Below are 57,671 nucleotides of genomic sequence, written 5' to 3' on the forward strand. Positions count from 1 at the left end.
GCAATTCAACTAATACAATTTAGGGCGTTTCCCTTCGGGCCGGGCTGTCCGCTGTATCTTTTGCAAAGAGCTTTCAAATGAAAAAAGATCTTTATGTTCCCGCAAAAGGATGCCGCTTCCATCCCTAACGCAGACAAATTACAAGATCTTTTTCTGTCTTCCGTCTGATTCTATCAATAAAAAACACAAACGTCAGTTCGCATTTTCGACTGCAGAGATACAATCTGTATTTCACGGCACTGACTTCTAAACCACTATAAACCAAAAAATCCCCATCAATTAAATGATGGGGATTCTTAAAAGAAAGGCGACGACCCCGATAACTCTCGGGGCTCCCGCAATACTGTATCCCTTTGGGTATTTGCGTAAAAACAAAAAATCCTCATCAAATAAATGATGAGGATTCTTAAAAGAAAGGCGACGACATACTCTCCCACATAACTGCAGTACCATCTGCGCAGGCGGGCTTAACTACTCTGTTCGGGATGGGAAGAGGTGAGCCCCGCCGCAATAACCACCTTAAGGTTGTTAGTTGCTTTAGGCAACTTTTTTAACTCACAATTGATTATGAACACCCGAGCGTTAGCGAACAGGCGAAGCAATTGATAATTAAAAAAAATATCTTAACATACTGAGATAAAGAAAAGTACTTTTATTTACTATTTTAGAAAGTTTCTTCCCCGCCGAAGCGGGGAAAAGGGTGTACATAAGCTTACGGATTATTAGTACTACTCGACTATGACATTACTGCCTTTACATCTATAGCCTATCAACGTGGTCATCTTCCACGATCCTTAAAAGAAATCTCATCTTGTGGTGGGTTTCGCGCTTATATGCTTTCAGCGCTTATCCCTTCCCAACGTAGCTACTCTGCGGTGCCCCTGGCGGGACAACAGATACACTAGAGGTTAGTCCAATTCGGTCCTCTCGTACTAGAATCAGATCCACTCAAATTTCTTGCGCCCACAGTAGATAGAGACCGAACTGTCTCACGACGTTCTGAACCCAGCTCGCGTGCCACTTTAATGGGCGAACAGCCCAACCCTTGGGACCTTCTCCAGCCCCAGGATGTGACGAGCCGACATCGAGGTGCCAAACCCCCCCGTCGATATGAGCTCTTGGGGGAGATCAGCCTGTTATCCCCGGCGTACCTTTTATCCTTTGAGCGATGGCCCTTCCATGCGGAACCACCGGATCACTATGCTCTACTTTCGTACCTGATCGACCTGTATGTCTCTCAGTCAAGCTCCCTTATGCCATTGCACTCTACGCACGGTTACCAAGCGTACTGAGGGAACCTTTAGAAGCCTCCGTTACTCTTTTGGAGGCGACCACCCCAGTCAAACTACCCACCAAGCAATGTCCCCCACAACGCGGGGTTAGGCCTCAGATAAACAAAGGGTTGTATTTCAACAATGACTCCACAACGCCTGGCGACGCCGCTTCATAGTCTCCAACCTATCCTACACATCATTTATCCAAGGTCAATACTAAGCTATAGTAAAGGTGCACAGGGTCTTTTCGTCCCACTGCGGGTAAACGGCATCTTCACCGTTACTACAATTTCACCGAGCTCATGGCTGAGACAGTGTCCAGATCGTTACACCATTCGTGCAGGTCGGAACTTACCCGACAAGGAATTTCGCTACCTTAGGACCGTTATAGTTACGGCCGCCGTTTACTGGGGCTTCAATTCAATGCTTCTCCGAAGATAACATCTCCTCTTAACCTTCCAGCACCGGGCAGGTGTCAGGCCCTATACTTCATCTTACGATTTTGCAGAGCCCTGTGTTTTTGATAAACAGTCGCCTGGACCTCTTCACTGCGGCCAGCATTGCTGCTGGCGACCTTTCTCCCGAAGTTACAGGTCTATTTTGCCTAATTCCTTAGCCATGAATCTCTCGAGCACCTTAGGATTCTCTCCTCAACTACCTGTGTCGGTTTACGGTACTGGTACTAATTACCTGAAGTTTAGAGGTTTTTCTTGGAAGCCCTTAGGCGCACTATCTCTTTGTCCGAAGACTCCGAGTACTATCGTATTTCACCATTCTCTACGGATTTGCCTATAGAGAATATAGCTAGGTACTTCAACGAACTATTCCGTCAGTTCGCGGCGCTTTCATCACTCCGTCACCCCATCACAGTAATTAGTAGTACGGGAATATTAACCCGTTAGCCATCGACTGTCCCTTTCGGGTTCGCCTTAGGACCAGACTAACCCACAGCTGATTAGCATAGCTGTGGAAACCTTAGTTTTTCGGTGTGCGGGTTTCTCGCCCGCATTATCGTTACTTATGCCTACATTTTCTTTTCTAACCAGTCCAGCATACCTTACGATACACCTTCAACCCTGTTAGAATGCTCCCCTACCACTTAGAGTAAACTCTAAATCCATAGCTTCGGTAATATGCTTATGCCCGATTATTATCCATGCTCGTCCGCTCGACTAGTGAGCTGTTACGCACTCTTTAAATGAATGGCTGCTTCCAAGCCAACATCCTAGCTGTCTGGGCAGACAAACCTCGTTCTTTCAACTTAGCATATATTTGGGGACCTTAGCTGATGGTCTGGGTTCTTTCCCTCTCGGACTTGGACCTTAGCACCCAAGCCCTCACTGTTAGTGAACATTATATAGCATTCGGAGTTTGTCAGGAATTGGTAGGCGGTGAAGCCCCCGCATCCAATCAGTAGCTCTACCTCTATATAACTTTATAACTAACGCTGCACCTAAATGCATTTCGGGGAGTACGAGCTATTTCCGAGTTTGATTGGCCTTTCACCCCTACCCACAGGTCATCCGAAGACTTTTCAACGTCAACCGGTTCGGTCCTCCACTGTGTGTTACCACAGCTTCAACCTGCCCATGGGTAGATCACACGGTTTCGCGTCTAACACTACTGACTAAAGCGCCCTATTCAGACTCGCTTTCGCTACGGATCCGTGACTTAATCACTTAACCTTGCCAGCAACGTTAACTCGTAGGCTCATTATGCAAAAGGCACGCCGTCACCCCACGAAAGGGCTCCGACCGCTTGTAAGCGTATGGTTTCAGGATCTATTTCACTCCGTTATTCACGGTTCTTTTCACCTTTCCCTCACGGTACTGGTTCACTATCGGTCTCTCAGGAGTATTTAGCCTTAGCGGATGGTCCCGCCAAATTCAGACAGGGTTTCACGTGCCCCGCCCTACTCAGGATACCACTATCTATTACATTTATTACCCATACGAGGCTATCACTCTCTATGGCCCGACTTTCCAGTCAGTTCTGGTTCTGCATGCATAAAATGTCGTGGTCCTACAACCCCAACATTGCCGTAACAACATTGGTTTGGGCTAATCCGCGTTCGCTCGCCACTACTTACGGAATCACTTTTGTTTTCTTCTCCTCCGCCTACTTAGATGTTTCAGTTCAGCGGGTTTGCCCACCTATCGGTGTACTATGTCTTCAACATAGTGGGTTGCCCCATTCAGGTATCTGCGGATCAATCGGTGTGTGCCCGTCCCCGCAGCTTTTCGCAGCTTATCACGCCTTTCATCGCCTCTGAGAGCCTAGGCATCCCCCATACGCCCTTATTTTGCTTATTGTACCAATCATAAAATCAATTATGACCGTTTTTTTTTGTCTTTTATTATTCGTATTACTACTATAACAAAAAACGCTTTCTACTTTTTATTATTTTCTTATCTCAATATGTCAATGAACTTTTGTCCTTTCGGACCAGTGGAGAATAACGGAGTCGAACCGTTGACCTCCTGCGTGCAAGGCAGGCGCTCTAGCCAGCTGAGCTAATCCCCCATTTTAATTAAAAATCAAAAATCGTGAATTAAAAATTATGAACTTTTTGATTCTTAATCTTTCAACTTCTAAAATTTCCTTGTAATTAAGTTAAAAGAGTAGTCCCGGGCAGACTCGAACTGCCGACCCCTACATTATCAGTGTAGTACTCTAACCAGCTGAGCTACGAGACTCTGTTTTACTTAATTTTCATTTTTTTTAAATTAACAGCAAGAGTAATACAATCTCCAATTCAGAATCCTATAAATAATCATCTTGTTTCCTCAACGTGTGCAAGCACTAACATTTGAGGCTCTAGAAAGGAGGTGTTCCAGCCGCACCTTCCGGTACGGCTACCTTGTTACGACTTAGCCCTAGTTACCAGTTTTACCCTAGGCAGCTCCTTGCGGTCACCGACTTCAGGCACCCCCAGCTTCCATGGCTTGACGGGCGGTGTGTACAAGGCCCGGGAACGTATTCACCGGATCATGGCTGATATCCGATTACTAGCGATTCCAGCTTCACGGAGTCGAGTTGCAGACTCCGATCCGAACTGTGACCGGTTTTATAGATTCGCTCCTGGTCGCCCAGTGGCTGCTCTCTGTACCGGCCATTGTAGCACGTGTGTAGCCCAAGGCGTAAGGGCCGTGATGATTTGACGTCATCCCCACCTTCCTCACAGTTTGCACTGGCAGTCTTGTTAGAGTTCCCGACATGACTCGCTGGCAACTAACAACAGGGGTTGCGCTCGTTATAGGACTTAACCTGACACCTCACGGCACGAGCTGACGACAACCATGCAGCACCTTGTAAATTGTCTTGCGAAAGATCTGTTTCCAAACCGGTCAATCTACATTTAAGCCTTGGTAAGGTTCCTCGCGTATCATCGAATTAAACCACATGCTCCACCGCTTGTGCGGGCCCCCGTCAATTCCTTTGAGTTTCATTCTTGCGAACGTACTCCCCAGGTGGGATACTTATCACTTTCGCTTAGCCACTGAGATTGCTCCCAACAGCTAGTATCCATCGTTTACGGCGTGGACTACCAGGGTATCTAATCCTGTTCGCTCCCCACGCTTTCGTCCATCAGCGTCAATCAATTAGTAGTAACCTGCCTTCGCAATTGGTATTCCATGTAATCTCTAAGCATTTCACCGCTACACTACATATTCTAGTTACTTCCTAATAATTCAAGTTCAGCAGTATCAATGGCCGTTCCACCGTTGAGCGATGGGCTTTCACCACTGACTTACTAAACCGCCTACGGACCCTTTAAACCCAATGATTCCGGATAACGCTTGGATCCTCCGTATTACCGCGGCTGCTGGCACGGAGTTAGCCGATCCTTATTCTTACGATACCGTCAAGCTGCTTCACGAAGCAGTGTTTCTTCTCGTACAAAAGCAGTTTACAATCCATAGGACCGTCATCCTGCACGCGGCATGGCTGGATCAGGCTTGCGCCCATTGTCCAATATTCCTCACTGCTGCCTCCCGTAGGAGTCTGGTCCGTGTCTCAGTACCAGTGTGGGGGATCTCCCTCTCAGGACCCCTACCCATCGTTGCCTTGGTAAGCCGTTACCTTACCAACTAGCTAATGGGACGCATGCTCATCTTTTACCGTTGTGACTTTAATAGTACTACCATGCGGTAGAGCTATACTATGAGGTATTAATCCAAATTTCTCTGGGCTATCCCTCTGTAAAAGGTAGATTGCATACGCGTTACGCACCCGTGCGCCGGTCTCTATATCCGAAGACATATACCCCTCGACTTGCATGTGTTAAGCCTGCCGCTAGCGTTCATCCTGAGCCAGGATCAAACTCTTCATCGTATATTTTAATATTATATTGTGATGAATTATCTATCGGTTCTTTTCGAATCTTACGATTCTATTACTCTTATTCTTTTGTTTTGAAATCTCTTTCAAAACGGCTGTCAATTCAATATGTCTACGAACGTGTATTTCTTTATTTTCTTCGCCTTAATTTGTTTCTCAAAGCGGGTGCAAAACTAAAAATTTATTTTGTTTCCTGCAAGAAAAATTTAAAAAATTTTGAAACTTTTTTTTCGTCTCATTTTCTCATTTTCCCTGCCAGTCTTTCAAATAACTTTCCGCATTTTGCGGGGTGCAAATGTAATATCCGTTTTCCATTCTCACAAGCTTTTCGCAATATTTTTTTGAAAATTTCTTCTCTGCTTATCTGCCTTGCTTGTCAGTATTTCGGTGAACGTTTATCGCTGTTGCGGGTGCAAAAGTACACAACAATTCCACTTAAACAAGCCTTTTTTGAAAGTTTTTTTATTCTTTTTTTACTTTATTTCTTAACTAACTGATAACGGATTCTTTACAAAACAGCTTTTCGTAATCTATTGTAAGGGTTTTCTCCGTTACAGTGCCGTTTCTTTATTTTCTGCGCTTTTAAGCCCCCTGCTTTTGCAGAGTTTTCAGCGTTTTTCTTATTCTGTAGTGAAGAATCTAAGATTTACAATCTCTTTTTAAAGCTTATTTGATCTTTAAAAGAACTTATTTCTTCTTTTCCTCCTTTAATAGCTCATTCTCCAGCCCCGCTATTCGTTTCAATCTTTTATTTTGAGGTTCAAAATAAAAGATTGAAACGAATAGCGGGAAAAAGCTGCCAAAAAATACAAAACCTAAATATCTTTTGACCGCTCTCCCTTTTTTACTCTTATATAGTATAGCAGCATTTTACTCTTATATATATGTATAAAAAACAAACCCGACAGGTTCTGAGAACCTATCGGGTTTGTTTTCTTTTTAAGTCGCTTAGAAATTAATCATAACGAATAGCTTTTACAGGCGAAATTTTTGTTATCAGATACGAAGGCACTATTAAGACCAGGAAACAAACTGAGATCGTCAACAAATTCAATAATGCGATATATCCCCAATTTAAATACACTGGTGCTTGATTCACATAATAGTTTTCAGGATTAAGCTGAACAACACCAAACTGCTGTTGTATTAACAACAACGCAATTCCAATAAGATTACCCCAAAACAATCCTCTCACTATTAAGTAAAATGCATTATACAGAAAAACTCTTCGAACGACCCAATTATTAGCACCTAACGCTTTTAAAATTCCAATCATTTGCGTACGCTCTAAAATAAGAACCAACAATGCCACAACCATATTTATAGTCGCCACCAAAATCATTATACCAAGAATAACAATTATATTAAAATCGAACAATTGAAGCCAATCAAAAATGTAACTGTATTTATCGGTTATTGTTTTTGCGTCTAAGTTTGGCGGTATTTGTTCATAGACTTGATTCCCGACTTCCTTAATTTCACTAAAGTTTTTTACAAATACTTCAAATGCTCCTATTTGATCAGGTGCCCATTTATTGATTCGCTGAATATGCCTAATATCTCCTAATATATATGTAGCATCAAAATCCTGAAATCCCGAAGTAAATATACCTACAATTTTAAATCGACGACTGTTTGGCAGTTTCCCCTCTTCCTCTTTTATAAAAAAGGTATTAAAACTATCTCCTAATTTTAAATTAAGCCGATTAGCCAAAAACTTTGATATAATAACATCTTCATTCAATGTTTTTGAAAAATCCGGCAAATGCCCTTCAACCAAATATTCCTTTAGGTTTTCCCATTTATAATCTGCTCCAACACCTTTAAAGATAATCCCTTCAAAAGCATTTTCTGTTCTAATAATTCCAGCTTTACTAGCTATAGCTTGAATATGACTTACCTCTGGAATGGATTTAAAACTTGGATAAAAACTCTGAGTCTTTAAAATTGGAGTTAAAGTTGCTTCAGAATTATTATTATCTAAATTAGAAATAATTATCTGTCCATTAAACATTGAAACCTTTTCACGTATCTTTTGCTGTAAACCAATTCCAGTCGCTACAGAAATAATCATCATAATCATTCCAATTGCAATGGCAGAAATAGCAATCTTAATAATAGGCGCTGATATACTGCTTTTATAATCTTTGGCAGTTATAAGTCGTTTGGCTATAAAATATTCTAAATTCAATTTATCAGTTCGTATTTAAACGTTTATTTTTTCTCTTATTCTAATTATTCAAAAATACGTCTAAAAAAACGAAAATGAATAATTCAAAAACACTAAAACAGTGTTCTACTCTTTACAGCGGAAGTTTTTTCTTCATTTCCTCTACAATATTGTAGGCCGCTGGACAAATCGCAACATTTTTCAATGTCAGATCTGAGATTTGATGAAACTTTTTACGATCTGTATGTGGAAATTCTCTACATGCTTTTGGCCTAACATCATATATCATACAATAATTCTCATTATCCAAAAAAGTACAAGGAACGCTTTTCAACACATAATCTTTATCTTCATCAATTCGAAGGTACTGATCAATAAACTGCTGCGGCTTTTGCCTAAATGATTTCGAGATTCTTTCAATATCAGCCAAAGTAAATAATGGACCCGTTGTTTTACAACAATTAGCACATTGCAAACAGTCCGTTTTTTTAAACTCAGCATCATGCAAATCCTGCATTACATAATCTAAATTCTTTGGCTGCTTCTTTTTAAGCTTATCGAAATACTTTTTGTTTTCGATATGCTTATCTTTGGCTAACTTATTTAAGTTATTTAAAATTTGTTTCAAGTTTAAAATTTAAAGTTGATCGGCAAAATTAAACAACTTTAAACTTGAAACCTCAAACTTTGAACTAAAATACAATGAAAGATCTTTTTGGGAAAGCGATCTACGATTTCCAAACCAATAATTCTCCGGAAGATATTATAACTGAAACTTCAATTTCTGAAGAAGACGAAATGAGCATTGAATATTTATTCCGTTCTTATAACGAAATGCCAAAACTAGAACAAAAAGCATTACAATTAGCTTATGGAAAAACGCTAGATGTAGGCTGCGGCGCTGGGAGTCATAGTTTATCATTGCAAAATGACCGCAATTTAGATGTTACTTCTATCGATATCTCAGAAAAAGCAATTGAAACTTGTAAATTACGCGGGTTAAAAAATGCTCATGTTCAAAATATTTTAGATTTTGAAGGAGAAAAATTTGATACGATTATTTTATTAATGAATGGAACTGGTATTTTTGGAAAATTAGAAAATTGCAATAATTACCTAAACAAGTTAAAATCTCTCTTAAATCCGTCTGGACAGATTTTACTTGACAGCTCAGACATTATATATATGTTTGACGAAGATGAGGACGGAGGAAAATGGATTCCTTCAAATAATGATTATTATGGAGAACTGACTTTTAACATATCGTACAAAGGAGAAAAAGAAGACACTTTTGATTGGCTGTATTTAGATTACAACACGCTTCAGAATGCTGCCAATGCAAATGGACTAAAATGCGAATTAGTTTTGGAAGGAGATCACTATGATTATTTAGCCAAACTTACTCTATAACTTAAAAGATTTTGACCAATGGAAAATTTAGATCTAGAAAAATTAAAATATCCTATAGGTAAATTTACAATTCCCGACACTTATACATCTGAATATATTTCTCATAAAATTGAGGAAATTGCAACTTTTCCTGAAAGATTAAAACAAGAAACGATTCACTTAAATGACGAACAGCTAAATACGCCATATCGACCTGAAGGATGGACTGTTCGTCAAGTAATTCATCATTGTGCAGAAAGCCATATGAATTGCTATATTAGAATCAAATGGGCTTTAACCGAAAATAACCCTGTTATAAAAGCTTATGATGAAACGCTGTGGTCTGATCTGCCCGACAGCAAAATGATGCCGATCGAATCATCATTAAATTTATTACAGGCACTGCACTACAGATTAACATACATCATGAAAAATTTATCAGAACTTGATCTTGAAAAATCCTTCATTCATCCTGAAAACAATTCTGAATATAGGATCAAGCAAATTATTGGAATGTATGCCTGGCACGGGAACCATCATTTAAACCATATCATAGCATTGAAAAAATACAAAGACTGGAATTAAGTGATCGTTTATTTTTTCAATAGACGAACATTAATCATTCTAAAGCAAAAAAAAACTCTTCGTATGAAGAGTTTTTTTTGTTTATGGTATATTTAGATATTTATGCGTCTGTAATGAAACTCTCCATTTCGGATTATTCATAACATAATCTACAATAAGCGGTGTCATTTCTTCCTTCTTACTCCACTCTGGCTGCAAAAATAGGATTGCATTATCATTTACCAGCTCCGCTTGTTCTTCGGCGAAGATAAAATCATGCTTATTATAAATAATCACCTTTAGCTCATGTGCATTATCATAAACATCTTGAGTGGGCAGTTTATTCTTTTTTGGCGAAAGACAAATCCAATCCCAAGTTCCCGATAATGGATATGCTCCTGAAGTTTCAATATGAACTCTAAGATTTTTTTCTTTCAGTTTACTCGTCAACAATGTCATATCCCAAGTTAAAGGCTCTCCACCCGTTACAACAACAGTGTTTGCGTATGTAGCAGCATTATTAACAATTACATCGATACTTGTTGGCGGATGCAATTCTGCATTCCAACTTTCTTTCACATCACACCAATGACACCCAACATCACAACCTCCAATTCTAATGAAGTAAGCAGCAGTACCTGTATGAAATCCTTCGCCTTGAATGGTATAAAATTCTTCCATCAAAGGCAGCATTGCACCTTTATTTACTTCTAATTGTATTTCTTTTGATAACATTATTATAATTTAAAGTGCAAAGATAGTCAATTAAATACGGAACAAAAAAACCCGATAGTTCACTTTGAACTATCGGGTTTTATAAATTAGTTTAAAACTATATTATTTTAAAGCTTTCACTGATTGTGAAGCATAAGCATTTGCAGGATCTAAAACTAAAGTTTTATTAAAACACTCAACTGCTTTTACTTTATCAGTATTAGCATAAACTGCACCAATACTATTGTAAGCCTCAATCATTTTTTTCACTGTAGCAGGTTTTGCTAATTCTTCAGCTCCTTTTGCAGTTGTTCTTGTGATATATTCTTCGTAGTTTTTGATAACTAAATCATCTTTCTCTAACAAGTTGTTGATTCTTCCTTTGTATAGGTAAGCTTCATCATAAGTTGGAGAAGCAACTAAAATTCTATCAAAAGCTTCTTCAGCTTTAGCTAATTGAGCAACATCAGCAGCACCATTAGTTTTATTTGCGTTTGCATAGTAAACTGAAATACCGTAGTACACATTATCATCTAAATAATTTTTAGATTCTTTATTAGTAGCACCGAATTCAAAAACAGCAGCTGCTTGTGCAAATTGTTTTTTACCAAACAATCCTTTTCCTAATTCATTAAGTTCTTCAACTACTAATGGCTCTAATTCAACTGCTTTTTTAATATCAGCAATACCAGCATCAAATGAAGCCTGATCTACTGCACCTTCAGCGTTTGTTCCTTTTTTAATTTTAGACAAACCTAAGTACATATAATCACTTCCAATTACTTTATTAGTAGGAACTTTAACGTAATCTTCTAGAGATTTAATCGCTACATCAACGTTTCCGTTTTCATAAGCAGCATAACCTAAATATCTAAAAATTCTAGGGTTTACTTTATCTTCAGCAATCATTTTATTTGCAACAGTTTCTAAGCTTTTATAATCTTTTACCAAGATTAAGAAATCTGCATGACGCATTTTAGAATCTAAAGAATAATCTGTTAAGCTTAAGTATTTCTCATAGTTTGTGATTGCATGCTGTAAGTTAACTTTTGCTGTTGAAGGTTTATTTCTTCCCCATTTGTAGTAAGTCTCCGCTAACTCTCTATAAACTGGACCATAGTTTGGATTCAAAGCAATAACTTCATTAAAAGATTTAATTGCTTCATCATATGATTTTGCACCTTTTAACAAAACTCCTAATTGCATTTTAGCTCTCAAAAGTGTAGGATCTGCTGTAAAAGCATCACGGTAAGCTTTGTAAGCCTCGTTTTGATTATTAGCTCCGTAATAAGCATCACCAATAGCCAAAAGTGCATTTGCATTTTGAGGCTCAATTAACAACGCTTTTTTCAAACTAGCTACAGCATTTGTATAATCAGGATTAACTGAATTAGTATATGCTTTACCTATGTAGATAAATTCATCTACATCTTTACGTTTCATATCTTTAGTAGCCAAAGCAAAATTAGCTTGAGCTCCAGCAACATTCTTATTATCTAGTTCTAATTGCCCTAAACCAATATAGTTTAAGTTTTTCTTATCTGATGCTTCGATTCCTTTTGAATAATAAATTTTAGCAGAATCAGCAATTCCTTGATTTAAGTATACGTTTCCTAAAACGAAATCCGCTTCACCATCAGACGGCTTATCCTTGATAATTGATTTAAGCAATGATTTTGCTTTTTGAAATTGCTCAGCATCAACTGCCTTCTTAGCTTCTTTAACATCTTGCGCCTTTACAACTGAAGCTGACGCAACAAATGCAAGACTGAAAATTTTAAATTTATTCATCTTTAGTGTAATTAATTTATTCGTTATCTTTTAAAAGTTCTTTTCTAATTTGAAGTTTTCTACCAGGTGTTTTTATTGGTAATAAACCTGATTTTAAAACTATTCGTTGTCCAATATCTCCGGCAATAAATGAACCAAAGCCCATTCCTAAACCATTATACCCTTGACAATTTATAATAAACAATTCACGTGCCAAAGGATACTTTACCTCCGCAAGATCATTTTGTGTTGGACTATAATACTTATCATCTTTTAGTCCTTTAACACTTAAAACATTAATTTTTTTCACAATTTCAACCAAATTTGGAGATGGCTGTGACAACCAATTAACTCCAACCACACCAATCATTCCGCTATTTTCAGAAACAAACTTAATTACTTCTTCATTTGTTTTGAATGAAAAAACGTTTTGCGATGGGACATTTTTTACTTTAGCCAATTCTTTCATAAATCGAACTGTACTAGAATTTGGATTATCAAATACAAGACCTTTAATTCCTGTATTAGAATTACCCTGCATAAAATCGATTACCGTTTTCAACGCAATTAATGTATCATTATTGCTTTTGCTCGAAATTAAAGCAATTGCATCTACCGCAAACGGAGTTACACGAGGTTTTATTTTACTTTTTTCAAATCTTGTAAGTTCCTCTTGAGACAAATTTCTAGCTGTTACTGCGACTTTAGTCTTCTGATTTAACAAATCATTTATTATCTCTGCTTCAGATTCTGGCTTAACATTAATTTTAGCACCATAATAAGTTCCTTCAAAAACAGCCACCTGATCATCAACGATTGGTTTTATAGTTTCGTCTACTGCAATATCCAACGACCCTTTCAAAATTGTTTCTTTATCAGATTCATTCTTGCTTTTTTGGTTACACATGGCAAACAAAAAAACAAAAACTATCAGACCTAAAAACTTACTATATTTCAGCATAATTATTCTGCATTTGAATTAATTAATCTTAAAAAACGTATTGCTGAATAAACAATAAGCAATCCGCCAAAAGCATATCTGTATTTTGGTTCCATGTCTAGCGGAAGTTTTTTCCAAAACATAATCATTAAACCAAGCACAAGATATATTAAAAAAAACAGTATTCCTAAAACAAGAAGAAATCGCTCTTTGAGCGATTTCTTCTGAATATTATTAAGCATATCTTTTAACATTATTCTGCAGATTGAATAGTAATAGGCAGAGAGTAAAGAACCCTAACTTTTTTACCATTTTGCTCGCCAGGAGTCCATTTTGGACATTTTTTAAGAACACGAATTGCTTCTGCTCCTGTACCGTAACCGATATCCCTTAAAACTTTAATGTCGGTCAATGAACCGTCTTTTTCAACTACAAAAGTAACGTAAACTTTACCTTTTAAACCTTCTTCTTCTGGAGTTTTATAATTGTTTCCTACGAATTTGTAGAATTTCTCCATCCCTCCAGGGAAATCAGGTTTTACTTCAATACCAGCTGTATTATATACACTGTTATCTTCTTCTACTACCTGAGAAACTGGACCTTTACCTACTGGCTCATCAACAGTTAAAACTGCATCTGGATCACCTTTAATAGTTTCTGCTCCAACTTTTTTATCCTTCAGTTCCTCAATTTTTGGAGGATCTTCAGTTACTTCATTCGCTTTAGCAACAACCGGTTTCACAAACTTCACTTGATCCACTTTTGGCGGCGGCGGCGGTGGTGGCGGTTCATTTGGTTTCACCTCTTCTTTTTTCTTAGGAGGTAATTTTACTGTTGCAATTTTAATATCTGTATTCGCATCTTCTGCACTAGAATCTGGCAAAAAGCTAGCAATAAGAGGAGCTGCTACAGCTAAACTAAAGATAACAGAACCTATGATAAGTGCTTTTACCGTAGTTTTACTGTTCGCTTTTCTTAACTCATATGCACCATATATCTTATTACGTCCTTCGAATACGATATCAAGCCACTGATTTTTTATAATATCTAATTTCATTTTTCTTGATTATTAGGATGTTCAAACAAGACAACAATTATTGTTTATCTATCAATTTTGTTTCCTCTGGCGTAAACTCTGGAACAATAGCATAAGTATCAACTCCTGTAATAGCCATCTCATCTAACATATCAACCAAATTACGATAGTTTGATTTTTTAGTCGGTTTGATGATTACTATAATTCCATTTTTCGGTTTTCCTAAAGCTGCAGAATAAGCTAATACTTCTTTCTTTTGCTTTAATAATTCCCTACGAATACCATCTTTACCATATGCAATCTCTTTTGGACCAACTTTAGGAGTTGCCAATAATCCCATATAATAAACCATTTTATTGTTCTCACCTAACATTACAGTCATTGTACGATTTTCATCTACTTTAACAGGTGGTGTTTTATCATCCGGATCTTTATCTGGCAGAGACAAATCCATCGATTGAGGTTTTGACAACGATGTGGTTAGCATAAAGAATGTGATCAATAAGAATGCCAAATCCACCATTGCCGTTAAATCGACTTTTGAATTTTGCTTTTTACTTCTTACTTTACCACCTTTTCCGCCACCACCGTCGCCGGTATTTAATTCAGCCATTTTAGTGTATCTTTTTTAATTAAAAGTCTTTTCCTCTCATACCAGTAACTAAGTTAAAGGAATTGATTTTTTGATCTTGTAAAATATCCATAATCTTTTTGATTTTAGGATACTCTTCTTTTGCATCTCCTTTAATTGCAATCTGCAATTCTTTATCATCAAGATCAATTGCAGCTCTTCTTGAAACAAGAAGCCACTCTTTTAATTGATTGTCTAAAGAATCGATTGGAATTCCAGGTTGATTTGCTTTTACTCTATCAGAAGCTTTCATGTCGATGATTTGCTTTAAACTTGCTAAAGGAACACCAAAGTCATCCATCAAAGCAAATTTCTCTTTATCATCTTCTGAAAAAGTCACGCCTAATTTTGCGCCCATACCTTCAAGACTTCTTTTACGAAGTTCTCTTCCTTTGATATCAAAGAACACTTTGCTCTTTCCGTCTTCTCCTTTACCAATAGTAATAATTGCCAAATCAGCATCTGGTAATTTACTTTGTACAGTAGAAGAAGGCATATCAACAGGCAGTGCTTCAGGCACCTTAGCAGTAGCGGTCAAAATAAAGAACGTAAGCAAAAGGAACGCAACATCACACATGGCAGTCATATCTGTCGATGATGACTTTTTTTTCATTTTTATTTTAGCCATTCTCTTTTATTTTATTGTGAAATAATTAATTGTAATTATAGTAATAATTAAAAACTAATTATTGCTTCAAGCTTCCTCTGAATTTTCTGTAAGTGTTTACGATTGTAGTACCTGCCTCATCGATAGAGTAAGTTAAATCGTCAATTTTAGCTGTAAAGAAGTTGTAAGAAACAATTGCAAAGATAGAAGTCGAGATACCTGTTGCAGTGTTGATAAGTGCCTCAGAGATACCTGTTGCAAGAGCAGCTTGATCTGGAGTTCCAGCAGAAGCTAACGCACCAAACGCTTTAATCATACCAGATACAGTTCCTAATAATCCTCCTAAAGTTCCTAATGATACTAAAGTAGAGATGATAGTCATGTTTTTCTCTAACATTGGCATTTCTAATGAAGTTGCCTCTTCGATTTCTTTGTGGATTACTTCTGAAGCTTCTTCGCTGTTGAATCCTTCTTTTTTAACATCTTGATATTTAATCAAAGCAGATTTAATTGCATTTGCAACTGAACCTTGTTGTTTGTCACATGAAGCGATAGCAGCCTCGATGTTTCCTTCTTTAATACTTCCTTGAACGCTTTTCATAAATTTATCTAAGTTAGCTTTTCCAGCTGCTTTACCGATAACAATGAATCTTTCAATAGAAAAAACAACAACCATTAAAAGCATACCTAATAATACTGGTACAATGAAACCTCCTTTGTATACCATACCTAGAGTATTGATTGGGTGACCTGTCTCTGGGTTACCTCCCTCGAAGTTAGCTGGGCTACCCATGATTACTTTCCAAATAAACACCCCAACTAAAATACACGCTACAATAATGATTCCAGTAATCATTCCTCCTCCGTTTGAAGTGCTTTCTTTTTTAACTTTAACGTTTGCCATTTTTTTTAATTTTAATAGTTTTAAATAATTTTTATTTTTTAGTTATATTTAACTTGTAGAGGAGCAAATTTATATTTTTAGTTTAAATAAAAAAACTTTTTTTAATTTTATTGAAGCAAATTTAACGTCAAAACAAAAAATATCGCATTAATTTGCAGGCATTGTTTTTATGATAAAACAAAAAAAAGGGCGAATTATAAAAAAATTACAACGTTTTAGTAAATATTCAAACATTCCTTTAAAATCTTCTTAAAAAACTGCGAAATTATTTTTTATGTACTTTTCAATCAAAAACCGCTTTTTCTTACTAAAAAAACAGCGTTTAAACTGTTAAAACACAAACAAAACCTTTATAATCATCTAAATTACAAATAAAAACATGAATAAAAAAGATAATTTCATTCAAGAAATAAATAACGGTTATTCAGCAAAAGGCGACACAATCACACTTGGCGGCGCCATTTTAGACGGAGAAGCCATTGCAGAAGCACACGTCAAAATTCCCTTAAAGACTTTAAATCGCCACGGACTTATAGCAGGTGCAACTGGAACAGGAAAAACTAAAACAATCCAGGTTTTCTCTGAACAGTTATCAAATGCAGGAATACCTGTTTTAATGATGGATATTAAAGGTGACTTCAGCGGTATTGCTAAAGAAGGAAAAGAAGAAGGTTTTATTACGGAACGTCACGCAAAAATAAATGTACCTTATAATGTAGCTGCATTTCCTGTTGAACTAATGTCATTGTCTAAGCAGGACGGAGTTCGTTTACGCGCTACGGTTTCTGAGTTTGGACCAGTTTTATTTTCAAGAATTTTAGATTTAAATGATACTCAAGCTGGAGTTGTTGCGGTAATCTTTAAATATTGCGATGATAACCAAATGCCTTTATTAGATTTAAAGGACATAAAAAAAGTAATCAATTACATTACAGAAGAAGGCAAAGATGAAATCGCAGCAAACTATGGCAAGATCTCAACAGCAACAACTGGAACAATTCTTCGCAAGATAATTGAGCTGGAACAGCAAGGCGGCGATATCTTTTTTGGCGAATTGTCTTTTGAAACTGACGATTTAATGCGAATTGACGAAAACGGCAAAGGCTACGTAAACATTATACGTTTAACAGATATTCAGGATAAACCAAAATTGTTCTCCACTTTCATGTTGAGTCTTTTAGCCGAAATCTATCAAAAAATGCCCGAAAAAGGAGATTCTGACCAACCTGAATTAGTAATTTTTATTGATGAAGCACATTTAATTTTCAATGAAGCCAGCAAAGCACTTCTAGAACAAATTGAAACTATTGTAAAATTAATCCGTTCCAAAGGTGTTGGTGTTTATTTTGTGACGCAAAACCCAATGGATGTCCCAAGCGGAGTTTTGGCACAATTAGGATTAAAGATTCAGCATGCACTTAGAGCTTTTACTGCAAATGATCGTCAAGCCATAAAAAAGACTGCCGACAATTATCCAACTTCTGAATACTATAAAACAGATGAGTTACTGACAAGTTTAGGAATTGGAGAAGCTTTAGTTACCGCTTTGAACGAAAAAGGTATTCCAACGCCGCTTGTTGCAACTATGATGCGTGCACCAATGAGCCGAATGGATGTACTATCTGCTGAGGAAATCGAAGAAATAAACAATAAATCTAAACTCGTTAAAAAATACAGTGAGGAAATTGACCGCGAAAGTGCCTACGAAATTCTAACTAAAAAAATTGAGGATGCAACGCAAGCTGCTGCCGAGCAAGAAGAGCAAACACCAACAAAATCTTCAAAAGCAGGACCAAGCACTACAGAAGTAGTTACAAAATCTGTTTTGAAAGTGGTAACAAGCGCTACCTTTATAAGAGGTGTTTTTGGAGTTTTGAGCAAAATCTTTAAAAAATAAAAACATTAAACCATATAAGTGATATAAGTTAATTTATAGGTCGAATTAATTGAGTACATAAAAAAGCAAACCCGACAGGTTTTTAAAACCTGTCGGGTTTACTATATGTAAAGTATTACATTAACTTATATTACTTATATGATTAAAAAAATTATTCGTTTTGTAACAACTCCAGAATTTTATTCTCAACCTCAGGAGTGTTCCAGATATTTTCGATATTATCAAGTTTTAAAACTTCTTCCATAATTCCGTTTTGAAAATCGCCTATTGCCAAAGCTTCGGCATAAGGACGATCACTAAAAGTAACTCGGCTGTAAAGCGGAATCCATTTTTCTGGATGTTTATCTGAAAAGACTTTTTCAATCTTCTTTTGCAATAAGAATTTTTCATCTGCCGTTTTTGTGCTCATTTCCATGAAATTTCGGTACGAAAGTTCTGCAATCGCATCAGCATTTGGTTTACGCGAGATTTGATATTCTGAGAAAATCTTTTTCCAGTCGTCTCCAAACTTCTCAATCATCTCATTCAAAACCGTAATATCTTCAAAACCGGCATTCATTCCTTGTCCGTAAAACGGAACAATAGCATGACAGGCATCTCCAATCAAAGCGATTTTATCTTCGTATGTCCACGGAAAACATTTCATGGTTACTAAAGTACTGGTTGGATTTTTAAAGAAATCATTTGCCAGTTCCGGAATTACTTCGATCGAATCTGGAAAGTTTTTCTCAAAGAAATCTTCTACCATTTTGCGATCTGTTAATGATGCAAATGAATTTTCACCTTCAAAAGGCATAAATAAAGTACAGGTAAAACTTCCGTCAAGATTAGGAAGCGCAATTAGCATATACTCTCCTCTTGGCCAAATATGAAAAGAATTTTTATCTAATTTATGTGTTCCATCAGCATTTGCTGGAATATTCAACTCCTTATAACCCATATTTAAAAATTCCTGCGAATAATTAAACATGCTCTGACGCTGCATTCTATGACGGATTCTCGAAAAAGCACCATCGGCACCAAAAACCATATCATATTTTCGTTCTTCCCACTCACCTCTTTCGCTTTCACCAATATGCAAAGTTGCATCACTCAGCGTTACATCCCATATTTTTTGCTCAAAATAAAATTCAGCTCCAGCATTTTCGGCCAAATCAATCATTTCGCGATTTAGTTTCCCTCTTGAAATCGAATAAATCGATTCGCCTTCTTGACCATAATTCTGAAAATTGAGTTTATCAACCAAATGAATCGCACGTTTGTCCATCGGAATTGCAATTTCTCGAACTGCATCACCAACACCAACTGCATCCAGCGCTTTCCAACCACGGTTAGACATTGCCAGATTAATAGAACGACCAGAGAAATTTATTTTGCGAATGTCAGGGCTTCGATCATAAACATGAACGGTGTGACCTGCTTTTTTAAGATAAATTGCCAACAGCGATCCGACAAGTCCAGAACCTACAACAGCAATTTTTAGTGAAGTTTGCATCAGGGAAAATCTAATATATAAGGCCGTAAAAATAAGTAATAATTGTACATAAGCTTTAAAATAAATGAATTATTTGCTCTTGAGCTGCTCATAAGAGTTTTGAAATCTTTTAATTTAAAAACTAGTCTATTCATTTAATTATATCGATTCTGAAGGAAACAGCAAAGACGATGTTTATTACAGTATAATTTTGGAGGAATGTAAAAACACAAAGCGTGATTATTTTGGGGAGTTTATTTAAATATATGGTAATAGAAAAAATCTTAATTTAGTCTGAGATTTTTAAAATGATAAATACCCTATAGACAAATCCCAAAATGCAATTATACTCAGAACATTATGTAAGTCAAAAAGCGGAAAGATTTGTCAATAAAATTTGGTGTTTGGATAACAGCATCGGTGAAAGCCTGATTGAGAACAAACTTGTTTTACCAAACGGTTGTTTTAATCTTGCATTTGTAACTGGAAATGTAATTGAGGTTCATACTAGTAAAAACAAATACGAGATGAGCGAAGGAATTTACTTTTGCTCGCAAATGACCAATAAGGTTTTAGTACATATTCAGCCTAAAACAAAAGTTACGATTGTTCAGCTTCATACTTGGGCACTTTCGATGTTTCCAAAATATGATTTAACTGATTCTGCCGATTCTATTGTCAAGATTAATGCAGAAGAATTGCCTTTTAAAGTTAAAACAAACTTTGATATTGACGGATTCTTAAACGTTTTAAACAATTATTTTGAAGAATTAGACGCTTTGCATCCTGACAAAAATGTCATTGAAAAAATATGCGAATTTGTAAAAAGCAAAGAAGAAGACATTTCGGTTTCGGCAATCAGTCAAGAGCTAAAATCTTCGCAGCGTTTATTACAAATTAAGTTTAAAATGGCAACGGGAATTACTATTAAAAAATACATTCAGATTTTGAAGTTCAGAAAATCAGTAGATCAAATGATAAATACTGATCTAGAAAAACTGAGTTTGACAGAAGTTGCACTTTATAATAAGTATTTTGATCAGTCGCATTTTATAAAAAAGTTTAAAGATGTAACTAAAACAACTCCTAAAATGTTTAAGCCAGATTCTTATTTTTTATCACAAAAAAGATAAGTTTTCGCATTTGTACAATTTTGTGCGCTTTGGTTTGAATTAATTTTGCCAAATCATTAATCATCAATCAATCACAAAATGAAAATCAAACGCACTTTATTTCAATTAAAAATTCTGTTAATTGGAATTTTACTTTTTCAAATCCAAATTGGACTTGCGCAGGAAGACAAAACCTCAAACTTGTACAAAACTATTATATCAAAAGACAGTCTTCTTTTTAATGTAGGTTTTAATACTTGCGATGTAAAACAGTTTGAAAATCTTTATACTGAAGATTTTGAGTTTTATCACGACAAAGACAGCATTTCGGATAAGGCTCGTTTTTTAAAAACTTTTAAAAATGGCATCTGTTCCCCAACAAGAAAATACAATTATCGAAGAGAATTAATTGACGGAAGTACTGAAGTTTATCCGTTGTTTAAAAATGGTATTTTATATGGCGCTATACAAATGGGTACGCATCGTTTTTATGAATATACGGCAGGAAACCCAGAAAAAGCAGGTAGCTTTGCCAAATTTACACATTTATGGCTGTTAAAAAATAAAGATTGGAAACTAGCAAGATCGTTGAGTTATAATCATCAAATGACAAGTTCTACAGCGGGTAAAACTAATATTTTTGACAATGAAGAGGAAACAGAAAAATGGCTCAAAGAAAATAATATTCCAGCTTTAGGAATTGGAATTATTACTGACGGAAAACTGAAACAGATTAAGGTTTTTGGAGAACTTAAAAAAGATGTTTCGGCGCCTTATAATACAATTTGGAATGTTGCTTCATTAACTAAACCTATCACTGCAATTGTGACTCTAAAATTAGTAAGTTCGGGTAAATGGGATTTAGATGAACCACTTTATAAATATTGGACGGATCCTGATATTGCAAAAGATCCCAACGCAAAACTATTAACTACAAGAATCATCTTAAGCCATCAAACGGGTTTTCCAAATTGGAGGTTTATGAACGAATCTGGCAAGCTGGATTTTAAATTTAACCCCGGAACTAAATATCAATATTCTGGTGAAGGATTAGAATATTTGCGAAAAGCTCTTGAAAAAAAGTTTCATAAAACACTGGATCAATTAGCGGATGAATTAATTTTTCAACCTCTAAAAATGACGGATACTCAACTAGTTTGGAATGATAAAATAGATCTTTCGAAGTATGCTATTGGTTATGATAATAAAGGAAACGCCTATGAACCAACCAAAAACAAAACAGCAAACGCTGCGGATGATTTATTAACGACTATTGAAGATTATGGAACGTTTTTATGCAGTGTAATAAATAGTGATGGATTGAGTAAAAAGGTCTTCGACGACATGACTTCACATCAGGTTGAAACGAAAAAAAACAAATACTTCGGACTTGGTTTTGAGATCTACGATTTAGGCAGTAATAATTATGCATTATCACATGGCGGTGCGGATAAAGGTGTTCAGACTATTTTTATTTTACTTCCAAAGACAAAACAGGGTTTAATCATTTTTACCAATGTTGACGATGGTTATAAAGTTTACGAGAAAATAGTGAATCATTATTTGGGTGAAATTGGTCAAAAAATAATCGACATTGAAACGAAGTAATGCTTAAACTCCTAGATATCATGATAAAACTACTTATTCTAATATTATTGCTTATAAGCAAAATCATATAATTAAAATCCTTTGAATGTAATTGCCCTCGTCTGATCCTAAATCTTTTTTTAACACTTGGAAACATAGATTTTCAGCCTGGAAAAAGAATACAAAAAGAAATACATTTATTTCACATAAGCATGCTATGTTCATTTCAAATAAGTAAAACGCCTTTTATGAGAATCCATAATCTATGTTTCTGTGTGGCAAATTTAATTACACTCAAAAGGTTAATTTAAATAAGTTCAAATTAATTAATGGAAGATAAAACGAATTGTTAGTTACGAGCATAAACCTCTAATAGCATCTTTATGTTTATGCTCAAAATTCGTCTTGATTTGAAATAAAATGAAAAAATATTGATTGATGTTGAAACCAAAATCCAAATCAATCGTCTAACCTTTTAACGGCATCTCTATTTTTCATAAAAACGTTGTAATTTAGACTCAACTTACTTAAATAAAAGCCGTTACAAAGTTTCAATCATCAATCAAAAACGAATTATTCATTAATCTTAACCATTATCGTTAATCATGAAACAATCAATCAAATCAATTGCAGTCTGCACTATGCTGCTTCTTTTTACTGTAAGCCTTTTTGCTCAAAATAAAGCACAGCAAATTGAACAGCTTCTAGCAAAATATAATGAGTATGGACAATTTAACGGTTCGGCTTTGGTAGCTGAAAACGGGAAAATAATCTTCAAAAAAGGTTTTGGTTCTGCTAATATGGAATGGAATATTCCAAATCAAACGGATACTAAATTTAGACTTGGTTCTATCAGTAAACAATTTACGGCACTTTTAATTGTAAAATTGGCCGAAGAAGGAAAAATAAAACTAGATGTTCCTATTACAACGTATTTACCAGATTACCCAAAAGCAAACGGCGACAAAATAACAATTCATCAGTTGCTTACGCATACCTCTGGAATTCCAAATTATACATCGCTTCCAAATTTCTTTAAAGATAAAAGCCGAAATCCCTATACTCCTGAAGAGTTTGTAAAAACGTTTTCTAGTCTTCCGCTTGATTTTACTCCTGGTGAAAAATTCAATTACAGTAATTCTGGTTATTTTTTATTGGGTTATATTATCGAGAAAATTTCGGGTAAAACTTACGAGCAGTATTTACAGGAAATTATTTTCACGCCTTTAAAAATGGTTAATTCTGGTTACGATCACAGCGATATTATTTTAAAAAACAGAGCTGCTGGTTACGAAAGGCAAGGAAAAGCAATTAGAAATGCGGCTTACCTTGATATGAGTCTTCCGTATGCAGCGGGATCTTTGTACTCAACTGTAGAAGATTTATTTTTATGGGATCAAGCGCTTTACACCAACAAACTGCTTACAGAAAAAAGCATGGAGTCTTTATTTAAACCTTATATTAAAGCTTGGAATGGTTTTTACGGATATGGATGGTCTACTTATGAAGTGCCAAATGGAGAGAACAGCAAATTAAACGTTGTTGAACATGGCGGTGGAATTAACGGATTTAACACCATTATTTCGCGTATTCCTGCTGATAAAAACTTGGTTGTTTTATTGAATAATACAGGAGGAACTGTTTTGGGCGAAATGAATACAGCTATTCGTGCTATTTTGTACAATCAGTCGTTTAATCAGCCTAAAAAATCGCTTGCACTTGATTTATTAGATATTTATAATGAAAAAGGCGCTGCAAATGGAACTGAAAATTATAAAAAACTAAAAAATGATCCTTCATATACTGTCAAGGAAGAAGATATGAATCGTGTTGGATATCAATTATTACAAACTGGAAAAAAGAAAGAAGCGATCGAAGTTTTTAAAATCAACACCGAAGTTTTCCCAAAATCAGGAAATGCTTATGATAGTTTAGGTGAGGCTTATTTAGCCGATGGCGATAAAAAAGCCGCAATTGCAAATTATAAAAAATCTGTAGAGCTTGACCCAACAAACGAAAATGGAAAGAAAATATTAGCAGATCTTTCGAAAAAATAGAGTTTTAAAAAAACCTTCCCATAAAAAAAGCATTTTTTATGGGAAGGTTTTTTTTTAGGTTCAAAGATGCAAAGGAACAAGGGTTCTTAACGCTCACAACTTGAAACTTGAAACTATTTTTGTTTTGGTTTCAAAACTAATTTTGTAGACGTTTTTATTATTTCGTCTTTATTCAGCTTCATTTTTCTAAACTTTCCTTCGTTGTACATTTCTGCTTGATCGCTGTAATGTTTACTAAATGGATTTCCTGATTGTCCTGTTGGCAAAATACTCCAGCTGTTTTCAATATCCGAAAAATCAACAATTCGTCTCGTTGATGGACCGCCTTTTACATAATATTTCCCTTCATTGTTTAAACCAAAAAATAAGTTATTAATTACTTCATTTGATCCCGGAGATCCAAAAGGACCAACATTAAATAAACCTCGAAGTGCAGCAATTTTACCAAGCGGATGTTCGTGTTCAACCGTATGTACTTTCTCCCATTGCCAATCGGCAACAGTATTTCCTAATTGCTTTTGAAGCGCGGCAACAGTCTCATGAAATGATTTTGCAACAATATCCTTTCTGGTTTCTTTTACATTTTTAGTTTTGACATTATCCCACCAAACTGAATTTTCATTTTTAATTTGATTGGCAATAACTTGTTTCCCTATCGAGATTCCTAAAAACAAATTAAAGTTATCCTCTCCCATTTCATCCTCAAAAGTATTCTTCAAATATAAATACACCCATTTATTATAGATCGTTGGCGCAGTATCTTCAAGATTTGTTGTTCCTTTCCAAGACTTTAAAACATTGACAGCTTCTTTTTCTTCATTCGAAATCGTATTAAGATCGATATTGGAAATTAGATTTTTAACCGTTTCAACCGCAACATCAGAAGTATTGTCATAAATCATTTTACTGATTGCTTCTTTGTCCCAATCCGATTTTGCATCCATTAATCCAGAAATTCTTTTGGCGCGGTCTTCTGGCAGATAATATCCTGGATACAAATAACCATCAATTGCTTCAGGCTGATTATTGGCCGAATAAACATATCCCCATTTTGGATTTTCGGCAGATGGATTCTTTGAAAAATCCAAATACTCGACAATATCCTCTTTTCCTGTTGAACCATCTAAAATTAAATGCGTATTCACACCTTTATTATGCTTATACAATTTTCCCGTTGCCCACCAAGCAACATTTCCTTTAGCATCACCATACATGACATTTAATCCCGGTGCTGCCACCAATTGAGTCGCTTTTCTAAACTCCTCTTTATTCTTTGCATGCGAAAGTCCATAAACAGCATCAAGAATCTGAATTGGCTGCTGCGTATACGTCCACAACATTGCAATTGGGTTTTTCTTATCCAAATGATCCAGTAAATCATTCATAACTGGTCCATGTCGGCTTGATTTTATTGTTAAAACAACATCCGAAGTATCTTTTACTTTAATCGTCTTTTTTCTAACTTCATAAGCTGCAAAACCTGTTGGCGTTTGATATTGATTTAAATCTCCTGTTTTGTTCTTTTCTTGATAAAAATCAATATCATCATTTTCAAACATAGTCAAACCATACGCATAATCACGATTGTGTGCCAATAACGGAAATGGAGTTCCTGCCAAATAACAGCCGTAAAGTTCATGTTTTGGCGTCACAATATGTGCTTCGTACCAAGTTGCAGGCTGTGAAAACCCAATATGCGGATCATTCGCAAAAATTACTTTTCCACTTTTCGTTTTATGCGGACCAGCAACCCAGCTGTTACTTCCTATAAATGGCGGAATTGGCGATTTGTCTAATAAAGCTGTTATAGATTTTGAAATCTCTGTATATTCTTCAATATTCTCTTTTGAACTCTTGATCTGCGTTGTATTGAATTCCCCTTCAATTCCTAAATCCTTCAAATAAGCGGCACCATATCTATTGCGAATATCTGTCAATAATGGATCTGTTTTTTGAGCCATTGCAAAACTAAAAGACATATATCCAAAAATATTATACACATCATTTATGGTGAATTTTTGCTTTTTAACACCAACAAGAGTAAATTCAATTGGTGTAGTTCCTTCCTCCAAGTATTGATTAATTCCATCTAAGTATGCTTGCGTTAATTTATAACTCGCACTATTCTTGTCTAATTTTGAAATGGCTTTCGCCGACGCTTCTTCAATACCAATTCCAGCAAAAAACTTATCATTTTTGAGTGTAACAGTTCCGAAGATTTCTGATAACCTGCCCGGAGCAATTCTGCGAAGCAATTCCATCTGCCACAATCTTTCCTGTGCATGAACATATCCAAGAGCAGTCATTGCATCTTCTTCAGAATCGGCATAAATATGAGGAACGCCGTATTCGTCAAAATAAACAGTCGTTTCCTTTTGAAGGTTTTTCAATTGCAATTCACCTTCATATTTGGGTTTTAAATGAAAAATATAGGCACATAAACCTATTCCAATTACAACAACAAGTACTAATAAAACCAACAGAAATTTTTTAAATCTTCTCATATTTCGTAAAAAGTATAAATAAATAAGGTTTATAAAATGATGTAACCAAAAAGCAGAATAATGTAAAATTCATTCCCTTTAAAAGTCTAAATTTATGTATTTAAAATCAATACTATAAATGTCTGTCTATAAAAAAATAACTATTGGAGTAATTTCTCTTTTTGTACTTGTAATTCTGACCAACATTAGTCTGAATTACTGGATCAAAAAACAGCTTCCAATTATTATTCACGAAAATAACAAAACAGCTTACAACATCAATTACGAAAAAATTGAAGTTTCTCTTTTTTCCCGTAATATCTATGCCCAAACATTATTAGTAAGTCCGAAAAACGAACCAAAAGATAGTAAAAACGGACTTTTTTCTAAAATTGAATCAGTTACAATTAAACATTTTAATATTTGGGATCTAGCTTTTAGAGATATTATTCAGGCCGAAAGTATAATCATCAATAAACCGCGTGTTATTTTATACAAAAAAGGCGAAAAACTTTTAAACGACAACAAAAGCATCAAAACCCAAATCATTGAACCTTTTCGAGAAATAATTGCTGTTTCAAACATTTATCTTAATGACGGAACGGTGGATGTTGTTTCTTTAGATACGGAAAAACCAATTTTAAGCATCAAAAAAATCATCCTAAAATTAGAAGGAATTCTGTTGACAGATGCCACTTTAAAACAAAAAATCCCGCTGCAATATAAAACGTATGCGCTGGTTATTGATAGTTTGTTTTACAGACCAAATGCTTTTTATCATATCAATATCGGTAAAATAAGCACGGAGAAGAACTTTTTAAAAATCAACAACTTCTCTCACCTTCCTCAATTCAATCGACGAGAATTTATTAAACGATTAGATCAAGAAAAGGACATTTATACCTTAAAATTCGATTCGGCACAAGTACAAAAAATGAATTGGGGTTTTAAAAACGATCGCTTTTTCTTCAAAGCAAATTCAGTTGTGATCAATCATTTTGACGCCAATATCTATCGCGGAAAAATGCCAAAAGATGATCTGAGTAAAAAATATCTTTACAATCATTTATTGCGAAATATTAAATTCCCACTCCAAATTGACACTTTACAAGTTCTGAAATCAAAATTGGTTTACGAAGAAGAAATTGATTTCGCCAAAGGTCCTGGAGTTTTAAATTTCGACAAATTCAATTTGCAGGCAGTCAATTTAAAAAGTGGTTTTGGATTGAAAAAAACCGATGATGTCAAAATTAAAGTGAAATGTCTTTTCATGAAAAACTCTCCGCTAGATGTTGATTGGAGTTTTAATGTTTTAGATAAAAAAGACAGTTTTCATATTCAAGGTGTTATTTCAAACTTTAATATTGCTGCCATGGGACAATTCAGCAAACCTTATATGAATGCTTCCTTTACAGGAAATTTTAATAAATATCGCTTTGATTTCTAAGGAAATGACAACATCTCAAAAGGAAATGCATCTCTAGATTATGATGACTTAAAGGTGAAATTATATAAAAAGGAAAAGCCTGAAAAAGAAGCCAAACTCAAATCAGCGATTGCAAATTTACTGGTAAAAAATGACTCAAAAGACAAAGCAAAAACTGCTGATATTGAAATTGAAAGAATTCAGGAAAAGTCATTTTACAATTTTTTATGGCGAAGTATTGCAGAGTCTTTGAAGAAGATTTTGATTTAGTTTTGTTTAAACTCAAGGTATTTACCACAATTTTGTCATTCCGAGGAACGAGGAATCTTTGTAAGAAGCTCTACAAAGTATTTCATATTAGTAAATCAATAATCTTAAGAAAAAATATGATTCAAAAAATCTAAGTCTGGATTAATTGTTTTAATCAATTCTATTTTCTTATCTCTAGTCCAGCCTTTTATCTCCTTTTCTCGAATAATTGCCTCTTGAATCCACATAAATTTTTCGTAGTACAATAAAAATTCAACTTTATATTTTGAAGTAAAAGTTTTATTTTCTCCAGTGACATTTTCTTTATGCTGGCATAGACGAACCCTTAAATTGTTTGTTACCCCGGTATAAAATACGGTTTTAAACTTATTTGTTATAATGTAGATGTAATAAGTGTGATAGCCTTGTAATGATTCCATTCAATCAAATTAATTATTTGTTCCAATCCTAGAAACAAAAATAAAAAGATTATTCTTACTTTTTCTGCATAAAAATAAATAAACAATTGTGAATCTGCATGCGGAGTTACTTACGAAGATTCCTCGTTCCTCGGAATGACAAAATTGAGAGCGACCTAATGGCGGAAAAACTTTCTCAACAATCTACAAACCTGATAATTATCAGGTTTTTAAAAATTATTTTTTTTTTCATTTGCTTTTATTTTAACCTGAAAACAAATGACAAAAACACCTTTGCATACTTTCCATATTCCGGTAATGGGACTTGCCTATACGATAGACAGCCCAATAAGAGTGGCTAAATACGGGATTTCGTCTGTGGTTTCAATCGCTGATGACGATCTAATTGAAAAGATGCGTAATTTCTACAGCACTAAATTCAACATTCCATACGAAGAAATAAGTCAGAAATTTCACGATTATCGCGCTGAAAGAATTACTTCTTACTTAAATTTAGTCGACAAAATTGTAAAAGAAAAATTCGAAACTTTTAAAACCGAATTAACAGAAAGCAAAACGGCTCTTGAAAATTTCATGTCGATGCTGCCTAATACTTCTGATATTAAAAAAGGTTTCCAGAATTTATTGGATGATGGTATTTCTTTTAAAGAAAACATTCAAAGTTATATTGAATCACATCTTTTTCCAGGAGAAATTGACGTTAACATTATGACAAAACTGGACAAAGATAATTTTATAAAAAACGAACAGCTTCCAATTGAATTTAATGATGCTCACGCGGCTTTAAGAGGTTTTGCAAATAGTAATTTAGAATCGTCTGTTGTACTTTCTGCTGGAATGAATCCGAGATTGTACAGCTACTTTGAAAACTTCAAAGATTTTTTTCCAAATGAAAAGAACGAACTAAAAAAGAAAATTATTCTAAAAGTAAGTGATTTTCGATCGGCTATGATTCAAGGTAATTTCCTTGCTAAAAAAGGACTTTGGGTTTCTGAATATCGAATTGAATCTGGATTAAACTGCGGCGGTCACGCTTTTGCCACTGACGGACTCTTATTAGGGACGATTTTAGAAGAATTCAAGCAGAAAAAAGAGCAATTGGTACAATCTGCTCACGATTTAATGATTAAGGCTCTACAGCTAAAAAATCAAGCTTTTCCAGAAAATCCTTTAGACCTAAAAATTACGGTTCAAGGTGGTGTTGGAACTGCTGAGGAGCATGAATTTTTATTAGACCAATACAAAGTTGATTCTGTGGGCTGGGGAACTCCATTTTTATTAGTTCCAGAAGCTACTTCTGTTGATCAGGAAACCCGAAATTTATTAATGAAAGCCAAAGAAAATGATTTGTATTTAAGTCATATTTCGCCTTTGGGAGTTCCGTTTAATACTTTGCGCGGCACTTCAAACGAAGTCTTAAAACAAAAACGTATTCACGAAAATAAGGCAGGAAGTTCGTGCCCGAAGAAATTTTTAGCATTAAGCAAAGAATATGATCCTCACGGAATTTGTACGGCTTCAAAAAAATATCAGGATATAAAACTAGCAGAACTAGAAAGCGTAAAAGATACTTTATCTGCTGATGCATTTGAAAAAAGTAAAATGAAAATCACTGAAAAATCATGTTTATGTGTTGGTTTAGCAAATGCTTCATATCTTGAAAATGATATAAAAATAAAAGGTCAAGCGCAAGGCGTTGTAATTTGTCCAGGACCAAATATGGCTTATTTTGATCAGGAAGTTTCACTGAAAGAAATGGTACAGCATATTTATCAAGGCAAAACAATTTTAAGAACTAATGACCGCCCCAATCTATTTGTGAAAGAATTAAAAATGTATGTTGATTATTTTAGAAATGAGATCGAAACAATCTCTGGCGAAGTAAGCACAAATCAGCTTAAAAAATGGAATTCTTTTAAAACAAATATTTTAGATGGAATTGAATATTATCAAAATCTATTTTCATCTACTTTCTATTTTAAAGCTGAGGAAGAAAAAATCAAAAAGCAATTCGATTTTTATAAATCAGAATTAAACGCAATTTCAATACCAACTTTACAATTAGCTTAAAACAAAACCCCGATCAAGATATCTTAATCGGGGTTCTTTATTTAAACAGAAAAAGCAGTTACTCTTTTTTCTTTTTACTATCAATAATTGCACCTGTTCCGGCTCCAACTCCTGCTCCGGCTAATCCGCCTATAATTGCACCTTGTCCTTTTTTCTTACTGACAATTGCTCCAGTTGCTGCTCCTACTCCTGCACCAATTACCGCGCCTTTAGCTGCAGAACTCCAACCTTTCTTTTTAGCTGGTGCTGGTGCTGCTGTTGTCGCTGCAGCAGTTCCATTTGCTTGCTGATGCACAACAACAACTTTTTCTTTTTCAGATTCAATTTTTTGTTCTTCTTTAATCTTAGCCATTTCAGTCTTCATTGAATCGATAACTCGCTGCTTGTTAATCTCAACTTTCATTGAATCAATACTGGCTTGTTTGGCTTTATTTATATCTTCTTTATTTTGATTCTGACAAGAAGTTAAAAGTATTACCGCTAATAAAATATATAAGCCTTTCATGATTGTAGTTTTTAATAATTATACACTACAAAATAAAGGATATCTGCTATAATGCTTATTACAGAATTTTTTGGAAAGTTTATATGATTTGAAGATTATGGATTCATTGACAATTTTATGTTATTTCGAGGAATGAGAAATCGTATTAGTTGCTCCGCAAAGAATGTCACTAATATTTGTCGAATTTCTAGTGCGATTTCTCGTTCCTCGAAATGACAAACAATAACGAATATTACTTTCCTAAAATTCCTTTTTTCAAAATTTGCCCAAAGTCATACATATCCTCATAAGAGCAATACAAAGGAACTGGCGCCAGACGAATTACGTTTGGTTCACGCCAATCTGTGATAACTCCATTTTTCATTAAATAATCGAACAAGCTTCTTCCTTCTCCATGTAGAAAAACAGACAATTGTGAAGCTCTTTCTTCAGGATTCGCTGGCGTAATAATTTCAAAAGTACTATCAACTTCCTTATCAATTTCGTGCAGAATAAATTCTAAATAAGACGTAATATGATCCCGTTTTGCAATTAAAGCATCCATTCCAACCTCAGCAAACATCTCTACAGAAGCTAAATAGGGTGCTAATGACAACACTGGAAGGTTACTAATCTGCCATCCTCCTGCTCCTTGAACAGGATCAAAGTTTGGTTCCATTTTAAAACGACGTTCTTTATTGTGTCCCCACCAACCTGCAAATCGTGGTAAATCTGGATCGCTGTGATGTCTTTCATGAACAAAAACTCCCGAAGCATTTCCAGGTCCTGAATTCATATATTTATAACTGCACCAAGCGGCAAAATCTACATTCCAATCGTGAAGTTCTAATTTGATGTTTCCAGCTGCATGTGCTAAATCCCAGCCTACTTTCGCTCCTGCTTTTTGTCCAGCTGCAGTTATGGTTTTAATGTCGAAAACTTGTCCAGTATAATAATTTACACCTCCAATTAAAACTAAAGCCAATTCGTCGCCAACTTCTTCGATTTTTGCTAAAACATCTTCAAGACGAATATTGTGCTCGCCTTCGCGTCGTTTAATTTCTACAATGGCATCTTCTGGTTTATATCCATGAAAATGAACCTGACTCTGAAACATATATTGATCTGATGGAAAAGCTTTTTCTTCGCAGATAATTTTATAACGCTTTCCTTTTGGCTGATAAAAAGAAACCATCAATAAATGAAGATTTACGGTTAAAGTATTCATAACGGTAACTTCTGACGGAAGTGCTCCCACAATTTTACTCAATGGTTCAGCGAATCTTTCCTGATAATCCCACCAAGGTTTCTCTGCATAAAAATGACCTTCAACAGCTAATTCTGCCCAGTCATTCATTACCTCGTCTATATAAGCTTTTGTACGTTTTGGTTGCAATCCTAAAGAGTTTCCAGTGAAATAAATTACTCGTTTATCATTTACTTTTGGGAAAATAAATTGATCTTGATAGTGATTCAATGAATCTTGAGCATCTAATTGTTTCGCGAATTCGCGTGTATTTTGAAAAGTCATTGTGTTTTTGTTTTGGATGCTAAAATAACAAAAATTGTTTATTTTGTTTCAAGTTTAAGGTTTCAAGTTGATATGCTTCGTGGTATTTAACTGCAAAGTTCGCAAGGTTTTTTGTTCCGTTTGTGTTTGCCAAATGCATAAGAACGCAAAGCTTTACGAACTTTGCGGTTAAATCGCATAACGAACATCAAACTTGAAACCTGAAACTTGAAACCATTAAAAACAGAAAACCCGACAGATTCTAAAAAAACTGTCGGGTTCTTATTTTGAAAATAAATTCTAATTAAAGAATTAACATCGCATCTCCGTAAGAATAGAATTTGTATCCTTCTTTGATCGCTTCGTCGTATGCTTTTTTCATTAAGTCATGACCACAGAAAGCAGAAATCATCATTAATAATGTTGATTTTGGTGTGTGGAAATTAGTAATCATACAGTTTGCAATACTAAAATCGTGAGGAGGGAAAATAAATTTATTTGTCCATCCCTCATAAGGATTTAAAGTATTTGCAGAAGAAACAGAACTTTCAATTGCACGCATAGAAGTTGTTCCTACAGCACAAATACGTTTTTTCTTTGCTTTTGCTTCATTTACAATGTCGCAAGCCTCTTGTCTGATGATTAATTCTTCAGAGTCCATTTTGTGTTTAGATAAATCTTCAACCTCAACTGGATTAAAAGTTCCTAAACCTACGTGAAGTGTAACCTCAGCAAAGTTTACTCCTTTGATTTCTAATTTTTTCAAAAGGTGTTTTGAAAAGTGTAAACCAGCAGTTGGTGCCGCTACAGCTCCTTCTTCTTTTGCATAAATTGTTTGGTATCTTTCAGCATCTTCGGCAGTAACCTCTCTGCTGATATATTTAGGAATTGGAGTTTCTCCAAGTTCTGTCAATTTGTTTCTAAACTCTTCGTAAGAACCGTCATATAAAAAACGTAATGTTCTACCACGAGAAGTTGTATTATCAATTACTTCGGCAACTAATGAATCGTCATCGCCAAAATAAAGTTTATTACCAATACGGATTTTTCTAGCTGGATCAACTAAAACATCCCATAAACGCTGCTCAGAATTTAATTCTCTTAATAAGAAAACCTCAATTCTTGCACCAGTTTTTTCTTTGTTTCCGTACAAACGTGCAGGGAAAACTTTTGTATTGTTAAGAATTAAAACGTCTCCGTCATCAAAATAATTGATAACATCTTTAAACATTTTGTGCTCTATTGTTTGTTTTTGACGGTCAATTACCATTAAACGAGATTCATCTCTATTTTCTGCCGGAAATTCAGCCAAAAGTTCTTTCGGTAAATTGAAATTGAAGTGTGATAATTTCATATTTGAAGTTAGATTTTAAAATATCAATCTTAGACTTTTTTATCTAAAATTTTAAATCGCTTGCAAATATACGATTGTGAGATAGGCGTTGTCAAGTGTTTTGATGTTTATTTTCAAAAGTCCCTGATTTAGTGGAGTTTTCAGAACCATTAAAAATGTTTTTTTTATCATATAAGTTAGATAAGTTCATTTAATTTGGATTTCTTAAACAAAAAAACCTCTGGTTGAAACCAGAGGTTATATTATTAATCTTTATTAAGTCCTTTATTTAAAAGAACTTATATAGTACAATTTGATTACAATTCTGAAACTTGAAAGTTTAAAGCCTTTAAATCATTCCAAAAATCTGGATATGATTTTGAAACTACTTCGGCATCATCAATAATAATTGGCACTTTTATAGCAAGCGGTGCAAATGCCATTGCCATACGGTGATCGTTGTAAGTTGCAATATGAACATCTTGATTAATTTCTCCAGATCGCAATAAAGTCAAACTGTCATTAGTTACAGAAATATTGGCTCCTAATTTTGTAAGCTCAATTCTTAAAGCTTCAAGTCTATCTGTTTCCTTAATTTTCAGTGTATGAAGACCTGTTAAATGGCATCCAATTCCTAAACCTAAACAAGTTACTACAATTGTTTGCGCAATATCTGGTGTATTATTCAATTCAAAATTTACATCTTCATATGCAAAACCAACTTGTTTTTCCAATGTCATTTGATTATTTTGGAAAGTAGTTTTTACACCCATTTTTTCATACAGAGAAACTAATTCTGAATCTCCTTGCAAGCTGTTTTCTTTATAACTGCTTAAAGTTATTTTTGCAGCATCAGCCAAAGCCACAAGGCTAAAGAAATACGACGCAGAACTCCAATCAGATTCTACAACCATTTCTTTTGATTCAACAGATTCTTTAGGATAAACTTTTATTACATTTCCTTCAAAACTAGTTTGAATATCTAAATCTTTTAGCAAAGCCAAAGTCATTTTGATATACGGAATCGAAGTTATTTCTCCTTCTAAAGTTAACTCTAAACCATTTTCTAATTTTGCCGCTACTAACAAAAGTGCAGATATATACTGACTGCTTACATTTGCCGCTAAAGTAACTTTTGAAGCGGTTACTTTTTTTCCTTTGATTCGAATTGGCGGATAACCAACTTCTTTTTCATATGAAATTTCAACGCCTAATTGTGCCAAAGCTTCAACTAAAATTTTAATCGGGCGCTCCTGCATTCTGCTTGAGCCTGTCATTACCACTTCTCTGCCTTCATTTACTGCAAAATATGCTGTTAAAAATCGCATTGCCGTTCCAGCATGGTGAATGTCAACAATTTCGTCATTTCCTGCCAGCGCTTTCTGCATTACTTCGCTGTCATCAGAGTTTGAAGTATTGGCTAATGTGATATTTGGAAACAATGCTTTTAGTAATAATAAGCGATTTGTTTCGCTTTTAGAACCCGTAATATTTAGTTGCGAATTATCAATCGTAAATTGTGAATTCGTGCTTAATTTTAAATTCATGATTTTAGTTATGAGTTGCGAATTGTGAGTGACATAATTCGAGTGCGCAATTTACCACTCCTCGCTCGTAAATCAAAATCTGCGATAAAATTTCACAATTATTTCAATTTATCGTTGTTTTTGTGACGATCTTTATCTCTAACCGATTTTAAGTCCATTTTTTTATCAAAAGCTGCTTGTAAATCAATTCCTGTTTGGTTCGCCAGACATAGAACAACGAAAACAACATCGGCCAATTCTTCCCCTAAATCTTTATTTTTATCACTTTCTTTCTCAGATTGTTCTCCATAACGACGAGCAATAATTCGAGCCACTTCGCCTACTTCTTCTGTAAGCTGAGCCATATTTGTTAATTCGTTAAAATATCGAACACCGTGTTCTTTTATCCAAGTATCAACATCTAGTTGTGCATTTTTCAAATCCATCTTTAAGCTTTTTTTAGAACAATTTTTTCATTTTGACTAGCAATCATTTTTTGAAACATAGTTTTCAATGCATTGTAATCTTCAGCTGCAAAAATACTATTGTTAATGTCTTTTGAAAAGCTAAATTGGATTTTGTTTCCCTCGTTTAAAATATTTAATGATAAACTTATAGACTTATCTTCGAGAGAAAGTCTAGTTGATTTTGGCAGCATTTCTACAATATAACCTTGCGGAATTTCTAAAATTGCAAAAACTTTCTCTTGTGTAGGATATCCAAAATAAACCCCCATTTGTCTATCTTCCTGTACAAAAGGATTTTTTGACTGCGTATAGAACAACATGGGACTTATATATAATTTCCCTCCTATCATTTCTACAAAATTATCAGTTTCAAAACTGAAGGCTTCTATAAGCGGATCAGAAATATTGGAGATTTTATTAGTTACTAAATAATCTGAAATCTTCAGATTGCCAAGCTGTTGCTCCAATTTTTCAAGATAATTCTCCTGATTTTGTTTTCCGTTTTCAATTCTAAATTTATAAGCTTTATAATCTGTTCTTTGAATTCTAATTTTTCCATCAATTTTTCCATTTTCATTAAGCCTAAAGCTTATATTGACACTTTCTTTTGAAGGTTTTGCAGGAACTAAATCAATTTCTTTTGACGTTCCGTCGCTCTTAATTAATCTTCCTTTCCAGTTTAAAACATTTAAAGGAAGTATGTCTGGTACTGTGAATTTTCTAGATGCATCTAATAAAATTTGCTTTCCATCAATTTCAACTGCTGCAATTACATAATTAAATCCAGTCCTTGTAGGATAAATTGGGATTCCATTTTCAATTGTGCTCACCAAAACAGGATTCGCTTCTATTCCTGCCCATTTCAACATATTTAAGAGTATAAAATTGATTTCTGCAATATTTCCGGTTTGATCTTTATATGCTTTTTCAATTCCTTTATCTGTATATAAGCTATTAATTTCATTCCAGTTCATTTTATTCTGAACGAACTGAAAAATAGCATTCATTCTGTCATTTTGAGAAGAAATATTTGCAACTACTTTTTTTACGTCTTCAATCAAAAAACTATTATTACTGAGTTCTTTTCCAAAACGATCTTCTTTAAAAATAGTAGTAGCTACACCTTCCCATGTTATTGTATAATCCTTTACAGGCTCATCCGGCATTCGTACACGTTCTAATTCATGTTTGATACAGCCTCGATAATTCTCTATATTATTGACATAGGGTTCTTCTTTTAGCGCAGGTATGTTTTTTCCAGAATAAACCGCATTAATCTGCTTGTAAGTCATCACACGACTTTGGTCGTATTTATCTGTAAAATTCTGACTTCCCATTACAATTTTTGAATCACTTTCTAAGACATGATTACCAACTAAAAGACTTTTATAGATATAAAATTCTGGAAACTCTGTTTTATATTCAAAATAATTTAAAGGAATACTATATTGAAAATCAAAATCAGGAAATTGAACAATGTTTTCAGACTTTAAAACGTATTTATATTCTATCACAGATCCAACTTTTACATTTGGGAATGTAATTGATTTTTCATTCCAGTATTCGTTAATTGTCTTCTTGAACAGCGCTTGATTACCAAGCTTTGTTTTTTCAATTTTTCCATCTTCAAGATTGTACGTGACAGCATTTGAAAATGTTAATAATTCTTCATTTAAATTCTGATAGCCAACATAATAACGCACTTTCTGATTTGCCCATTTGAGGCCTTCTTTTTTGTATATTTTGATTTTAAATTCATAAGTATGAATTGCAGAAAAACCTGTTTTCCCATTATAGTTAAAAACTGTTTTCCCTTTTTTAAATAAAATCGCTGCTGGAGCAGAAGAATCTGCAGGGTGCATTTTTTCCTGTAATTCGTCAATAGTGACTTTTCCAAGCTCATACCTTTGCGCTTGGATATCAAAACTATTCCACAAGAATGCTGTACAAATCAGAAGAAATCGCAACATACTAAATACGTTTTAAAACTATTTTTTCTGTTTCTTTTGCAACCATCGCTTTATAATAATCTTTCAACATATCATAGTTTTCAGCAGACACAATTGCTTCATTGATTTGATGTGCAATTGTTAACTGAAGAAAATTTCCGTTTGCTGCTATATTGTATTTAAAAGTCCCTAAATCACCTTCCATACTTACAACACTTTGAGCTGGTATTGTTTCAACTGTAAATCCTTCTGGAATTTTAATGGTAATATTATATTTTTCTAAAAACGGAAAACTAAAATCTACCGGATATTCACGAGCTTCTTGCTTGAACGGATTTTTATCATTGGTAAAAAACAACATTGGGCTAACGTATATTTTATCTCCAATTAATTCACATAAATTTGATCCTGTAAATGAGTAAGACTCAATAGCCGGCAACAAAATTTCTTTCTCATTTGTTCTTTTATATTCGCTTATCTCGATTTTGCCATTTTGATTTTCCAATTTCTCAAGATAATCTTCTTGTTTTACGCTATAAGAATTCTCTCTTTTAACCATTGCATTATAATCTGTAGATTGTCTTCTTGCTTTTCCTGAAATTTTACCATCGGCTTCAATGGTATAACTTAGAGAAACAGCATCACTTGATGTTTTACTCGGCATTAAGTCAATCTCCTCAGAAGTTCCGTCTTTTCTAATTAATCTTCCAGACCAGTTTAGAGCTCTTAAAGGCAAAACATTTGGTGTAGAATATTTATCTGTGGCATCTATTAAAATATTTCCATTTGGTGTTTCTACAGCTGCAATTACATAATTGAATGCTGATCTATTAGGAAACAATGCAATTCCGTTTGATCTTGTACTTACTAAAACTGGATGCGCTTTTAATCCAGAATGGCGCAGCATTGCAGTAAGCATTAAATTAATATCGGCTATATTTCCTGTTTTTTCTTTGTATGCTTTTTTAACTCCATTTTCACAGCCATAACCTGTATAACCATTCCACTTTACATTCGACTTCACATGATTAAAAATTGCCCAAATTCGTTCTTCAGGTGTATTTAATCCAGCTAAAAGTTTTGTTAAATCCTCTTCAAAATAGCCTGTTTTATTTAGCTCTGGACCAAAATCATCATATTCATAAATTGTTTTCACAACTGAATTCCAATTTGTAGAATATTCTTTCATTGGTGAATTTGGAAATTTTGTGGCCGATAACTCATACTGAATACTTGATGTATAATTATCAATATTATTAACATAATCTTCTTCCTTCATCGCAGGAAAATCAACTGCCACATAAGTAGTTTCAGTTTCCATATACTCTACTTTATCTCTCGAAAACTCAGTCACGGTAGCTGTGCCGTCATTTCCTCCAGATCTTTCTTTAGTAGTAAATGTTACCGTTTTTGGATTCTTAAGAGTCGTTACTTTAGGAAAAACATACCCTTTTTGTCTTGAATTAAAAACATAATATTCAGGAATATGTACTGAAAACTCAGAATAATTTACAGGGATACTGGTTTGAAAATCCCATTCTCTTATCAATCGATCACTTGGACATTTGATTGTATATCTAAATTCGATTACTGAGCCTTCTTTTACATTTGGCATTGCAATTTTCTTTTGCCCTTTGTATTTAGAAATCACTTCATCAAAAGTACCATCGCTTTTAAGTTTTGTTTTTTCAATTTTACCATCAACTAAATTATAAGTAACGGCATCTGTAAAAAATACGCGTTCTTTTAGGTTAGTAGTATTCCAATACCAGACTGCTTGATTTGCCCAGCTGTAACCTTCTTTTTTATAAATTTTGATTCTCGTTTCTACATCCGTTAAGGTAACAAAACCATTGCTGGGATCATATTCAATTCTGGCTTCTCCTTTTGTGTACAAAACAGCAGCTACTGCCGATGAATCTTTGGGATGTACCTTTTGTTGTAATTCTGCAATTGATACTTTCCCTAATTTAAAATCCTGTGCGCTTATTTTTGAAACAAACAACAACAGAATTGATAAACATAAAGGTTTACTAAATTTCATTTTGGTTAGTTTTTGGTTAGTTTTTAGTTAATATAATTTTAGCATTATCATTACGCGACACTTGCTCCATAAAAAGTCTATATTCATCATATTCTTTACTAGAGTATTTTCCGCGATTTAGAAACATAGACCTTTTATAGGTTAGCTTATTATTTTCTTTTTTAATTATCTCTGTTTTATATTCTCCGAATTTTCCTTTAAGCTCATAATTTTGAGGAAGGAATTCGATACTGAAACCGGCAGGAAGATTTATTTCAATTTCATCTGTATCTAAGTAACCGCGCTGAATTTGAAATGGATTTTTACGGTTTCTTATTCGCTTTACATTTTCAGAATTTTGATTGAAGGCATCAACAGCAAAAATCATTTTATTTCCTGTTACAGCACCATAATTAGTTGCGGTTAACTGTACATCTTCAGAGAAACGAATGTTTTCTTTATCGTTTTCAAATGCTATTTTACCTAATTTGATGTTGTTTATGTTTTCCCAGTACTTTTTATAATGCGCTTCTTTTTCTGTAGGCTGCAGTTTTTCAATTTGTTGTTTAGTTCCGTATTGAGAACCTTCAGAAACAATATTTACTTTACCTGAAAAAATGCCATTTTCATCTAAAGAATAGTTTCCTTTACTGAATTGAGTATTATCTTTTGATTCATAAATTTTTGTTCTGATTATTTCGCCTCCCTCAGGTTTAATTACGATAACTTTTCTATTGTCTGTAAAATTTGCCTGATATCCAAAAGGATCCTGTTGACTCGTACATTCTAAAAAAACATATTTATTGTCATTTGGTACGCATAAAATCGCATGATTTCCTTCTATCGAAAAGAAATCCTCATCAATATCTCTTAAATCACGATCACCATATAATTCAGTATAATATGATGGAACTCCTACAACATCTAAAAGTGCCCTTGTATAATTTGATAATGCTTTACAATCTCCATAACCTAAACGATCAACATCTGTCGCCAGCATAGGTTTGAATCCTCCAATACCTAATTGAATACTCACATATCTGGATTTCTCCTGCACATATTGATAAATAATTTTTGCTTTTTTTATAGGATCTGATTCATTTCCCGCAAGTGACTTTATCTTAGTTTTGGTTTCCTCAGGCAATACTATTGTTTCTGCTAATATTTTTTCTGAAAACCACTTTCCATACTCCTTCCAGTCTTTTGCATTTCCATCAATTCCTTCTAGATTAAAGTATTCAAGACTCATAACCACTTTTGGATACAATTCATTAAATGCAGGACTATAATCCTCAGGTCTTTGAGCTGTAATGTTTTTTGCGGTATATGAAAGTTGGCTTTCTGTATCATCTGTTTTTTTTATATCAAAAACCGACAATAGACTTTCCTTCTTTCTAAAGCCAAGATTATTAGGATATTTTACATTTAAAATAGATTTTTCTACACTTACAAAATATTGATCTAAAGGATACCAACGCGGAAGAAAAGCCGTATTTGAAGTTTCAGTTTCACTGGTATAGACTATTGTAAAAGGATATGAGGTTGGAGTATAATCTAAATAAATATATCTAGCATCTGAAGCAAGTGTAACTCCATCTACTGCACTGACATCTTTAAAATCTTTACGTTTGATTTTTTTAACCTCACCACCAAAGGCATCATAGACAGTTGCTTCAATATTTTTGACAGAGCTTCTTTTATTATAATTTTCAGAAGCACTTACAGCTCTTATGCCTTTTTCATTTAATACTGTAACAGCTCTCAGTGTTTTAATATTCATACTTCGCTGTGAAACAATAGTAATATCCGTTTGATCTAAACGAACAACGGCATTGGCATTCTCTTTTAAACTGTCTGCAATGGTTAAAACAGAATATTCACCCTTTTGAGCAAAAGAAATGGTGGCAAATGAGAAAAAAAATAACGCAATAAAAGCGGTTTTCATTAGTAAGTAATTTCGTCAAATATATATTATTTTTAGAAATTCTTAACATTTGTCTAATGATTTTTTAATCTCTGTTTTTACTGTCTATTAAAATAGTTACAGGACCGTCATTTATAAGACTTACCTTCATATCTGCACCAAAAATTCCAGTTTGCACTTTTTTATTAAACTCTTTTTCTAAAGATTTTACAAAGTTCTCATACATCGGAATCGCAAATTCAGGTTTTGCAGCTTTTATATAAGATGGTCGGTTTCCTTTTTTTGTAGAGGCGTGAAGTGTAAATTGGCTAACAACAATTATGTCGCCGTCGATGTCCTGAACTGAGCAGTTCATAACATCATTTTCATCACCAAAAATTCTCATTTTAATGATTTTTCCTGAAAGCCAGTCAATATCTTCCTGAGTATCGGCATCTTCAATTCCAACTAAAACCAATAATCCTTTTTTAATGTCGGCTGTCTTTTCTCCGTCAACAGTAACGGAAGCTTCTGAAACTCTTTGAAGAACAATTTTCATAAATTAAAATATTATTTTGGTAGTAGAATGACCTTTTTAAAGTGTAAAATGCTGGTTATGAAATGTAAATGACTATTTTCTTGTTTCATCACTTGCTGCACGATCATCACCATAAATATCAGTTCGGTAATGTTCTTCATCTCCTTCCAATATTTTAAGATAACTATTGTAACGCGACCAAGCAATTTCGTCTTTTTCTAAAGCTGCTTTTATAGCACAATGCGGTTCTTCTTTATGTAAACAGTTGTTGAACTTACATTGATCCTTAAGCTTAAAAAATTCTGGAAAATAACCGCTGATTTCTGTTGGTTCCATATCGACAATTCCGAAACCTTTAATTCCAGGTGTATCAATAATTCTAGCATCAAATGACAAATCATACATTTCAGCAAAAGTTGTAGTGTGCTGTCCTTGCTTGCTTTGTTCTGAAATTACTGTGGTTTTTAAATGAAGACTTGGTTCCATCGCATTCACCAAAGTTGATTTCCCAACTCCAGAATGTCCCGAAAACATGCTGACTTTACCTATCATCATTTCTTTCAGTTTATCAACGCCTTTATTTTCTGTTGAAGAAATTCTGAGGCATTTATATCCTATTTCGGTGTAAATATGCTGTAAATAAAGCTGATCGTCTAATGTCTGTTCATTGAGTGTATCAATTTTATTAAAAATAAGAACAGCTTCAATTCCGTATGCTTCGGCAGTAACCAAAAAACGATCAATAAAGCTTGTCGTTGTTGGCGGATTATCAATTGTAACCAACAAAAAAACTTGATCTATATTAGAAGCAATAATATGAATCTGCTTAGACAAGTTAACCGATTTACGAACGATATAATTTTTTCTTTCGTGAATTTTATGAATTGTTCCCGTTAAGGTATCTGAAGTTTCTTCTAATTCATAATCGACAATATCGCCTACAGCAATAGGATTAGTACTTTTAATCCCTTTCATTCTAAACTTCCCTTTCATGCGGCATTCGATAAAATCGCCTTTTTCAGATTTTACGGTATACCAACTTCCTGTAGATTTATAAACGGTTCCTGTCATTCTATAATTTTAGATATCAGATTTTAGTCCCGAAAGCTATCGAGAAAAAGGCAAAATTACGTTTTTAGAATGGAACAACGTAATTTCGCCTTTTAAATTTGAAAGACATCCTTTTAATTTGCAGACTTTACCAGATAATTTCGGCTAAAGCTTGATTCTCTTTTATTTTCCCTAACTGAATTGTTTTTAAAGTTCTGGAAGTTTTTCCTGCTCTCGTAATATAAATTTCGACCATTAATGTTGCCGGACCATTTTCTGTTAATTCAGTTTCTCCAAAATAATTGGTTTTAATTTGATATTTCCCTTTTACCGCATTTCTGATTATATATTGTTCCGGGCCATAACCCTCGGTAAAATCTTTAGAAAATCTTCCTCCAATTTGTGTAGAAGTATGGCTGTAGTAACATTCTTCATTTGTTGGTTCAATTACATGCAAATCCAAATCAACATCCATTTGGTTCCAGTTCATAATGACTCTGATATCAACTGGCATTTTAGCAAGGTACTTTTTATCAAGCTTACCCGTTTTTATGCTAGAATGTGCTGTTATCATACGATTAACATCCATTAAAATAATATCTTCTACACCTTCATACTGACCGCTCATTTCTCCATAATAATTCACTTCAAGTGCTTTAATTAATTCATCAAAAGCTTCTTGATATTTTCCAGCATCTTCTAGTGTTAAAGCATAATCTCTAAAACTCTGCGGTTCATGTTCTCTCCATTTTACGACTTGTTTTGCGGTAAAAACTGCATCATTATAATCTTTCCACTGACGCAAAGTATACGTCAAAGTTTTATAAAGCTGATGATTCTCTAAGCCTAAATCGGCAATATTGCTAATGATCAGCAATGCTTTTTTAAGATCGCCCTGATTGTAAAAAAAGTGAGCTGCATCAAAATAAAAACTTGGGTTTCTTTCTTGCGATTTTCTCAGTTCAAAATACAAATCGTATTGTTTTTCTTTTGGCGCTTTTGCTAAAGCTTTCAAATACAATCGATCTGGATTCCAACTTTTTGTTTGTACAATTCCACTATTTGAAGACTGCTTTTTCGTTGTTATAATAATAACGCCATTTGCCCCTCTGCTGCCATAAGCAGCAATTCTAGACGCATCTTTCAAAACATCTACTGTATCAATATCATCTGACTTTAAATCGGTCAATTCACCCTCATAAAACTGACCATCAACTATAATTAAAGGCTTTTTTGAATCTCCAGCCAAATAACCTCTACTGAAATTTAAATCTTGTGAAAGGTCTTTGCTTTTTGAAGCATTTTCTGGGAGATAACCTGCCACAACTGTTTCTTGTAATTTAGCGGCATTCGTCTCTTTTTGTATTTCTTCACTGCCTACTTTTTTATCTTTTAATTCGGTAATTTTTGGCACATCCTCAGTAACCTCTTGCGCTTTTGCAACCACAGGCGCAACAAATTTTACCTGATCAGCCTTTGGCGGAGTAGATGTATTATACACAGCATTATCTTCCACAATAACAGTTGAAACTGATCCTGCTCCAACAGGTTCGTCTATTGTTACAGCAGCGTCAGGATCTCCTTTTATAGTTTCAGTTCCAACTATAGCCTCAGTTCCAATTCTTATATCCCCATTTCTGCCTTCAGCACTTGGCGGCGGCGGCGGCCCTGGAACTTGTCTTTTGTGTTTATACTTAGATGCTATTTTTTGTCCATTATACTTAAGATTCTTTTTCCACCAAACATTTAATCCATTAAAATAACTTTCTATATTGTCCGAATTACTTTTTTGCTGAGCCACATTAGTATCATGTTCCTGTTTTTTAATTCTGTCAAATTCAGAACGTAATTCTGCTGGCGGAATAATATCGTACATAATATAATCTCTCACATTTTCCAGAACAATCAGTGAAGTATTTTTGGTTACAATGCCGAATTTCTTTCCAAGAAACTCGATTTCATCTGCGTTTTTAGCATATTGCAATTCAAAATTGGCAATTTTTTTTTGCGCCCAAAGTTTTTCAATATTTACATCAGCAGAACTTTGAACAGCTGCATCAAGCGTAATTTTCTTTTCTAAAACAGCTTCATTATTATAGCCGAATAATAAAGTAATTTCATTTTTCGGATTCAAAGAAATTCCTGAAAAACTAAAATTCCCTGAAACCGGAGTTCCTTCCATTGGAAATAAATCAGTTGTCGTTAAATTTTCTTTTATTCCTAAAAATTTCAAACTCGCATTCGTTAATTTATCTAGAGCAGTTTCAACACTTATCTGATTTAAATTGATAAAGTTCCCTCCCGTTTTCATTGCCGAATAATTCAGAAAAGAAAAATCAGCAGATACAGAAGAAGTAATAGTATAAACCTGCTTTTTAGTTTTTGGCAGAAGGTTTTCACTTAAAGAAGATAATCCATCAGAGAAAAATAAAAACTCATCCTGATTTTCAAAACTAATTTGCGAATAACGCGTTCCACCATCGTATTTTGTATTTTCTAAAACGGTTTTTAATTCAGTCCAATTTCCGTTAGAAATCACAAATTCTTTTTGCTTTTCGAAAGTGTAATTTAAAAAGTACAAAGTCACTTTTGTATTTTTATTTTTTTGAAAATAGGCATCAAGCAAATCCAATTCTTTCTTTAAATCTCGGTTTTTACAGCTCAATGAATTATCCCAAATCAAACCAATTGAAGCCGGATTTTTTTTAGCAATTTTATTTCCCTCTATAAAAGTATTTCCATAAAAATAATATTGTCCGCCAGCATCCTGCATCACAACACTCGGGATATTTTGCTGAATTGGAATTTTAATAACTATTTTTTCTGCAGGCTCATAATTTTCTTTTTTTACGGATGCCTGAAAAGATTGGTTCCATTTTGAAAACGAAATTTCTTTCTCTGAGCTCTCAGTAACAATTGGCGCAGTCGAAGTTCCCAAAACTGAAACGTTAATTTCAAACTGATCTAATTTTTTCGGAAAACGGCTTACCAATTGATACGCCAGATTATCTTTATCAAAAGCCGAAAGTTCTTCTTCATAACCAATAACAACAGTTCGTTCTCCATTTGGCATCAACGGATAAATTCTTGTTTTAAAATTATTTCCATCTACTTTTTCTAACAATCCCGGATCGACACGACGATGCTCAATAGCTTCAAAAACTTGTTTCCCTTTATTTTTATTCACCGGAACTGCTTCACGTAGTTTGCCATTGATGTCTATCGCATATCTTGAAACTGAAACATTTTCAGGCAGTGGAAAAATAAGTTCTGCTTCCATTTGACGAGTTCCCGAATTAAAAAAATGCATTTCAGCAGTCGTATAAGCAATGTTTCCTACCACTTTTACATTCACAAAAAGTTTATTCATTCTTACTTTTTCAGCTTCTTCTCCTTTAACGGTAAGTTCAGGACTTTGTGCGAAAGTTTTCGTTCCAATAAAAAACAGAAAGAAAAGCAAAACATTCAAATTCATTTGAAAACTGCCAGGCGCAGACGAAAACAATTTTAATTTCATGACACAAAAATTAAGGTTTATATTGTTATAGAGAACAAAAGACATTAAAAGGTTGGGAAGATAATTATTTTATTTTTATCTGTTTGGTCTGCAAAATCTGCGGGCGAATATTTTTTCTCGCAGATTTTCCTGATTAGCAGTTTTATTTCCTTTTTAGTCTTCCCTTAAAAAGCCACTTTTTGAATTTCGATTAAAATAGTGGTTTTGTTTTTAGGCAAAAAGTTGAATAAAAAATGTAAGCAAAAAAAAATCTTCTTCGTTTTTTATCAGAAGAAACTATGTCAAAACTTTTGAAGGTTTTAAAACAAAAATATCGGAAAAAACAAGAGCTTTAACCGAATTCAATGTATCAATAAATTTATCTTTACATACCTTGCAAATCATATCAAAAATCAAATTATTTAATTATATTCAACAAGTAAATGATGGATTTAAAAATCTGCATCATTTTTCTATTACATCTCAAAAAAAGAATAAAATGATATTGAAAACAAAATATGCTGTAGCAGCTTTATTGACAACCTTTCTTGTTTCTAGCGGATTGAAAGCACAGACAAAAGCAATTAATATAGAAAGCAGTTATATTACAGATCCACCCGTGACGACAACCAGCCACGCATCAACTTTAGTGGAATACAAGCCAAATGAAATTTTAGCTGCTTGGTTTGGAGGAAAATATGAAGGATCAAAAGATGTCGGAATTTATATTTCAGCTTATAAAGATAAAAAATGGTCGGCACCAAAAGAATTGATTCAGCCTTTAATAAAAGGTACTGATACACTGCCTTGCTGGAATCCGGTTCTTTTTAAAGCTAAAAGCCAGAATTTGTATTTGTTTTACAAAACAGGAAAAAATCCAAGAGAATGGTTTGGCGCTATGATTGTTTCCAAAGATAACGGAACAACTTGGGGAGAACCAAAATACCTTCCAGATGGAATTTACGGACCAATTCGTAATAAACCAATTGAAACTATTCCAGGAATAATTTTATGTGGGAGCAGTACAGAAAGTGTTAATACTGACGAATGGAGAATCCATGTTGAAGAATATACAGAAGCGACTGATTCTTGGAAGAAAATAGCGGTAGAAAACCGTCAGAACTTTAATGTCATTCAGCCGGCATTTTTAATTCATAGTGCTACAGATATTCAGATGTTATCCCGAAGCAAACACAATAAAATAGTTTCAAGCTGGTCTGGCGATAACGGGAAAAGCTGGATAAGAACCAATACAATCAATGTGATCAATTCTAATTCAGGAATAGATGCTTTAACCATAAATAAAAACCTTTTTTTATTGGTAAACAATCCATTACCGAAAGGAAAAGACTGGTTTAACGGAAGAAATATTTTGGACGTAGAATATTCAAAAGATGGTCTGAACTGGAAAAAATTATTTGATCTGGAAAAACAGGAAAAAGGTGAATTCAGCTATCCGGCAATCATCCAGACTACTGATAAAAAAGTACATGTTTTATATACTTATGATAGAAAGTACATCAAACATACCGCATTCGATTTGAATTAATCAGTACACTATGAGAGATCTTAAATCGTATTCATCACTTATACTGAACTATACTGTTTTCGATAATTTAACTGCTCTTTTCCTTGTTTTTACAACCCAAGTTACTGACAATTAAACAATTGTTTCTTTTTTAAGGAGTAATTAATTATTTTATCTGCTTTATTTTCTATTTAAAATTAGGACAAAAAAATCCCCAAAGTCCGAAAACAATGGAGATTTAATATAAAAAAACAATCTATTTTTAAAATCGTGCTATAAGAAATTTCAAATTAACTTATAGCACTTATATGGTTTAGAAAAAATTATGCGTTGAAAATTTTCTCTTGGTGACCAATACTTTCTTGGTGAATTGCTTTGAACATTCTTAAAACAAACTCTTCAGTAAGACCTTTTTTCTCACCTTCAAGAATCATTTTTCCTAAGATTTCGTTCCAACGATTGTTTTGAAGAATCGCAACGTTCGCATCTTTTTTCACCTGACCAATTTCGTCAGCCACTTTCATACGTTTTCCTAACAATTCTAATAAGTTAGCATCAAGAACGTCGATGTTCGCTCTTAGTTTAGTCATTTTTTGGCTGTACTCATCTGTAGTATCATCCGTTTTTCTGATAGTCAAATCTTTAATGATTTGTTTCAAAACATCTGGAGTAACTTGCTGCGCAGCATCAGACCAAGCGTTGTCTGGATCGATGTGTGTTTCGATAATCATACCATCGTAGTTCAAATCTAAAGCCTCTTGAGTTACTTCAAAAATCATTTTACGATCTCCAGTAATGTGAGATGGATCGATGATTAATGGTAAATCAGGGAATTTGTTTTGCAATTCGATAGCAATCTGCCATTCTGGAATGTTTCTGTATTTTGTTTTTTCGTAAGTAGAGAAACCTCTGTGAATAACACCTAATTTCTCGATTCCAGCCATGTGTAAACGCTCAACACCACCTAACCATAAAGCTAAATCTGGGTTTACTGGATTTTTAACCAAAACGATTTTATCAGTTCCTTTCAAAGTATCAGCAATTTCCTGAACCGCAAAAGGGTTTGCAGTTGTACGAGCACCAACCCATAAAACGTCAATATCATGTTCTAAAGCTAGTTTACAGTGCGCTGCAGTTGCAACTTCAGTACCCATCAATAAACCAGTTTCAGCTTTAGCTTTTTGTAACCATTTTAAACCAATTTCTCCAACACCTTCAAATCCTCCTGGACGCGTTCTTGGTTTCCAAATTCCTGCTCTGAAAACACTAACTTTTGAATCTTTCAATTCGTGAGCAATTTTCAATACTTGATCTTCCGTTTCTGCACTACATGGTCCAGCTATCACAAGTGGGTGATTTAAATTGAAATCTTCTAACCACTTTCTCATTTCTTTCTTATTTTCCATCTTAATTCTAATTTACTTTTTAGTTGTTGTTAATCCGTTTAGTATTTCTTTTATTTTATTTGTGCTTTCCATTTCTTCAAAAATGGCTTTGTAATCTTCTTCTTTTAGCAAATCCCTAAACCGACTGAGATTTGAAATATATTCTTCTAATGTTTCCAGAACGTGTTCTTTGTTTTGCTTAAAAATTGGTGTCCACATCGCTGGCGAACTTTTTGCTAAACGAACCGTACTTTCAAATCCACTTCCCGCCATATCAAAAATATCCTGTTCGTCTTTTTCTTTATTCATTACCGTTTTCCCCAGCATAAACGAACTAATGTGCGACAAATGTGAAACGTAAGCAATATGTTTGTCGTGCGAAGTTGGATCCATATATCGAATCCTCATTCCAATTTCGCTGAAAAGCTTTAACGCCTTTTCCTGCAATTTAAAAGTGGTTTTTTCCACTTCGCAAATAATGTTTGTTTTCCCTTTAAACAAACCTTTTATCGCCGCCGAAGGTCCTGAAAACTCCGTTCCCGCTATCGGATGCGTGGCAATAAAATTTCTTCTTTTCGGATGACTTGCTACTGCTTCACAAATTGGTTTTTTCGTCGAACCAACCTCAAAAACAATCGTTTTATCTCCAACTTGATCCAGAACTTTTGGCAAAACCGTCAGCGCCACATCCACTGGAACCGAAACGATCACAAAATCAGCTTCAGCCAAATCTTCAAAACTTCCCGCTTCGTCGATAACTCCTAAATTAATGGCTTCCTGCAAATGTTTTTCGTTGCTCTCAATCCCAAAAATCGTCGAATCAGGATGTTGGTCTTTGATGTCCAGCACCATCGAACCGCCAATTAATCCTATTCCTATTACGTATACTTTCATATTTCTTTTTATTAGAAGCTGCTTCCTGCTATCCGTTTCAATCTTTTCCGCCTCCCGAAGCCTCGGGACCGTCGCAAAAGGATTTCCACTTCTATCAGGGCTAGGGCTTCTCGTTTTTTAAAGACCTTTTATTTTTTCTGTCACCCTGAGCGAAGTCGAAGGGCGCTCCAATTGTAACGCGGGCTTCGACTTCGCTCAGCCTGACAATCTGGATAAAAATCTTAATACTTAATTCTAAAGTCTTAATACTTAAAATCGATCAATCGCTTCTTGTACTTTTTCTTCTTTCACACACAATGAGAATCTGATATACCCTTCACCGTTACTTCCAAAAATGGTTCCCGGTGTAATGAAAATATGTTTCTCATATAATATTTCGTCAATGAACTTCTCTGCTGATTCAATTCCTTCCGGAAGTTTTGCCCAAACAAAAAGTCCAACTCCTTCTTTATAAACTTTACAATTTAACTTTTCAGCTAATTTCTCTGTCAATTCTCTACGGCGTCTGTAAATTTTATTTTGATCTTCGAACCAAGATTTATCACAATTTAAAGCTGCAACGGCACCTTTCTGAATTCCGTAGAACATTCCGCTGTCCATGTTGCTTTTTACTTTTAGAACTGCATCGATAATTTCAGGATTTCCTAAAACCATTCCAACTCTCCAGCCAGCCATGTTGAAAGTTTTACTAAGTGAATTCAATTCTAAAGCCACTTCTTTCGCACCTTCAACTTGCAATAAACTCATCGGATTATCATTCAAAACAAAACTATACGGATTGTCGTTGATCAATAATATGTTGTGTTTTTTAGCAAAAGCAACCAATTTTTCAAATAACGCTAAACTTCCTCTCGCTCCTGTTGGCATGTGAGGATATCCCAGCCACATGATTTTTACTTTCTCCAGATCTAATTTTTCTAAAGCTTCAAAATCTGGTTCCCAAGCATTTGCTTCTTTCAGATCATAATAAACTGGAACCGCTCCAACTAAATTAGTTACCGAAGTATACGTTGGATAACCTGGATTCGGAATTAAAACATGATCGCCTTCATTTAAAAATGCTAACGAAATGTGCATAATTCCTTCTTTCGAACCCATTAATGGTAAAATCTCATTATTCGGATTTAATTCAACACCAAATTGATTCTGATAAAAATCGGCCATCCCTTTTCTCAATTCTGGTAATCCCTGATAGCTTTGATAACCATGCCCGTTTTCGTCTTGAATTGCCGCAGCGACTGCTTCAATTACTGCTTTTGACGGACTCAAATCAGGGCTTCCAATTCCCATATTGATGATCGATTTTCCTTCAGACATCAATTGACGAACTTCTCTCAATTTTGATGAGAAGTAGTATTCTTCAACTGTGTCTAATCTTTTTGCTGTTGTAATCATTTCTGTTTTTTATTAAAAATGCTTTAGGCTTTAGGCCGTAAGCGATATGCTTTTCTCTTTGGACTTTCGACTTTATGACTCAGCCAGGGGCTTTGTATTCTTATATTCTCCCAAAACTTTAAAATATTCTGCCATTATATTTAATAACGCTTTGGCTTTTGCAAAATCTTCGTATTTCTCAAACGTCACATCTACGAAAAATGAATATTTCCAAGGTGTTTCAATTTTTGGAAGCGACTGGATTTTTGTCAAATTCAGTTTGCAGTCACTCATTACATTCAAAACCGCCGCTAAACTTCCTCTTTTATGATCTAATTCAAATTTTACAGAAGCTCTGTTGATTTCGCTTTCTGGCAAAAATGAATTCTGCTTTTTGATGATTACGAAACGCGTCATATTATTTTTAATCGTTTGAATCGATGACGCAATAATATCTAAATCATACATTTCAGAAGCTGTTACACTTGCAATTGCCGCAATTCCAGTTAATTGTTTTTCCTGAATTCTTCTTGCTGTTTCGGCTGTATCTTTATCCTCAACCAATTTGATATTTGGATATTGTTTCAAGAAATCCATGCATTGCAAAAGCGCCATTGGGTGCGAATGAACTTCTTTTATGTCCTCAATTTTCTGACCTTTTAAAGCCATTAAATTTTGCTGAATGTTTAAATAATGCTCTCCAATAATGTGTAAATTATTCTTATCAATCAAAGCATAATTCGGAATAATTGGTCCTGCAATCGAATTTTCAATTGCCATAACTGCCTGATTCGATTTTCCTGAAAGCAGGCTGTCAATCAATTCTTCAAAAGACAAACACTCATCAATTTCCACATTTTCAGAGAAATACTCCTTTACAACCTGATGATGAAAAGAACCTTTGATACCTTGTATTGCAATTTTCGTTGTCATATATTCAAAAAAAAATCCTGATTTTCATCAGGATTGTATATTAGTTTTATTTGTCTTAAAATTTTCTCAAATAACCATAGCACAATCCTCACTTCTACTAAAGAAGAAATAAAAAGAGTTGCTAAAATAAAAACGGTTACTTGCCATTTTGTTTGTGTTTTTAAATAAATTCTCTGCGAATGTATAAATTATTTTTACTGCACCAAAAAAAAGATTGCATTTTATGAAACAAAAAGGGATTTCTTAACAAATTTATGATGTTTTGTATGATAATATAAAAATATCGACTTAAAATGAGATATTTATAATTGGTTTTTTAAAGGTTCTGAGATGCTGAGATGATATCCCGAGGCTTCGGGACTAAGTTTTTTTAGAACTTAAACTATCGATATAATAATATTTTACACCATTTTTGTCATTTCGATCCCGAAGCCTCGGGATCGAAATGACAAGATTACGATTAACCAAACAACCCAGAAACAGGCTTATTCCTAATCCCAATTTTAGAATAATCGAAATTCATTTTTTGTTGCAATAATGAAGCATACACACTTCTAAAATCAATCTCGTATTTTAAATCCCCATTATCCAAATTAGATAAATCGGGATTATTCCCTAAAACTGTTCCTTTATTATTACCTCCAATTATAAACATTGGCGCAGCAGTTCCGTGATCTGTTCCGTTTCCGTTATCTTTTACTCGTCGTCCAAATTCTGAAAAAACTACGATTGTAACATTTTGTAATAACTGCGCTTGTTTCAAATCCTGATAAAAACTATACAAAGCGTCATTTAAATCGGTTAATTTTTTCTCATGAATGGCGAGTTGATTATCGTGTGTATCAAATCCGCCAAGCGAAGTGTAATATACTTTTGAATTTAGATTCCCTTTTATTAATCGTCCAATCCATTCCAGATTTTTGGATAATTCTGTTTTTGGATAACTAATTTCAGATTTTGATTTTGCCAAAGCTTTCTGAATTTCATCTGATCCTTCGGTAACAGAATTGGCAATTTTTCGAACAAAATCCAATTGCGGATTATCAGACAAGGTTACATTTTCTTCTTTATCTGATTTTACTTTAAATCGGTTTGGATCTTTTACCGTTATCGAATTAGGCTCCATTCCTTTTAAAGCCAGATTATCGATCGAATCCAAATTTATTCCCGCAGTTGCTTGATGTCCGTTACACTGCAAATCGAGATAACGGCCTAACCAGCCTTCATTAATATATTTATTCGAGTCTGCTGCAGTTTGCCAAATTTCCTGACTTCGAAAATGAGAACGAATAGGCTCAGGATATCCAACATTTTGAATAACCGTTAAATCTCCGTTTTGCTGCATTTGAGCAAAATCTTTTAAAGATGGATGAAACGCCATTCCTTTATTTTTACCAATAACAGCATCTTTACTTAAAGCTATTTTTGTTCTCAAATCATAATACAACGGATTATCGTAAGGAATAAAAGTATTCAATCCGTCATTCCCGCCATTTAATTGTACAAACACAATGCACTGCTCACCGATTACCAAATTATTCTGCGAACCAAAAGCATGTAAAAAATCAGGAAGCACCAGCATTCCGCCAGTAAAAGTTCCTGTAAGCGTTAGAAAATTTCTTCTGTTCATAACTGCAGTTTTCTAAATTAATTGATATTCGGGTAGCTTTGTAATGTAATCAAAGAGTCTTATTACAGCGAAATTGGCGTGCGTTTCTTTTGGATCAAAATCATATTTCAGCAAACTCTCCATATCTTTTTGCGTGGCATCGTTTACATTAAACAACAATCTGTTCGACAACTCAGCAATAATCGTTTTGTTATTTCCATTAGAATCAAAATCAATTTTTATGTTGAGCTTTTCAAATTCTGATTTTGGTTTTTCTGTATCAGAATTCATCGTATTTAATACTTTTCTCGTAATACTTCTTCCGCTGCAAAGCAAATCGGATGTATTATTGCGTTGTAAATAAATTTGAGAAGTCAGCCAAGAATTTCCGCCGTCCCATCCTTTTACATTTACCTGATTGTACAAATCCATTCCTTGCTGCTTAATAAAAAATAGAATCATAGCATCGTCCAGATCATCGATATGTAATTCATCCAAAAGCTGCAAAATATAAACTAGAGGGTCTTTGATCTTTGTTCCCGAATTTTCCTTTTTATATTCTTCGGTAAAAATTTTAGTTAACAAAGGTTGAATTTCAAACTTTACTTTTCTAAAGTAATCACCATAATACATCACCAAATCTTCTGACGGATTATCATAAATAAACCATTCTAGTATTTTTCGAGTAATGAGATACGGTATATTTTTCTGCTCAAAAATAATATCAACCAGATCATCCGCTTTCCAGTTTCCGGTTTTTCCAAAGTAAGTTTTATCAGTATCATCTTCCGCAAAATGCCTGTAGACTGCACCATCGTCCCCATAATTTAATCCTGCTAAAGCTCTTGCTCCATTTTTAATGTCGCTTTCGGTATAATTTCCAATTCCGATCGTGAATAATTCAAGTAATTCACGACTTAGATTTTCATTATATTTTCCTTTTTTATTATCGACATTATCTAGGTATTTTACCATTGCATTCGATTTTATGATTTGCTTGGTCAGTTCTTTGAAATTCCCGAAAGCATGTTCACGCAAAATCATATTATGTTGGTAAATCCAGTAATTGACTTTTACTTTTTGAGAAGTGGAAACGAAATGATTGTGCCAAAAACAAACCATATTTTCACGTAATGGAAATTCGTCGCTGCGCATTTTACCAATCCACCATTTTTTTAGTTCAACGGCAGAGTAGATTTCTTTTTTAAGAGCCTTCTTTTTTTCTTCTGAATCAGCGGTTTTTATAGATTCTCGAAGTTCTTTGAGCTCTAATAGTGTTTTGGGATCATCGTTTAAAAAAGCAGGAAGTTGTGTCTCGAATTTTGAATCATAGGAATGTTTTAGAAATTTTTCTAGTCCTAATTTTTCTATTGCATCGGATTCTTTTCCAGAAAAACCCAACCGTAACGACCAAAGATTGCTTTTTTTCATAACACAAGAATTTGTTTAGAAATAAGACTCAACTTTCTCTTAAAGGTTTAATTTCGAGCAAAGTTCTGAGGTTCTTAGATGCTAAGGTGCTAAGTTTTGAAAAGTCTTTGGTAATGATTAAAACGGGGAATTTATCACAATATTGTCATTGATTATTATTGAGAATGGATTAAAATCCATCCCTACAATATGATTTATTCCTACGGAACATTATTTATAAGCTCAGGAAATTAAACAGTCCTAATTGAAGAGAAAATAGCTCCTAAAAAAGCAGAATAACAATAATATTTTCAAAAAAAACTACCAAACTATACTCCAGTAAATCAACGTTTTTTTTCCTCTATTTACAGCTATTCCTTTTGAGTATCCATTCTTCCAATTTACTGGCATTTGCGGATTTGGCATCATTTTAAACTCTTTAAACCAATTCCCTTTTTTAGCCTCTAAAACATAAATATCAAAATTATTCTCTAAATAAATTTCATTCTTTCCATTAGTGAATTCGTTTTCTATAAAATTAGGTAATGGATACAAATTCTTAAAACAATCTTGATTTATTTTAGTACTATCAGTAATAGCAACATCTTCAACATTTTCATAAGTTTTAAGTGTTTCAAAACGATTGACAATTAACAAACATGAATCATTCGAACTATACTTAGCCAATGATTTCTTTTCCAAACTTCTAACAACTGAATCTACATTTTTTAGATCTTTCTCATATTCATATAACATAAAACGAACATCACTCTTTGATATGTTCTTACTATTAACAGTTTGAAAAGGATATGATGTTACCTTTTTAGGAAAGTGATCAACAAGCTTTCTGTTAAAGCTACTTTTAGCCTCAATATATTTTTGATTATCTAAAGAATCTACCGATTTATTGTTACAACTCAAGATGCAAAAAACAATCACATTCAATAAAATTATCTTCTTCATCATACATATCTTATTATTTTAAAAACCAGTTAAATTGAAAAAAAACTCCAAAAAACAAAAGCAGCTATCATTACGATAACTGCTTTCTATAAATTAAAGATATAAATCTTTCTTCTTTATTCTATATCTCTTTCCTCTAAAAAAAAATTAAGACCCACACA

Annotated in this window: 42 protein-coding genes, 2 tRNA genes and 3 rRNA genes (1 of these 47 only partly in view); 10 read left to right on the forward strand and 37 right to left on the reverse strand. The window is 34.1% G+C overall.

The window, feature by feature from the left end; genetic code table 11:
- Positions 1–412: 412 nt before the first annotated feature.
- The 7 genes from rrf to NLG42_RS02290 all read right to left on the reverse strand — a co-directional run bounded on the left by rrf (position 413) and on the right by NLG42_RS02290 (position 8,413).
- Positions 413–522, reverse strand: a 5S ribosomal RNA gene (rrf, locus tag NLG42_RS02260).
- 180 nt (positions 523–702) lie between these two features.
- Positions 703–3,586, reverse strand: a 23S ribosomal RNA gene (locus tag NLG42_RS02265).
- A gap of 137 nt (positions 3,587–3,723) precedes the next feature.
- Positions 3,724–3,797, reverse strand: a tRNA-Ala gene (locus NLG42_RS02270).
- A 99-nt stretch (positions 3,798–3,896) separates the two neighbouring features.
- Positions 3,897–3,970: transfer RNA gene (locus NLG42_RS02275), tRNA-Ile, on the reverse strand.
- 125 nt (positions 3,971–4,095) lie between these two features.
- Positions 4,096–5,609: ribosomal RNA gene (locus NLG42_RS02280) — 16S ribosomal RNA — on the reverse strand.
- Together the 16S, 23S and 5S rRNA genes with 2 tRNA genes alongside form the textbook arrangement of a ribosomal RNA operon.
- A gap of 961 nt (positions 5,610–6,570) precedes the next feature.
- Positions 6,571–7,806: an ABC transporter permease gene (locus NLG42_RS02285; RefSeq protein ID WP_099718105.1), complete on the reverse strand. Its 1,236-nt coding sequence runs from the start codon at positions 7,804–7,806 to the stop codon at positions 6,571–6,573.
- Positions 7,807–7,918: 112 nt separating this feature from the next.
- The gene (locus tag NLG42_RS02290) at positions 7,919–8,413 is read right to left on the reverse strand and encodes a YkgJ family cysteine cluster protein (protein WP_089054237.1); all 495 of its coding nucleotides are present in this window, start codon (positions 8,411–8,413) and stop codon (positions 7,919–7,921) included.
- Positions 8,414–8,487: 74 nt separating this feature from the next.
- Here NLG42_RS02290 and NLG42_RS02295 point away from each other — a divergent pair, with 74 nt between their 5' ends.
- Both NLG42_RS02295 and NLG42_RS02300 read left to right on the forward strand, forming a co-directional pair.
- Complete coding sequence (locus NLG42_RS02295) at positions 8,488–9,195, forward strand: class I SAM-dependent methyltransferase (protein ID WP_089058494.1); 708 nt, start codon at positions 8,488–8,490, stop codon at positions 9,193–9,195.
- Between the two features lie 18 nt (positions 9,196–9,213).
- Positions 9,214–9,759 carry a YfiT family bacillithiol transferase gene (locus tag NLG42_RS02300; RefSeq protein ID WP_257682891.1) on the forward strand — a complete coding sequence of 182 codons (546 nt, stop codon included), beginning with the start codon at positions 9,214–9,216 and terminating at the stop codon, positions 9,757–9,759.
- An 81-nt stretch (positions 9,760–9,840) separates the two neighbouring features.
- On the opposite strand, the gene NLG42_RS02305 is transcribed toward NLG42_RS02300, so the two are convergent.
- The 8 genes from NLG42_RS02305 to NLG42_RS02340 form a co-directional block, all read right to left on the reverse strand.
- Complete coding sequence (locus NLG42_RS02305) at positions 9,841–10,473, reverse strand: 7-carboxy-7-deazaguanine synthase QueE (protein ID WP_089058492.1); 633 nt, start codon at positions 10,471–10,473, stop codon at positions 9,841–9,843.
- 102 nt (positions 10,474–10,575) lie between these two features.
- Positions 10,576–12,243, reverse strand: coding sequence for a tetratricopeptide repeat protein (locus NLG42_RS02310; protein WP_099718103.1), 1,668 nt, complete (start codon positions 12,241–12,243; stop codon positions 10,576–10,578).
- Positions 12,244–12,259: 16 nt separating this feature from the next.
- Positions 12,260–13,183 (reverse strand): PstS family phosphate ABC transporter substrate-binding protein, encoded by a 924-nt coding sequence (locus NLG42_RS02315; RefSeq protein ID WP_099718102.1) that lies wholly within the window; start codon positions 13,181–13,183, stop codon positions 12,260–12,262.
- A gap of 2 nt (positions 13,184–13,185) precedes the next feature.
- Positions 13,186–13,416 (reverse strand): hypothetical protein, encoded by a 231-nt coding sequence (locus NLG42_RS02320; protein WP_026983456.1) that lies wholly within the window; start codon positions 13,414–13,416, stop codon positions 13,186–13,188.
- On the reverse strand, positions 13,416–14,219 hold the full coding sequence (locus NLG42_RS02325; protein WP_099718101.1) for an energy transducer TonB: 804 nt from the start codon (positions 14,217–14,219) through the stop codon (positions 13,416–13,418). The genes NLG42_RS02320 and NLG42_RS02325 overlap by 1 nt, the downstream gene beginning before the upstream one ends.
- 37 nt (positions 14,220–14,256) lie before the next feature.
- Positions 14,257–14,811, reverse strand: a complete 555-nt coding sequence (locus NLG42_RS02330) for an ExbD/TolR family protein (RefSeq protein WP_099718100.1) — start codon at positions 14,809–14,811, stop codon at positions 14,257–14,259.
- 19 nt (positions 14,812–14,830) lie between these two features.
- Positions 14,831–15,457: an ExbD/TolR family protein gene (locus NLG42_RS02335; protein WP_099718099.1), complete on the reverse strand. Its 627-nt coding sequence runs from the start codon at positions 15,455–15,457 to the stop codon at positions 14,831–14,833.
- A 58-nt stretch (positions 15,458–15,515) separates the two neighbouring features.
- Positions 15,516–16,340, reverse strand: a complete 825-nt coding sequence (locus NLG42_RS02340; protein WP_089054247.1) for a MotA/TolQ/ExbB proton channel family protein — start codon at positions 16,338–16,340, stop codon at positions 15,516–15,518.
- A gap of 379 nt (positions 16,341–16,719) precedes the next feature.
- Between NLG42_RS02340 and NLG42_RS02345 the strand changes: the two genes are divergently transcribed.
- Positions 16,720–18,237, forward strand: a complete 1,518-nt coding sequence (locus NLG42_RS02345; RefSeq protein ID WP_257682892.1) for a DUF853 domain-containing protein — start codon at positions 16,720–16,722, stop codon at positions 18,235–18,237.
- A 151-nt stretch (positions 18,238–18,388) separates the two neighbouring features.
- On the opposite strand, the gene NLG42_RS02350 is transcribed toward NLG42_RS02345, so the two are convergent.
- On the reverse strand, positions 18,389–19,732 hold the full coding sequence (locus NLG42_RS02350) for an FAD-dependent oxidoreductase (RefSeq protein WP_089058485.1): 1,344 nt from the start codon (positions 19,730–19,732) through the stop codon (positions 18,389–18,391).
- Between the two features lie 317 nt (positions 19,733–20,049).
- On the opposite strand from NLG42_RS02350, the gene NLG42_RS02355 reads away from it, so the two are divergent.
- The 3 genes from NLG42_RS02355 (at position 20,050) to NLG42_RS02365 (ending at position 24,467) form a co-directional block, all read left to right on the forward strand.
- Entirely contained in the window at positions 20,050–20,844 is a 795-nt protein-coding gene (locus NLG42_RS02355) for a helix-turn-helix domain-containing protein (protein WP_257682893.1), read from the forward strand.
- Between the two features lie 78 nt (positions 20,845–20,922).
- Positions 20,923–22,431 (forward strand): class A beta-lactamase-related serine hydrolase, encoded by a 1,509-nt coding sequence (locus NLG42_RS02360; RefSeq protein ID WP_257682894.1) that lies wholly within the window; start codon positions 20,923–20,925, stop codon positions 22,429–22,431.
- A gap of 584 nt (positions 22,432–23,015) precedes the next feature.
- The gene (locus NLG42_RS02365) at positions 23,016–24,467 is read left to right on the forward strand and encodes a serine hydrolase (RefSeq protein ID WP_257682895.1); all 1,452 of its coding nucleotides are present in this window, start codon (positions 23,016–23,018) and stop codon (positions 24,465–24,467) included.
- 113 nt (positions 24,468–24,580) lie between these two features.
- Here the strand turns inward: NLG42_RS02365 and NLG42_RS02370 are convergent, their stop codons facing one another.
- Positions 24,581–26,971, reverse strand: a complete 2,391-nt coding sequence (locus NLG42_RS02370) for a penicillin acylase family protein (protein WP_257682896.1) — start codon at positions 26,969–26,971, stop codon at positions 24,581–24,583.
- Between the two features lie 118 nt (positions 26,972–27,089).
- Between NLG42_RS02370 and NLG42_RS02375 the strand changes: the two genes are divergently transcribed.
- Both NLG42_RS02375 and NLG42_RS02380 read left to right on the forward strand, forming a co-directional pair.
- The gene (locus tag NLG42_RS02375; protein WP_257682897.1) at positions 27,090–28,397 is read left to right on the forward strand and encodes a hypothetical protein; all 1,308 of its coding nucleotides are present in this window, start codon (positions 27,090–27,092) and stop codon (positions 28,395–28,397) included.
- A 54-nt stretch (positions 28,398–28,451) separates the two neighbouring features.
- Complete coding sequence (locus NLG42_RS02380; RefSeq protein WP_257682898.1) at positions 28,452–28,646, forward strand: hypothetical protein; 195 nt, start codon at positions 28,452–28,454, stop codon at positions 28,644–28,646.
- 104 nt (positions 28,647–28,750) lie between these two features.
- Here NLG42_RS02380 and NLG42_RS02385 read toward each other — a convergent pair whose 3' ends face one another.
- Positions 28,751–29,065, reverse strand: a complete 315-nt coding sequence (locus NLG42_RS02385) for a GIY-YIG nuclease family protein (RefSeq protein WP_257682899.1) — start codon at positions 29,063–29,065, stop codon at positions 28,751–28,753.
- 258 nt (positions 29,066–29,323) lie between these two features.
- Here NLG42_RS02385 and NLG42_RS02390 point away from each other — a divergent pair, with 258 nt between their 5' ends.
- Positions 29,324–31,135, forward strand: a complete 1,812-nt coding sequence (locus NLG42_RS02390) for a hypothetical protein (RefSeq protein WP_257682900.1) — start codon at positions 29,324–29,326, stop codon at positions 31,133–31,135.
- 58 nt (positions 31,136–31,193) lie between these two features.
- On the opposite strand, the gene NLG42_RS02395 is transcribed toward NLG42_RS02390, so the two are convergent.
- The 11 genes from NLG42_RS02395 to NLG42_RS02445 all read right to left on the reverse strand — a co-directional run bounded on the left by NLG42_RS02395 (position 31,194) and on the right by NLG42_RS02445 (position 47,435).
- A complete protein-coding gene (locus NLG42_RS02395) occupies positions 31,194–31,640 on the reverse strand; it encodes a YMGG-like glycine zipper-containing protein (RefSeq protein WP_099718089.1) in 447 nt (148 codons plus the stop codon).
- Positions 31,641–31,872: 232 nt separating this feature from the next.
- Positions 31,873–33,150: a kynureninase gene (kynU, locus tag NLG42_RS02400; RefSeq protein WP_257682901.1), complete on the reverse strand. Its 1,278-nt coding sequence runs from the start codon at positions 33,148–33,150 to the stop codon at positions 31,873–31,875.
- Positions 33,151–33,433: 283 nt separating this feature from the next.
- Positions 33,434–34,483 (reverse strand): tRNA preQ1(34) S-adenosylmethionine ribosyltransferase-isomerase QueA, encoded by a 1,050-nt coding sequence (gene queA / locus NLG42_RS02405; protein ID WP_089054258.1) that lies wholly within the window; start codon positions 34,481–34,483, stop codon positions 33,434–33,436.
- Between the two features lie 296 nt (positions 34,484–34,779).
- Positions 34,780–36,009, reverse strand: coding sequence for a 3-phosphoshikimate 1-carboxyvinyltransferase (locus tag NLG42_RS02410; protein WP_089058475.1), 1,230 nt, complete (start codon positions 36,007–36,009; stop codon positions 34,780–34,782).
- A gap of 98 nt (positions 36,010–36,107) precedes the next feature.
- On the reverse strand, positions 36,108–36,434 hold the full coding sequence (locus tag NLG42_RS02415) for a nucleotide pyrophosphohydrolase (RefSeq protein ID WP_012022600.1): 327 nt from the start codon (positions 36,432–36,434) through the stop codon (positions 36,108–36,110).
- A 2-nt stretch (positions 36,435–36,436) separates the two neighbouring features.
- Complete coding sequence (locus tag NLG42_RS02420; RefSeq protein ID WP_257682902.1) at positions 36,437–38,425, reverse strand: DUF3857 domain-containing protein; 1,989 nt, start codon at positions 38,423–38,425, stop codon at positions 36,437–36,439.
- A 1-nt stretch (position 38,426) separates the two neighbouring features.
- On the reverse strand, positions 38,427–40,448 hold the full coding sequence (locus NLG42_RS02425; protein WP_099718086.1) for a transglutaminase domain-containing protein: 2,022 nt from the start codon (positions 40,446–40,448) through the stop codon (positions 38,427–38,429).
- Between the two features lie 16 nt (positions 40,449–40,464).
- Positions 40,465–42,372, reverse strand: a complete 1,908-nt coding sequence (locus NLG42_RS02430; protein WP_257682903.1) for a DUF3857 domain-containing protein — start codon at positions 42,370–42,372, stop codon at positions 40,465–40,467.
- A gap of 64 nt (positions 42,373–42,436) precedes the next feature.
- Entirely contained in the window at positions 42,437–42,889 is a 453-nt protein-coding gene (dtd, locus tag NLG42_RS02435; protein WP_089058471.1) for a D-aminoacyl-tRNA deacylase, read from the reverse strand.
- A 72-nt stretch (positions 42,890–42,961) separates the two neighbouring features.
- Positions 42,962–43,939 carry a ribosome small subunit-dependent GTPase A gene (gene rsgA / locus NLG42_RS02440; protein ID WP_089058470.1) on the reverse strand — a complete coding sequence of 326 codons (978 nt, stop codon included), beginning with the start codon at positions 43,937–43,939 and terminating at the stop codon, positions 42,962–42,964.
- A gap of 127 nt (positions 43,940–44,066) precedes the next feature.
- A complete protein-coding gene (locus NLG42_RS02445; RefSeq protein ID WP_257682904.1) occupies positions 44,067–47,435 on the reverse strand; it encodes a VIT domain-containing protein in 3,369 nt (1,122 codons plus the stop codon).
- A 478-nt stretch (positions 47,436–47,913) separates the two neighbouring features.
- Here NLG42_RS02445 and NLG42_RS02450 point away from each other — a divergent pair, with 478 nt between their 5' ends.
- Complete coding sequence (locus tag NLG42_RS02450) at positions 47,914–48,963, forward strand: sialidase family protein (RefSeq protein ID WP_257682905.1); 1,050 nt, start codon at positions 47,914–47,916, stop codon at positions 48,961–48,963.
- A gap of 302 nt (positions 48,964–49,265) precedes the next feature.
- Here NLG42_RS02450 and NLG42_RS02455 read toward each other — a convergent pair whose 3' ends face one another.
- From NLG42_RS02455 to NLG42_RS02490, 8 genes are all read right to left on the reverse strand, one after another.
- Entirely contained in the window at positions 49,266–50,348 is a 1,083-nt protein-coding gene (locus tag NLG42_RS02455; protein ID WP_089054266.1) for a bifunctional 3-deoxy-7-phosphoheptulonate synthase/chorismate mutase type II, read from the reverse strand.
- Between the two features lie 12 nt (positions 50,349–50,360).
- Positions 50,361–51,221, reverse strand: coding sequence for a prephenate dehydrogenase (locus tag NLG42_RS02460; protein WP_257682906.1), 861 nt, complete (start codon positions 51,219–51,221; stop codon positions 50,361–50,363).
- Between the two features lie 249 nt (positions 51,222–51,470).
- On the reverse strand, positions 51,471–52,616 hold the full coding sequence (locus tag NLG42_RS02465) for a pyridoxal phosphate-dependent aminotransferase (RefSeq protein ID WP_099718083.1): 1,146 nt from the start codon (positions 52,614–52,616) through the stop codon (positions 51,471–51,473).
- 72 nt (positions 52,617–52,688) lie between these two features.
- The gene (locus NLG42_RS02470; RefSeq protein ID WP_099718082.1) at positions 52,689–53,528 is read right to left on the reverse strand and encodes a prephenate dehydratase; all 840 of its coding nucleotides are present in this window, start codon (positions 53,526–53,528) and stop codon (positions 52,689–52,691) included.
- Between the two features lie 460 nt (positions 53,529–53,988).
- Positions 53,989–55,158, reverse strand: coding sequence for a DUF1501 domain-containing protein (locus NLG42_RS02475; RefSeq protein WP_089058467.1), 1,170 nt, complete (start codon positions 55,156–55,158; stop codon positions 53,989–53,991).
- Between the two features lie 12 nt (positions 55,159–55,170).
- Entirely contained in the window at positions 55,171–56,568 is a 1,398-nt protein-coding gene (locus NLG42_RS02480) for a DUF1800 domain-containing protein (RefSeq protein WP_257682907.1), read from the reverse strand.
- Between the two features lie 300 nt (positions 56,569–56,868).
- Positions 56,869–57,513, reverse strand: coding sequence for a hypothetical protein (locus NLG42_RS02485; RefSeq protein ID WP_257682908.1), 645 nt, complete (start codon positions 57,511–57,513; stop codon positions 56,869–56,871).
- A gap of 144 nt (positions 57,514–57,657) precedes the next feature.
- Positions 57,658–57,671, reverse strand: partial view of a ribonucleoside-diphosphate reductase subunit alpha gene (locus tag NLG42_RS02490; protein WP_257682909.1) — the end only. 2,380 nt of this gene lie beyond the right edge of the window; 14 of the gene's 2,394 nt are visible here — the last part of the coding sequence; its start codon lies beyond the right edge, outside the window; the stop codon is at positions 57,658–57,660.

It is taken from the genome of Flavobacterium plurextorum (genome assembly GCF_024638035.1).
Lineage (GTDB): Bacteria > Bacteroidota > Bacteroidia > Flavobacteriales > Flavobacteriaceae > Flavobacterium > Flavobacterium plurextorum.

Excerpts from the sequence above, each read along its gene's own strand:
- NLG42_RS02460 (WP_257682906.1), bottom strand. The coding sequence starts at position 51,221 with ATGAAAGTATACGTAATAGGAATAGGATTAATTGGCGGTTCGATGGTG.
- NLG42_RS02395 (WP_099718089.1), bottom strand. The coding sequence starts at position 31,640 with ATGAAAGGCTTATATATTTTATTAGCGGTAATACTTTTAACTTCTTGT.
- kynU (WP_257682901.1), bottom strand. The coding sequence starts at position 33,150 with ATGACTTTTCAAAATACACGCGAATTCGCGAAACAATTAGATGCTCAA.
- NLG42_RS02445 (WP_257682904.1), bottom strand. The coding sequence starts at position 47,435 with ATGAAATTAAAATTGTTTTCGTCTGCGCCTGGCAGTTTTCAAATGAAT.
- NLG42_RS02450 (WP_257682905.1), top strand. The coding sequence starts at position 47,914 with ATGATATTGAAAACAAAATATGCTGTAGCAGCTTTATTGACAACCTTT.
- NLG42_RS02385 (WP_257682899.1), bottom strand. The coding sequence starts at position 29,065 with ATGGAATCATTACAAGGCTATCACACTTATTACATCTACATTATAACA.
- NLG42_RS02430 (WP_257682903.1), bottom strand. The coding sequence starts at position 42,372 with ATGAAAACCGCTTTTATTGCGTTATTTTTTTTCTCATTTGCCACCATT.
- NLG42_RS02475 (WP_089058467.1), bottom strand. The coding sequence starts at position 55,158 with ATGAACAGAAGAAATTTTCTAACGCTTACAGGAACTTTTACTGGCGGA.
- NLG42_RS02485 (WP_257682908.1), bottom strand. The coding sequence starts at position 57,513 with ATGATGAAGAAGATAATTTTATTGAATGTGATTGTTTTTTGCATCTTG.
- rsgA (WP_089058470.1), bottom strand. The coding sequence starts at position 43,939 with ATGACAGGAACCGTTTATAAATCTACAGGAAGTTGGTATACCGTAAAA.
- NLG42_RS02330 (WP_099718100.1), bottom strand. The coding sequence starts at position 14,811 with ATGGCTGAATTAAATACCGGCGACGGTGGTGGCGGAAAAGGTGGTAAA.
- NLG42_RS02350 (WP_089058485.1), bottom strand. The coding sequence starts at position 19,732 with ATGCAAACTTCACTAAAAATTGCTGTTGTAGGTTCTGGACTTGTCGGA.
- NLG42_RS02305 (WP_089058492.1), bottom strand. The coding sequence starts at position 10,473 with ATGTTATCAAAAGAAATACAATTAGAAGTAAATAAAGGTGCAATGCTG.
- NLG42_RS02480 (WP_257682907.1), bottom strand. The coding sequence starts at position 56,568 with ATGAAAAAAAGCAATCTTTGGTCGTTACGGTTGGGTTTTTCTGGAAAA.
- NLG42_RS02335 (WP_099718099.1), bottom strand. The coding sequence starts at position 15,457 with ATGGCTAAAATAAAAATGAAAAAAAAGTCATCATCGACAGATATGACT.
- NLG42_RS02420 (WP_257682902.1), bottom strand. The coding sequence starts at position 38,425 with ATGTTGCGATTTCTTCTGATTTGTACAGCATTCTTGTGGAATAGTTTT.
- NLG42_RS02470 (WP_099718082.1), bottom strand. The coding sequence starts at position 53,528 with ATGACAACGAAAATTGCAATACAAGGTATCAAAGGTTCTTTTCATCAT.
- NLG42_RS02300 (WP_257682891.1), top strand. The coding sequence starts at position 9,214 with ATGGAAAATTTAGATCTAGAAAAATTAAAATATCCTATAGGTAAATTT.
- NLG42_RS02320 (WP_026983456.1), bottom strand. The coding sequence starts at position 13,416 with ATGTTAAAAGATATGCTTAATAATATTCAGAAGAAATCGCTCAAAGAG.
- NLG42_RS02315 (WP_099718102.1), bottom strand. The coding sequence starts at position 13,183 with ATGCTGAAATATAGTAAGTTTTTAGGTCTGATAGTTTTTGTTTTTTTG.
- NLG42_RS02465 (WP_099718083.1), bottom strand. The coding sequence starts at position 52,616 with ATGATTACAACAGCAAAAAGATTAGACACAGTTGAAGAATACTACTTC.
- NLG42_RS02410 (WP_089058475.1), bottom strand. The coding sequence starts at position 36,009 with ATGAATTTAAAATTAAGCACGAATTCACAATTTACGATTGATAATTCG.
- NLG42_RS02355 (WP_257682893.1), top strand. The coding sequence starts at position 20,050 with ATGCAATTATACTCAGAACATTATGTAAGTCAAAAAGCGGAAAGATTT.
- NLG42_RS02340 (WP_089054247.1), bottom strand. The coding sequence starts at position 16,340 with ATGGCAAACGTTAAAGTTAAAAAAGAAAGCACTTCAAACGGAGGAGGA.
- NLG42_RS02360 (WP_257682894.1), top strand. The coding sequence starts at position 20,923 with ATGAAAATCAAACGCACTTTATTTCAATTAAAAATTCTGTTAATTGGA.
- NLG42_RS02325 (WP_099718101.1), bottom strand. The coding sequence starts at position 14,219 with ATGAAATTAGATATTATAAAAAATCAGTGGCTTGATATCGTATTCGAA.
- NLG42_RS02295 (WP_089058494.1), top strand. The coding sequence starts at position 8,488 with ATGAAAGATCTTTTTGGGAAAGCGATCTACGATTTCCAAACCAATAAT.
- queA (WP_089054258.1), bottom strand. The coding sequence starts at position 34,483 with ATGAAATTATCACACTTCAATTTCAATTTACCGAAAGAACTTTTGGCT.
- NLG42_RS02455 (WP_089054266.1), bottom strand. The coding sequence starts at position 50,348 with ATGGAAAATAAGAAAGAAATGAGAAAGTGGTTAGAAGATTTCAATTTA.
- NLG42_RS02390 (WP_257682900.1), top strand. The coding sequence starts at position 29,324 with ATGACAAAAACACCTTTGCATACTTTCCATATTCCGGTAATGGGACTT.
- NLG42_RS02425 (WP_099718086.1), bottom strand. The coding sequence starts at position 40,448 with ATGAAATTTAGTAAACCTTTATGTTTATCAATTCTGTTGTTGTTTGTT.
- NLG42_RS02365 (WP_257682895.1), top strand. The coding sequence starts at position 23,016 with ATGAAACAATCAATCAAATCAATTGCAGTCTGCACTATGCTGCTTCTT.
- NLG42_RS02375 (WP_257682897.1), top strand. The coding sequence starts at position 27,090 with ATGTCTGTCTATAAAAAAATAACTATTGGAGTAATTTCTCTTTTTGTA.
- NLG42_RS02345 (WP_257682892.1), top strand. The coding sequence starts at position 16,720 with ATGAATAAAAAAGATAATTTCATTCAAGAAATAAATAACGGTTATTCA.
- NLG42_RS02310 (WP_099718103.1), bottom strand. The coding sequence starts at position 12,243 with ATGAATAAATTTAAAATTTTCAGTCTTGCATTTGTTGCGTCAGCTTCA.
- dtd (WP_089058471.1), bottom strand. The coding sequence starts at position 42,889 with ATGAAAATTGTTCTTCAAAGAGTTTCAGAAGCTTCCGTTACTGTTGAC.
- NLG42_RS02370 (WP_257682896.1), bottom strand. The coding sequence starts at position 26,971 with ATGAGAAGATTTAAAAAATTTCTGTTGGTTTTATTAGTACTTGTTGTT.
- NLG42_RS02415 (WP_012022600.1), bottom strand. The coding sequence starts at position 36,434 with ATGGATTTGAAAAATGCACAACTAGATGTTGATACTTGGATAAAAGAA.